The 57,671-nt window shown below is 45.8% G+C and carries 59 protein-coding genes and 1 pseudogene (2 of these 60 running past the window's edge); 22 read left to right on the forward strand and 38 right to left on the reverse strand.

From position 1 onward, the window contains the following. The 10 genes from L6442_RS15760 to L6442_RS15805 form a co-directional block, all read right to left on the reverse strand. Positions 1-943: the 5' portion of an acyl-CoA carboxylase subunit beta gene (locus L6442_RS15760; RefSeq protein ID WP_212980805.1), read on the reverse strand. 602 nt of this gene lie to the left of the window's left edge; only the first 943 of its 1,545 coding nucleotides appear in the window; the start codon lies at positions 941-943; its stop codon lies beyond the left edge, outside the window. 6 nt (positions 944-949) lie between these two features. Beyond that, positions 950-1,732, reverse strand: coding sequence for an enoyl-CoA hydratase (locus L6442_RS15765; protein ID WP_212980785.1), 783 nt, complete (start codon positions 1,730-1,732; stop codon positions 950-952). Between the two features lie 12 nt (positions 1,733-1,744). Continuing rightward, positions 1,745-2,884, reverse strand: coding sequence for an acyl-CoA dehydrogenase (locus L6442_RS15770; protein ID WP_212980784.1), 1,140 nt, complete (start codon positions 2,882-2,884; stop codon positions 1,745-1,747). Between the two features lie 33 nt (positions 2,885-2,917). Then, on the reverse strand, positions 2,918-3,259 hold the full coding sequence (locus L6442_RS15775) for an AtuA-related protein (RefSeq protein ID WP_212980783.1): 342 nt from the start codon (positions 3,257-3,259) through the stop codon (positions 2,918-2,920). After that, positions 3,256-4,626 (reverse strand): acyclic terpene utilization AtuA family protein, encoded by a 1,371-nt coding sequence (locus L6442_RS15780; RefSeq protein WP_212980782.1) that lies wholly within the window; start codon positions 4,624-4,626, stop codon positions 3,256-3,258. Before L6442_RS15780 ends, L6442_RS15775 begins: the two co-directional genes overlap by 4 nt. A 248-nt stretch (positions 4,627-4,874) precedes the next feature. Continuing rightward, a complete protein-coding gene (locus L6442_RS15785; RefSeq protein ID WP_212980781.1) occupies positions 4,875-5,249 on the reverse strand; it encodes a hypothetical protein in 375 nt (124 codons plus the stop codon). 459 nt (positions 5,250-5,708) lie between these two features. Continuing rightward, a complete protein-coding gene (locus tag L6442_RS15790; RefSeq protein ID WP_212980780.1) occupies positions 5,709-7,640 on the reverse strand; it encodes a fructose-1,6-bisphosphatase in 1,932 nt (643 codons plus the stop codon). Between the two features lie 486 nt (positions 7,641-8,126). Further along, a complete protein-coding gene (locus L6442_RS15795; protein ID WP_194233158.1) occupies positions 8,127-8,585 on the reverse strand; it encodes a cupin domain-containing protein in 459 nt (152 codons plus the stop codon). A 372-nt stretch (positions 8,586-8,957) separates the two neighbouring features. After that, positions 8,958-9,878: a poly(ethylene terephthalate) hydrolase family protein gene (locus tag L6442_RS15800; RefSeq protein ID WP_212980779.1), complete on the reverse strand. Its 921-nt coding sequence runs from the start codon at positions 9,876-9,878 to the stop codon at positions 8,958-8,960. Between the two features lie 98 nt (positions 9,879-9,976). Further along, positions 9,977-10,507, reverse strand: coding sequence for a DUF3841 domain-containing protein (locus tag L6442_RS15805; protein WP_212980778.1), 531 nt, complete (start codon positions 10,505-10,507; stop codon positions 9,977-9,979). A gap of 581 nt (positions 10,508-11,088) precedes the next feature. On the opposite strand from L6442_RS15805, the gene L6442_RS15810 reads away from it, so the two are divergent. Then, positions 11,089-11,829 (forward strand): YheC/YheD family protein, encoded by a 741-nt coding sequence (locus L6442_RS15810; RefSeq protein WP_237100337.1) that lies wholly within the window; start codon positions 11,089-11,091, stop codon positions 11,827-11,829. 202 nt (positions 11,830-12,031) lie between these two features. Here L6442_RS15810 and L6442_RS15815 read toward each other — a convergent pair whose 3' ends face one another. Then, positions 12,032-12,667, reverse strand: a complete 636-nt coding sequence (locus tag L6442_RS15815) for a TVP38/TMEM64 family protein (RefSeq protein ID WP_212980777.1) — start codon at positions 12,665-12,667, stop codon at positions 12,032-12,034. A gap of 270 nt (positions 12,668-12,937) precedes the next feature. Between L6442_RS15815 and L6442_RS15820 the strand changes: the two genes are divergently transcribed. Continuing rightward, positions 12,938-13,540: a TetR/AcrR family transcriptional regulator gene (locus L6442_RS15820; RefSeq protein ID WP_212980776.1), complete on the forward strand. Its 603-nt coding sequence runs from the start codon at positions 12,938-12,940 to the stop codon at positions 13,538-13,540. Between the two features lie 5 nt (positions 13,541-13,545). Then, positions 13,546-14,292 (forward strand): type I methionyl aminopeptidase, encoded by a 747-nt coding sequence (gene map / locus L6442_RS15825; protein ID WP_212980775.1) that lies wholly within the window; start codon positions 13,546-13,548, stop codon positions 14,290-14,292. A gap of 724 nt (positions 14,293-15,016) precedes the next feature. Here map and L6442_RS15830 read toward each other — a convergent pair. After that, entirely contained in the window at positions 15,017-15,946 is a 930-nt protein-coding gene (locus L6442_RS15830; protein ID WP_212980803.1) for a LysR family transcriptional regulator, read from the reverse strand. A 142-nt stretch (positions 15,947-16,088) separates the two neighbouring features. Here L6442_RS15830 and L6442_RS15835 point away from each other — a divergent pair, with 142 nt between their 5' ends. Further along, on the forward strand, positions 16,089-17,105 hold the full coding sequence (locus tag L6442_RS15835) for an alpha/beta fold hydrolase (RefSeq protein WP_212980802.1): 1,017 nt from the start codon (positions 16,089-16,091) through the stop codon (positions 17,103-17,105). 112 nt (positions 17,106-17,217) lie between these two features. Here the strand turns inward: L6442_RS15835 and L6442_RS32960 are convergent. Continuing rightward, positions 17,218-17,553 (reverse strand): annotated as a pseudogene (locus L6442_RS32960) (Chromate resistance protein ChrB). Positions 17,554-17,880: 327 nt separating this feature from the next. On the opposite strand from L6442_RS32960, the gene L6442_RS15840 reads away from it, so the two are divergent. From L6442_RS15840 to L6442_RS15850, 4 genes are all read left to right on the forward strand, one after another. Next, on the forward strand, positions 17,881-18,261 hold the full coding sequence (locus L6442_RS15840; RefSeq protein WP_237100338.1) for a DedA family protein: 381 nt from the start codon (positions 17,881-17,883) through the stop codon (positions 18,259-18,261). After that, on the forward strand, positions 18,234-18,524 hold the full coding sequence (locus L6442_RS15845; RefSeq protein ID WP_237100448.1) for a hypothetical protein: 291 nt from the start codon (positions 18,234-18,236) through the stop codon (positions 18,522-18,524). The genes L6442_RS15840 and L6442_RS15845 overlap by 28 nt, the downstream gene beginning before the upstream one ends. Continuing rightward, positions 18,493-18,654, forward strand: coding sequence for a phosphatase PAP2 family protein (locus tag L6442_RS32965; protein ID WP_336513162.1), 162 nt, complete (start codon positions 18,493-18,495; stop codon positions 18,652-18,654). Before L6442_RS15845 ends, L6442_RS32965 begins: the two co-directional genes overlap by 32 nt. A 211-nt stretch (positions 18,655-18,865) precedes the next feature. Next, positions 18,866-18,982: a YjcZ family sporulation protein gene (locus L6442_RS15850; RefSeq protein ID WP_212980774.1), complete on the forward strand. Its 117-nt coding sequence runs from the start codon at positions 18,866-18,868 to the stop codon at positions 18,980-18,982. A gap of 391 nt (positions 18,983-19,373) precedes the next feature. Here the strand turns inward: L6442_RS15850 and L6442_RS15855 are convergent, their stop codons facing one another. Beyond that, positions 19,374-19,967, reverse strand: a complete 594-nt coding sequence (locus L6442_RS15855) for a TetR/AcrR family transcriptional regulator (RefSeq protein WP_212980773.1) — start codon at positions 19,965-19,967, stop codon at positions 19,374-19,376. Between the two features lie 231 nt (positions 19,968-20,198). Between L6442_RS15855 and L6442_RS15860 the strand changes: the two genes are divergently transcribed. Next, positions 20,199-21,056 (forward strand): SDR family oxidoreductase, encoded by an 858-nt coding sequence (locus L6442_RS15860; RefSeq protein WP_212980772.1) that lies wholly within the window; start codon positions 20,199-20,201, stop codon positions 21,054-21,056. Between the two features lie 344 nt (positions 21,057-21,400). Here L6442_RS15860 and L6442_RS15865 read toward each other — a convergent pair whose 3' ends face one another. The 4 genes from L6442_RS15865 to L6442_RS15875 all read right to left on the reverse strand — a co-directional run bounded on the left by L6442_RS15865 (position 21,401) and on the right by L6442_RS15875 (position 22,757). Next, complete coding sequence (locus L6442_RS15865) at positions 21,401-21,739, reverse strand: TetR/AcrR family transcriptional regulator C-terminal domain-containing protein (RefSeq protein ID WP_237100339.1); 339 nt, start codon at positions 21,737-21,739, stop codon at positions 21,401-21,403. Further along, positions 21,739-21,867: a TetR family transcriptional regulator gene (locus tag L6442_RS33115; protein WP_244871471.1), complete on the reverse strand. Its 129-nt coding sequence runs from the start codon at positions 21,865-21,867 to the stop codon at positions 21,739-21,741. Before L6442_RS33115 ends, L6442_RS15865 begins: the two co-directional genes overlap by 1 nt. A gap of 84 nt (positions 21,868-21,951) precedes the next feature. Further along, positions 21,952-22,299 (reverse strand): FAD-dependent oxidoreductase, encoded by a 348-nt coding sequence (locus L6442_RS15870; RefSeq protein WP_237100340.1) that lies wholly within the window; start codon positions 22,297-22,299, stop codon positions 21,952-21,954. 5 nt (positions 22,300-22,304) lie between these two features. Continuing rightward, positions 22,305-22,757 carry a hypothetical protein gene (locus L6442_RS15875; RefSeq protein ID WP_237100341.1) on the reverse strand — a complete coding sequence of 151 codons (453 nt, stop codon included), beginning with the start codon at positions 22,755-22,757 and terminating at the stop codon, positions 22,305-22,307. A 368-nt stretch (positions 22,758-23,125) separates the two neighbouring features. Between L6442_RS15875 and L6442_RS15880 the strand changes: the two genes are divergently transcribed. Then, positions 23,126-24,193 carry a M42 family metallopeptidase gene (locus tag L6442_RS15880; RefSeq protein WP_212980801.1) on the forward strand — a complete coding sequence of 356 codons (1,068 nt, stop codon included), beginning with the start codon at positions 23,126-23,128 and terminating at the stop codon, positions 24,191-24,193. A gap of 229 nt (positions 24,194-24,422) precedes the next feature. On the opposite strand, the gene L6442_RS15885 is transcribed toward L6442_RS15880, so the two are convergent. Further along, positions 24,423-24,806: a DUF1259 domain-containing protein gene (locus L6442_RS15885; RefSeq protein ID WP_194234309.1), complete on the reverse strand. Its 384-nt coding sequence runs from the start codon at positions 24,804-24,806 to the stop codon at positions 24,423-24,425. Between the two features lie 232 nt (positions 24,807-25,038). On the opposite strand from L6442_RS15885, the gene L6442_RS15890 reads away from it, so the two are divergent. Then, entirely contained in the window at positions 25,039-25,851 is an 813-nt protein-coding gene (locus L6442_RS15890; protein WP_212980771.1) for a class I SAM-dependent methyltransferase, read from the forward strand. Between the two features lie 277 nt (positions 25,852-26,128). On the opposite strand, the gene L6442_RS15895 is transcribed toward L6442_RS15890, so the two are convergent. From L6442_RS15895 to L6442_RS15925, 7 genes are all read right to left on the reverse strand, one after another. Beyond that, complete coding sequence (locus L6442_RS15895; protein ID WP_212980770.1) at positions 26,129-27,040, reverse strand: NAD(P)/FAD-dependent oxidoreductase; 912 nt, start codon at positions 27,038-27,040, stop codon at positions 26,129-26,131. Positions 27,041-27,078: 38 nt separating this feature from the next. After that, positions 27,079-27,348 carry a hypothetical protein gene (locus L6442_RS15900; protein WP_237100342.1) on the reverse strand — a complete coding sequence of 90 codons (270 nt, stop codon included), beginning with the start codon at positions 27,346-27,348 and terminating at the stop codon, positions 27,079-27,081. 359 nt (positions 27,349-27,707) lie between these two features. Further along, positions 27,708-27,866 (reverse strand): DinB family protein, encoded by a 159-nt coding sequence (locus L6442_RS32970; RefSeq protein WP_336513163.1) that lies wholly within the window; start codon positions 27,864-27,866, stop codon positions 27,708-27,710. Between the two features lie 61 nt (positions 27,867-27,927). After that, complete coding sequence (locus tag L6442_RS15910; RefSeq protein ID WP_194234314.1) at positions 27,928-28,329, reverse strand: Rrf2 family transcriptional regulator; 402 nt, start codon at positions 28,327-28,329, stop codon at positions 27,928-27,930. Between the two features lie 418 nt (positions 28,330-28,747). Beyond that, positions 28,748-29,311, reverse strand: a complete 564-nt coding sequence (locus L6442_RS15915; RefSeq protein WP_212980769.1) for a uridine kinase family protein — start codon at positions 29,309-29,311, stop codon at positions 28,748-28,750. Between the two features lie 243 nt (positions 29,312-29,554). Continuing rightward, the gene (locus L6442_RS15920; RefSeq protein WP_212980768.1) at positions 29,555-30,451 is read right to left on the reverse strand and encodes an RCC1 domain-containing protein; all 897 of its coding nucleotides are present in this window, start codon (positions 30,449-30,451) and stop codon (positions 29,555-29,557) included. Positions 30,452-30,530: 79 nt separating this feature from the next. Next, positions 30,531-31,217 carry a DUF6273 domain-containing protein gene (locus L6442_RS15925; RefSeq protein ID WP_212980767.1) on the reverse strand — a complete coding sequence of 229 codons (687 nt, stop codon included), beginning with the start codon at positions 31,215-31,217 and terminating at the stop codon, positions 30,531-30,533. A gap of 156 nt (positions 31,218-31,373) precedes the next feature. On the opposite strand from L6442_RS15925, the gene L6442_RS15930 reads away from it, so the two are divergent. From L6442_RS15930 to L6442_RS33120, 6 genes are all read left to right on the forward strand, one after another. Next, entirely contained in the window at positions 31,374-32,081 is a 708-nt protein-coding gene (locus L6442_RS15930; protein ID WP_212980766.1) for a MerR family DNA-binding transcriptional regulator, read from the forward strand. A 268-nt stretch (positions 32,082-32,349) separates the two neighbouring features. Then, positions 32,350-33,816 carry a DHA2 family efflux MFS transporter permease subunit gene (locus L6442_RS15935; RefSeq protein WP_212980765.1) on the forward strand — a complete coding sequence of 489 codons (1,467 nt, stop codon included), beginning with the start codon at positions 32,350-32,352 and terminating at the stop codon, positions 33,814-33,816. Between the two features lie 112 nt (positions 33,817-33,928). Next, positions 33,929-34,207, forward strand: a complete 279-nt coding sequence (locus L6442_RS15940) for a DUF1648 domain-containing protein (RefSeq protein ID WP_212980764.1) — start codon at positions 33,929-33,931, stop codon at positions 34,205-34,207. A 45-nt stretch (positions 34,208-34,252) separates the two neighbouring features. Further along, entirely contained in the window at positions 34,253-35,731 is a 1,479-nt protein-coding gene (locus L6442_RS15945; RefSeq protein WP_212980763.1) for an alpha/beta hydrolase family protein, read from the forward strand. A 193-nt stretch (positions 35,732-35,924) separates the two neighbouring features. Continuing rightward, on the forward strand, positions 35,925-36,800 hold the full coding sequence (locus tag L6442_RS15950) for a TetR/AcrR family transcriptional regulator (protein WP_212980762.1): 876 nt from the start codon (positions 35,925-35,927) through the stop codon (positions 36,798-36,800). Positions 36,801-36,928: 128 nt separating this feature from the next. Further along, positions 36,929-37,129, forward strand: coding sequence for a DUF6199 family natural product biosynthesis protein (locus L6442_RS33120; protein WP_416000096.1), 201 nt, complete (start codon positions 36,929-36,931; stop codon positions 37,127-37,129). Positions 37,130-37,252: 123 nt separating this feature from the next. Here L6442_RS33120 and L6442_RS15955 read toward each other — a convergent pair whose 3' ends face one another. After that, a complete protein-coding gene (locus L6442_RS15955; RefSeq protein ID WP_212980761.1) occupies positions 37,253-37,627 on the reverse strand; it encodes a VOC family protein in 375 nt (124 codons plus the stop codon). Positions 37,628-37,714: 87 nt separating this feature from the next. Next, the gene (locus tag L6442_RS15960) at positions 37,715-39,193 is read right to left on the reverse strand and encodes an Lsa family ABC-F type ribosomal protection protein (RefSeq protein ID WP_212980760.1); all 1,479 of its coding nucleotides are present in this window, start codon (positions 39,191-39,193) and stop codon (positions 37,715-37,717) included. A gap of 276 nt (positions 39,194-39,469) precedes the next feature. Here L6442_RS15960 and L6442_RS15965 point away from each other — a divergent pair, with 276 nt between their 5' ends. The 4 genes from L6442_RS15965 (at position 39,470) to L6442_RS15980 (ending at position 46,116) form a co-directional block, all read left to right on the forward strand. Next, complete coding sequence (locus tag L6442_RS15965; RefSeq protein ID WP_237100135.1) at positions 39,470-40,660, forward strand: IS701 family transposase; 1,191 nt, start codon at positions 39,470-39,472, stop codon at positions 40,658-40,660. A 778-nt stretch (positions 40,661-41,438) separates the two neighbouring features. Continuing rightward, positions 41,439-44,663, forward strand: a complete 3,225-nt coding sequence (locus L6442_RS15970; protein WP_212980716.1) for a GNAT family N-acetyltransferase — start codon at positions 41,439-41,441, stop codon at positions 44,661-44,663. Then, positions 44,660-45,520, forward strand: a complete 861-nt coding sequence (locus L6442_RS15975; RefSeq protein WP_212980715.1) for an amidohydrolase family protein — start codon at positions 44,660-44,662, stop codon at positions 45,518-45,520. The genes L6442_RS15970 and L6442_RS15975 overlap by 4 nt, the downstream gene beginning before the upstream one ends. 317 nt (positions 45,521-45,837) lie before the next feature. Further along, entirely contained in the window at positions 45,838-46,116 is a 279-nt protein-coding gene (locus tag L6442_RS15980) for a hypothetical protein (RefSeq protein ID WP_212980714.1), read from the forward strand. Positions 46,117-46,159: 43 nt separating this feature from the next. On the opposite strand, the gene L6442_RS15985 is transcribed toward L6442_RS15980, so the two are convergent. From L6442_RS15985 to L6442_RS16025, 9 genes are all read right to left on the reverse strand, one after another. Further along, the gene (locus tag L6442_RS15985; RefSeq protein ID WP_212980713.1) at positions 46,160-46,654 is read right to left on the reverse strand and encodes a DUF4358 domain-containing protein; all 495 of its coding nucleotides are present in this window, start codon (positions 46,652-46,654) and stop codon (positions 46,160-46,162) included. Between the two features lie 5 nt (positions 46,655-46,659). After that, a complete protein-coding gene (locus L6442_RS15990) occupies positions 46,660-47,799 on the reverse strand; it encodes a DHHW family protein (RefSeq protein ID WP_212980712.1) in 1,140 nt (379 codons plus the stop codon). Between the two features lie 11 nt (positions 47,800-47,810). Beyond that, positions 47,811-49,217, reverse strand: a complete 1,407-nt coding sequence (locus L6442_RS15995; protein WP_212980711.1) for an MBOAT family O-acyltransferase — start codon at positions 49,215-49,217, stop codon at positions 47,811-47,813. Between the two features lie 38 nt (positions 49,218-49,255). Beyond that, positions 49,256-49,930 (reverse strand): GDSL-type esterase/lipase family protein, encoded by a 675-nt coding sequence (locus L6442_RS16000; RefSeq protein WP_212980710.1) that lies wholly within the window; start codon positions 49,928-49,930, stop codon positions 49,256-49,258. Positions 49,931-50,230: 300 nt separating this feature from the next. Continuing rightward, a complete protein-coding gene (locus tag L6442_RS16005; RefSeq protein WP_306436704.1) occupies positions 50,231-51,094 on the reverse strand; it encodes a polysaccharide deacetylase family protein in 864 nt (287 codons plus the stop codon). Between the two features lie 132 nt (positions 51,095-51,226). Next, a complete protein-coding gene (locus tag L6442_RS16010; RefSeq protein WP_212980709.1) occupies positions 51,227-53,047 on the reverse strand; it encodes a sensor histidine kinase in 1,821 nt (606 codons plus the stop codon). Then, on the reverse strand, positions 53,044-53,721 hold the full coding sequence (locus L6442_RS16015; RefSeq protein WP_212980708.1) for a response regulator transcription factor: 678 nt from the start codon (positions 53,719-53,721) through the stop codon (positions 53,044-53,046). Before L6442_RS16015 ends, L6442_RS16010 begins: the two co-directional genes overlap by 4 nt. 263 nt (positions 53,722-53,984) lie before the next feature. Then, complete coding sequence (locus L6442_RS16020; RefSeq protein WP_212980707.1) at positions 53,985-54,155, reverse strand: hypothetical protein; 171 nt, start codon at positions 54,153-54,155, stop codon at positions 53,985-53,987. Positions 54,156-54,213: 58 nt separating this feature from the next. After that, on the reverse strand, positions 54,214-56,085 hold the full coding sequence (locus tag L6442_RS16025; protein ID WP_272880344.1) for a glycoside hydrolase family 2 protein: 1,872 nt from the start codon (positions 56,083-56,085) through the stop codon (positions 54,214-54,216). A gap of 218 nt (positions 56,086-56,303) precedes the next feature. Between L6442_RS16025 and L6442_RS16030 the strand changes: the two genes are divergently transcribed. Continuing rightward, entirely contained in the window at positions 56,304-57,218 is a 915-nt protein-coding gene (locus tag L6442_RS16030) for an ArsR/SmtB family transcription factor (RefSeq protein WP_212980706.1), read from the forward strand. A gap of 239 nt (positions 57,219-57,457) precedes the next feature. Here the strand turns inward: L6442_RS16030 and L6442_RS16035 are convergent, their stop codons facing one another. Further along, positions 57,458-57,671, reverse strand: the end of a protein-coding gene (locus L6442_RS16035) for a glycoside hydrolase family 130 protein (RefSeq protein WP_194231333.1). The gene runs 776 nt beyond the window's last position; only the last 214 of its 990 coding nucleotides appear in the window; its start codon lies beyond the right edge, outside the window; it ends in the stop codon at positions 57,458-57,460.

Consider the following 57,671-nt stretch of genomic DNA (forward strand, 5'->3'; position numbering starts at 1 on the left):
CATCTAAACGCGCAAATCCTGTGATCAATTCCTTGGCAAACAGCCTTTTGATTTCAAAAAAAGAACCCTCATCGATCAGACGATCAATTAATTCATACATGTCAAAAGAAGTATACTGATTGCCTGGAATAATTTCTTCAATGGTTAGCTCATGTTCTTTAATCGGTAGTGCTTCATATACGGGAGGCTTATTCTTGCAATTGGAAGGCAAATAGCTGAGATAGTCCCTTGCAAGCTCAATAGCTTTTTCTTCACTATAGGCAAGCACGTCCCCGCACCCGGAAATAGAGCAATGCATTTTGGCTCCGCCAAGCTCTTCAAGCGTCGCCTTTTCACCGACAACGATTTCAACGATTCTAGGAGAACCCAGGTACATGGATGCATTCCCATCCACCATGATGACAATATCACAAAACGCTGGTATATAAGCTCCACCTGCTGCAGAGGGCCCAAATAAGAGGCACACTTGTGGAATTACGCCCGAAAGCTTCACCTGATTATAGAAAATTCGCCCCGCACCTCTGCGTCCCGGATACATCTCCACCTGATCCGTAATTCGCGCTCCTGCGGAGTCGACTAAGTAAAGCAGCGGTACTTGCATTTTCTCTGCCGTTTCTTGCATGCGAATCATTTTCTCAACGGTTCGAGCACCCCAAGAGCCAGCCTTGACGGTTGAATCATTGGCGATAACGCATACCGTTTGTCCATTTATTTTGCCGATCGCTGTTACGACACCATCTGCTGGCAGGTCGGGATCCGTGCAGTTCGCAAAAAGCGCATCTTCAAATTCACAATCATCGTCAAATAACAATTTTAATCGATCACGAACAAATAATTTCCCTTGGTCTGAATTTTTCTCGTGATACTTGGGAGCACCGCCTTGCTCAATCTGCTCTATACGTTGCCGTAATCTATCCTCCTGCTCTTCATAACCCCTTGTCATCTTCATCTACTCCCCTTTGAAAATCGGGCGGCGCCGCTCCCGAAATGCTCGCAATCCTTCCAAGCGATCTTTCGTAGGTACAGTAACTTCATAGGCTATTTGTTCAATGGAAAGCCCCGTTCGAATGTCTTTCCCCCATCCGTGATCAATTGCGATTTTTGCCTGCGACACCGCAATTGGGGCATTCCTTGCAATCTGTTCGGCGATAGCAAGCGCCCGTTCGAGTAAAGCTTCAGGCGGCGTAACATATTCGACAAGACCGATGCGAAGCGCTTCCTCGGCTTCGATCTTGCGCGCTGTATAGATCAGCTCTTTGGCACGCCCTGTGCCAATAAGCCTAGGCAGGCGCTGTGTTCCGCCTGCTCCTGGGATAATGCCAAGCGAAGTTTCGGTTAGACCGAGCTTGGCTGTCTGCGCTGCGATCCGAATATCGCAGGCGAGCGCTATTTCTAACCCTCCGCCGAATGCAGCGCCATTAATGGCTGCAATGACTGGCTTCGCAAGTGATTCCAACTGGTTGATTGTATCGCGAATGAGCGTAACGGCAGCATACACTTCCGTTTCACTCATGTCCATTCGCTCTTTTAAGTCCGCTCCAGCACAGAAAACCTTATCCCCTTCTCCGATGAGAATGACAGAGCGTACAGACGGATTTGATTGACACTCGGCTATAGCACTTTGCAGTTGAATTAGCATCTGTTTGGATAATGAATTGGCAGCTTGTGGGCGATTCAACTTCAGGATGGCGACACCCTGACTGTTAATTGAAACCAGAACGGTTTGTTCCATAACTAAATCCGCCTAACATCCAATTTGACTTGCGATTACCATTCGCTGAACCTCCGAAGTGCCTTCCCCAATCTCAAGCAGCTTTGCATCACGAAAGAATCGCTCGACCTCATACTCCCGCATATAGCCATATCCTCCATGCGTTTGCACAGCTTGATTGCATACACTCATGCACATTTCCGTTGCAAAAAGCTTCGCCATAGCTGCTTCTTTCTTGAACGATCTTCCTTTATCTTTGAGCCATGCCGCTTTATAGACCATGTTGCGGGCCAGCTCGATATTCATTGCCATATCCGCCAGCTTAAATCGAATCGCTTGAAATGCCGACAAGTTTCGGCCAAATTGCTTGCGCTGCTTGGCATATTCAAGTGTTTTCTCAAAAGCGCCTTGGGCGATTCCAACAGCCATCGCGCCGATGCCAATTCGTCCTCCGTCAAGCGTGGCGAGAAATTGCTTGTAGCCGTTGCCAAGGGTGCCGAGCAAGTTATGTTTAGGCACGCGAACCTGATCAAATATCAGCTCGGTTGTGTCAGATGCATGCAGTCCCATTTTTTCATAGTTGTTTATCACTGTAAATCCAGGCGTATCTGACGGTACAATAAAGGCGCTAATCCCATTCGTGCCTTGGGATCGGTCCGTTACTGCGGTAAGTACGATATGTCGTGCATAACTGGCATTAGTAATAAAGCATTTTGTGCCATTAATAACCCACTCTTCACCATCTAACACGGCTGTTGTGCGCGTTCCTCCCGCATCCGATCCTGCGTCGGGCTCTGTTAGTCCGAATGCGCCTAGCGATTCACCGCTGCATATTTTTGTCAAGTAGCTTTCTTTCTGCTCATGGGTTCCAAATAAATGAAGTGGCGCGCCTCCCAAAGAAATGTGAGCGGAATACGTAATCCCTGTCGATGCACAAACCCGACTCAATTCTTCTACCACGATGGCGAAACTAATCGTATCCGCCCCTCCGCCTCCATATGCTTCTGGAAAAGGCAGGCCCATCAGCCCCAGTTTGGCTAATTTATCGCAGATATCTTTCGGGAAATTGCCTGTTCGGTCTCTGTCAATCGCACCCGGCGCTACTTCTTCGTCTGCAAACTCATGGATTAAATTCCGAATCATCAGCTGTTCTGTTGTCAGATCGAAATGCATCACTCCACAACCTTTCTTTTAGAACTCGCACTTTTAGGATTTGGGGAGATCAACGCTGTCATCTATTTCGACTTCCATGCGTAATAAATTGGATGCGAAGCATTTGCCGAGATTATCCAACCTCATCGTTGCTGAACCTCCGCCAGAAAGCGCATCTTTGCACACAAAGTTCATCGCATATAAATTAGGTAAGGTATATCGAATGACCTCACCTTTCACGAGTCCGCTAAAATGTTCTTTTACCCTCTGAGGAGTTACTTCCAGAAGTAAGGTATCATACAATTGCTTATTGGGTGCGAATATTGCGATGTTCACCGTATTTCCTTTATCGCCTGAACGCGCTTGCACCAGATTGCGGAGCCGTACCTTTGTCATAGCCGCACCTCCGAAACCGTTACCTTGACATTTGATTCAATAACTTCTCGAGGTACAAGACATGACCACATTCCGAGCAATTCACGCGGTTTCATGAGACCGAGAAAACCACCCATCGATGGTGGTCCGTTCAACATGAGAGGCGGAAATAGTCTGCCTAGCTTGGCTGCTTCCTCTTTGCTATCCGTCCGTACAGCAAGCCGCAAATAGACTTCGTTCAATTCTTGCGCAGGTTCTGTAGCGAGTGGTCCATGCAGAGAGTTATAACCGAGGTAGTCTGTTTGCACCTTTGCTGCCTGTAATCCGATTCGCTCAATCTGCCTCCGAATGATTCGATCCGCTGCTTGTGCCTTGGCTAAAGCATCCGGCCACGAATAACCACATATGGCTTGCCCGAGCCAGCCGTCTGCATAACCCATAACCACTTTTAGATCATCGGGCCGTTTCGTTCCCCTTGCACCTTTTAAAAGAACACGATTCGATCCTATATTCGTCAGATTTACTTGCTGCAGATCCAATACGACATCAGGAGTTAAATAGGCAGACGGGTCATGGATTTCATACAGCAATTGCTCCTTGACCGTATCAACGGAGACAAGGCCCCCTGTTCCTTCTGTTTTGGTCAGAACGAATTCCCCATCCTCACGCATTTCCGCAATTGGAAAGCCTATGCGATCCATATCCTCGATGGATGCCCAATCGCCGCTGAAGTTGCCGCCTGATGCTTGCCCCGAGCATTCCATCAAATGTCCCATGAGAATGCCTTGCCCAAGCCGATCCCAATCATCTGGCCGCCAATTAAATTCATAAATGAGCGGAGCAAGGAAAAGTGCAGAGTCAGTCGTCCGGCCTGTTATCACAACATCTGCTTCCTGACGCAGCGCTGTTACGATAGGTTCAGAACCCAAATATGCGTTTGCAAACAGGATTTTGTCGCTCACAAGCTCGAAGCTTCTTCCATCTTCTTGATGCGTCAAGGGTATTCCTTGCCGTCTCCAACGATCTAACTGATCAAGCACGTCATCCCCCGTTACAATCGCTACCTTCAATCCTTCTAAACCTAGCTCCCGCGCGATTCGAATAACTTCTTGCCCCGCACCAATAGGGTTCATGCCTCCTGCATTGGTCAGCAACTTAACCCCTTTCTCCTTTACATAAGGAAGCAGCTTTCGCATGGTTTGCGAGATATCTGCCGCATACCCTCTCGTTGAATCTTTTTGCCTATCCTTTTGCAATATGGCAAGCGTCAATTCCGCTAGACTATCAAAACAAAGATACTGAATACCCCCTCTCTCCGCTGTTTCGATTGCAGGTAGAAGGGTATCGCCGTAAAAACCTTGCCCTGCTCCAATACGAATTGTTCTCATTGCATCCCCCGTGAATCGTTATTCGGTCTTGCCTGTAACAATATATGGGTTGGAAGCTTGTTCTATTCGATTGAATAATGTGAGCCTTTATAAAAATAGAGCCTCCGTTATTAAGAACGGTAGACTCTTGATGATTGCGCTTTCCTGTCTCTTAGCTAAACAAAAATGGCGTCTATTCAACTTGCCTGTTGAATGAAAAACCTCCATCGCCACCGTAAGGAGCAAAGTGGCTGTGGAGGTTTTAACGTTTAATTATAGCCCAGATAGGCAACGACGGTGAAATCACCCGGCGAGTCCAGGACAAGTCTATACTGTCCGTCGGGTTGATTCGAAGCCAAAGGAACATTGAGACGTGCAGATTGACCGGCCTTAATGGTACTCGTTGAATTACTTCCTACCAGCACATCTCCGGTTGGGGTAACCCGGTACAGATTAAAATTAACCCCGACGCTGATCTGCCCGTTGTTAATGAAGTTGCCTTCGATATAAATATTGCCATGGGCTTGGACCGGCGCCCAAGTATTGTTGCCTGTACCCGGTCCGCTCGAGGCCGCCAAACCAGTAGAAGCAAAACTGAACAGCAGAACAAGCATGAAAGCGATAGACACGATTTTTCTTTTCATCCCATCTCAAGCTCCTTTTATTATAGAGTGAACTCGACAAGCACTTTCTTTGTACCAGGCGGATGGCTTTTACGTTTCGAATTCGCTTTCAAATTGAATGTCGTAGGTTGGCCGAACACCTCCCAATAGTGGAATTAATTGGGATATTCTGGGCTGTGTCATAAATATACATTACCTTTTTTACCAATGTCCATTAATATTCCCTTAATTTTATATGAGTTTTTTATGAATGCTCTTGCCCAATGGGCTATTCTACTCATACTGATTCTAGCTGTTGCCAACTCACCACTCCTACTACGCCGGAAAAGCAAAATAAGATAATACCCATTCGGCTATGATTACGGGTTCTTGTCCCTCCGACAGGCATTCAGGCACGGATCGTGGTCACGGAGCGGGCGATGAAAAGAAATTAAATAAAAGGCCGCCCTTGGGCGGCTCTTTATACCTTTAGCAGCTGCTTCATTTCATGTAGCGATATTCCAGGAGATTCTTCAGATTTGAGATTTTCTGCAGAAGCTTCTCCCCGACATTGGTTTCCCTCACCAGCTTCCGCTCCAGTTCTTTGTCCACCAGTCTTTTTACAGACAATACGTCTGTTCCGTTACATAACACATCTTCTTTTGAATTAAATTTCTTATGGGCGACGAGCTGCATCCCAAAGGAATTATACAACAAGGTATATCCGGCGATGCCCGTTGTGGATTGATAGGCTTTGGAAAAACCGCCGTCAATGACGAGCATTTTCCCGTTAGCTTTAATCGGGTTCTCTCCACGAATTTCTTTAACCGGAGTGTGGCCGTTAATGATATGTCCATAATCCGGATTCAAATCAAACTCCAGCAGGATTTTCCGGCAGATTTCTTCATTTTCACGCAAATGGTAGTAAGGGTTCTTTCTCTCCTTATGGGTTTCTTTATCTTGGATAAAGTACCGTTCAAAGGTGGTCATTTCTCTCTTTCCAAAGAGCGAGGAGTATTCCCCTGTCCAGATGTACCATACCATATCCGTAGCCAGATCATCCGTCTCCTCCGGATGCGCAAAGGCGTAACGTAAATAATACTCAAAGACATCGATCAGCTGGCGGCCCGAATACGTCTTGTCTTCAATCTGCATTTCTTCCATGTTTCCTTCTTCATTCAAAGGTATACAGCCGTGGATTAACAGATTCCCGTTGTATTTTAAATAAAAACTGCCTTTCTTCATAAGAAAATTCATATGTCTGGCCAGCTTTTCGGAATGCTGAACGGAGAATAGCAGCTTTTCCATCACCTGCTGCTCTTCATCCAGCAATTGTTCAGGCTGCTGCGGATTTACGGCCCTGAAACAGGTGTTTTCCAGCGGGTAAGTTTTTCCGCGTATCTTGATTTCATTTTTGTCGTAATCGATCTTCTCAAGCAAAAGCCTTTCAGACATATTAAAATATGGCCGTCGCTTTATAATCGGGATTTCAAGCTTAAACTGGATCATGGCAATGGCTTGATGAATTTTGGTAATCTGCAGGATTTCCTGCTCTGATACGTTATGGCCTTGCTGCAGCTTCGGTCTGAAGGCCGGATTATCATCATAGTACTTCTCCGCCAAGTTCAGCAGTGGGCGAAGATTGATTCCGTATACGTCTTCGATGATGTCCAGATTGTCGTATCTGGCGCAGATCCGGATAATATTCGCAAGACAGACCAGGGAGCCCGCATAGGCGCCTATCCACAGGACATCATGATTTCCCCACTGAATGTCTACGGAATGGTAGTTGATCAGCGTGTCCATAATTTTATCGGGGTCAGGCCCGCGGTCATAGATATCTCCGACCACATGAAGATGGTCAACCACCAGACGCTGGGTCGTATAAGCAAGGCCGATAATGAGCTTGTCCGCCTGGCCCAAGGAGATAATTTGCCGGTATATTTCCTCATAATAAGGATCCTTATTGTTGGTCGAATCCGTCTTGTATAGAAGCTCTTCTACAATATATACAAACTGCTCCGGCAGAGCTTTACGCAATTTCGAGCGCGTATATTTGGAAGAGGCATAAGAAATGAGCTTAAGCATGTGTTCAATCGTTTGTCTATACCACCGGTTCAAGGCTTGGTTATTGCACAGGTCTGCTTTTACAAGCTGTATTTTTTCTTCCGGATAATAAACTAACGCCGCAAATTCATTGATTTCATTATCCGTCCAAACCTCACGGAATAAGTCTTTGATTTTCTCTTTGACATTACCCGAACCGTTTCTTAGTACATGCTGAAAAGCCTGGAACTCCCCGTGCAAATCACTGACAAAATGCTCTGTACCCTTGGGAAGATTGGAGATCGCTTCAAGGTTGATGATCTCTGTTATGACTTTTTCTTCCGTATCGTATTTTTGGGCCAATAAATCTAGAAACTGCGCTTCCAAAACAGATGTCCCCCTTTTCATTACCGAATCGGTTCGGGGAGCCACGGGCCAATGTGCACTTTCCCTATTCTTTCGTGCCGACTTCTGCAGATTATCGGGGCAGCGATTGGTTACCATTTTGCATGAATACGCCTTCGGCTCCTCCAAACGTTCGGGATGCATGTCGCACACCCTAAAAATACGTCCTGCACTGCATCATTTGGACTCTTACTAACAGCTATTATAACTGAAACTACATTATCCTACCCGATCAGAAACTATCCGAATAGACAAATTCTTTATTCTCAATAAATCTCAAGGTATTTATTCTTGTCCTTTACGGCAATCGGGACAATTGTTCCGATAATACAAAAAAGCCGCTAAATTAGCGACTTTCTAATAGGACTTAATTTACAGTTAAATCTATACAATCATGTCGGCTTTCTTGGGTCTCGGTCTAAAAACGTAAATCTGTACCTTTCCTCCGGCGAGAAGTGATTAGAATGTTTACGCTTGTTCTGCCCAGTTAGCCGGATATGTTACATAGATAAATCGTGCATATTCTGGCACAGAAAATTGAATCTTACTTCCTGTCGGAATCAGGATCACTTCTCCTGGACCAGCTGACACCTTTGTACCATCAATGATAACATCCAGATGTCCCTCAATCACATAATCAATTTCATCATAGTTAAGTGTCCAGTCAAAGGTTGTTTCTTTCATCTCCATGATACCGCAGCCAAGTCTTGGACTTTCCTTTAGCGAAAAAAGATCTTTACAATAGACGACATCATTAGGGTTGCCTGTATCGAGACGATCCTCTTCTGTTACTTTCATATTTGGCACTTTAACAGAAGTAATCCCCCCAGGACCTCTATGAATGTTCTGTTCAATAGCATCAGCCCCTACTTTTTCCATGATGATTTTACGAACCATCTCTTCAATCATCTTTTTATCGATACTCATGGGTACCCTCCTCTACCTCTTAGGTGCAGTTTTTTGGAACCATTTTACTTGCAATGAGCATAGCAACCATTACAGCTGTGATACACTTTTGAACATCGATTCTGTTCTCGGCTAAAAATTTCCTCATCGCCCATTCCAGAAAATAAACACAAAAAGGCCTAAAGTTATACCGCTTCCTATCAAGTAGGAATGCTATAACCTTAAGCCTCTTTGCTTTAGAAAGACTACGCCTTTGTAGTCCTCTATTACATTTTAAACGTGAATGAAACTGTTGTTCCACACGCTGTAGATTCAAATTACATGCTCCATTTTAGTTTATCCTCTACATAACTATTTACAATAGATAAACCTGAACTTTTTTGTGAACATTCTTCAACGTTGAATGATTTCCATATTTGCTTGTATAACGTCCACCCAATTTGTATTATGCATCATCTCGGAAGAATCCCCATAGAATGCCTTTATGGCTTCCTGATCATCAAGCAGCTGATATCTCATCCAAGCCGTCAAGTAACCCCTATGATTGCCACCATCACCTTCAATCGCTGTATGTGCTGCACCTTTTGCCATCCCCATCATAACAGGCGTGCTTGCGTTAGTATTATGCAAGGCTAATTGATTCGTCGATACCGGTGAGATTAGAAAATCTCGTGTACCGCCCATAATGAGGAAAGGAACGGTAATACGTGCTGTATCGTACACATCTTCTGGATCGCAATACTTCAAATTCGGGAGAGCAATGGATACAACCGTCTTAATCAACGATCCACTTGTATAGTTGGTATGGGCATTAATGACCCCGGTAGCCCCTTGAGAATGTCCAGCTACACCAATTTGCTCCATTTGTATTTTTTGATAAAACAAGCTGTTTGCTAGTTGGTTTTCATTTTTTAAATAATCAATAGCCTCCACAATTTCTTTGCCTGTTCCCGTTGTCTTGCTATAGGAATCAATTACAATGAATCCCCAGCTAGCAAGATGAGTTAAGAGCCCATCATAGCGATCTGGCGTGGCATCAGTTCCATTCCCCCAAGAAATAACAGGATAGGATTCGTCTGCTTGAAATGCCGGGTAGTATATTCTAAATAAGGCCTCTCCGCTCGCATTCTTAACTTCTTTTACCTTTACATGATAGCTTCCTCGCTGTGCATACCGCTGCTCAATGCTTCCTTCTGCAAGTTCTGGTACATTAGAATGAATGATTATTTGCATGAAAATTGTTATTGGAACTGCAACGATAAGGAGTAAGGCTGACAACCATAAAATCCACTTTCGTTTTTTCAAAACCGACATAACGTGACCTCTACGATAGTCTATAGGTTTCTCTATCGTTTTCTCTGTTAAAATTATGAAACTAAAGGGATATACGTTAAAGATGTAGTTATGTTTCATTACATCCATTTTGGCTGTTGTCGGGCCACAAAGTGTTCAACTTTTTTAACTTTATCCAAAGTCACTTTGCCAGTTACTCCTTGCAGTACCCTTGGTGCATCCCCCGACCAGATGGGGTCTCGCTGAAGCTCCAGATCGAATATTCTTTCCCAGCTTTGTTCTTTAGTCATTTGTAGCTCACCGGCATAAAACTTATCCCATTCGTCTTCACTTACAGCGTTAAAAGTGTTGTTCAAAATACAGTGCCAATCATCAAAATCAGATAAGAGGACATCTTCAGGATCCAGATCCAGAGTTAAGCGCACGCACTTTCCACCACCTTCAAAATGGTTGTTTCCCCTCATATCAGGCTTCTTTAACCAAACCCACACAGGGTAACTACCATCGTAATTCGGTAGGCGCTTGCTCATCCGAGCAATCATCCATTTATACTCTTCAGGGTACATTAGGTAATCTTTGTTGCCCTCCAGATATCCGGAATTTTCGGCTTCTTCCCAAGATTCTAAAGCTTGTATCGTCCAGTACCGCAAGTACTCTCCCCTCGATTCTACAGTGTTGAATTCATTTTAATATGACCCCTCTTTTCACTGCCTATCATGAGGGAATAATACCATAGTTCCGGCTTTCTTAACATTTAATATGTAGGTAACTTTGTTTCATTGGACATTAACTGCGACACCGCGATGAACATTCGTGAAAATACTCATCTTCCCCGCTACTTTTGCCAGCATACCTTGTATAAAGCCACCGATCATGACGATCCCGCATCATCATAAATCTCCCATTTTCCAGGCATCCACTATGGCCTTCTCTCATTCCATTGTTTAAAATCCATCTGCGAATTTAATACTGGTACTTCTTTGGAGACTTAGGTATCCGCACAATCCTGAGCAGAGACTGAAGCGTATGTATGTGAATACAGAAGTCCGGATCATTGCTTAGATTAATTTGTTAGGCAAGATTCACCGAGCCACTGTGACGGGAGCCGATCTGAACTATGTTGGAAACATAATAAGCTTGCTTTCTTTCTATAACTTCATTTCTCTTTAGCCTTAGGGCTAGAAATATGAATGATTTTTATACTTCTGCGAAGCAATTGGAGGTAGATTATGTGAAGAAGGAAAAATATAAAATGGGGAAATTAGGAAAATATAAATTCATGAAGAAATATAAAATGATACGCAAATTTTTGCCGGACACTCGAACAGCAACTCTGTCAAACCTTAAAATCATGCTGAAGTTGTATAGATCAGTTTACTTAAAACCCGATGAGGGAACAGGCGGCCATGGGATATATAAAATCAACAGGGGCGAGAACAGCTTTGTTTTACGCACTGGTTCGAATTCACGTATGTTTAGCTCATTAAATGACTTATATGCTTCAATTCAAAGTATTCTAATTAGGGATAAATATGTTGTTCAAGAAGGGATTGAACTGTTAAAACACAATAATCGTCCGTTTGATATCAGAGTTATGGTACAAAAGAATGGAAAAGGAACATTAGATGTCACCGGAATTATCGGAAGACAAGCGAAGCGTAATAAAGTAGTAACGAATTTTCATTCTGGAGGAACTCCCTTATCTATTAACACCTTACTCAAATCACATCTGAATGGCGAATCAAGGAAACAGTACATTCAATCACTTGAGAGATTAGGGAAAGATGCAAGCACGGTCCTTGGTAAAAGTTATAGAAGTAAACGAGCATTCGGAGTTGATATAGCCATTGATAATAAAATGAATCCCTGGGTATTGGAAATTAATACCAAGCCTGATATGAGCATTTTTAACACTTTGAGGAACAAAACGATGTACAATAGGATTCTAAGATACTCAAAAATTAAAGGATAAGCAATAAGTTAGGACGAAGTTCTCAATCCCATCTACAGAAGAGCAGCCGTATACTTGATAATAAATGACGTCACGTTATTCTTTCCTTCATCCCGTTTTCGGGTAAATAGGAGAAATATAGAACAAATCCCTGGCTGAACGGCCAGGGAGCGTAATCATCATTGTTCTTTTACATAAATTAACTCCAAGTTCTCTCCGCGCCTTATTCCATGGTGTCCGCGGGCTCGGGCGTCACAGCCGCCGAGGACGTAAAATATGCTTGCAACTTCCGGTTCAACCATAGGGAAACCGCGATAAAAAACGCCACTCCGATAAACTTGATGGGCTGGTCGATAAAATCGGACAGATGCGTTCCGATATAGGAAACGCAGAATACCATGACTCCTTTGCCTAGAGCTACAGCTGCCGCAAAAGAAAGCGTCGGCATTCGCGTTAATCCCGCTGCCATGTTAATGACGACGAACGGCCCCATCGGGAACAGGCTTAAGAGAAAAACGAAGCTAAACCCGTTCCTCTGCGCCCACACCATGGCTTTCTGTACTTTCGGCTTGGCCGCCCAGCGCCGAATAAAGGGTGTATTGGACGCTTTGCGAATCAGCCAGAACGTAAGCAAGCTGCCCATGACGAGCCCGATCCACGAATATAAAAAACCCAGCCACAACCCATAGATGGCGGCATTAGCCCCAACGATCACGATGGTAGGCAGTGGCGGAACAAATGATTTCAGAAAAGTCAGCAGCACGCCGGGCAGCGGCCCCAGCGAGCGAAAACGCTCCAAAAAGAGTTCGATGTTTTGCTCCGTAAAATACTCCATTAAGCTGATCTCAGCGCCAACCATTGAAAGCGATCCCTCCTCTAACTCCAAGTGATTTCATTATACTACAGGTTTTGCTGATTGAAGCACTCACGCAATCTCTTGATAATCTTCCTGTGTACCGCCGTGCTGTTCATTGGTCCGTCATAAGGCGCAATTTTCCCCGACTCTTTTCCTTTGCTGAATAAAGCTCTATCCGAAAAAACAGGCGGTTCTAAGTACTTGATCCTTACTTCTAGATGATGTATATTAATTTTACATTGACATTACTGCAGGTCTAAAAAAGGAGGAGCCATGTCACCACGTACCAAAGAACAGAATGAAGCGATCCGGGAGATGCGGATGAACCAAATTATGCAAGCGGCTGCGGAAGTATATTTGGAGAAGGGCATTCAATTGGAAATACGCGATGTTGCGGTCAAGGCAGAGCTCGGCTACGGAACCGTGTATCATTACTACAAAAATAAGCACATGCTTTTGGAAGATTTACTGTGGGATGCCCTATATCGAACGGAGTCGGCAGTACTGCCCGCTTTGACGGAGGACGGCGGCAGTTTGCATAAAGCTGAGTCTTTCTCCAGACTGCTCCTGCGGATGTGCATCCAGGATCCTTCCGTATTTATTTTGCTTAAAACGGTTGCGGATAATTTTCATCACTTCCCGGGAAACCGGTTCATCAAGCTGTCTGACAATTTTCAGCAACGGATCTATTTGCCGTTTGTGGAATTGATTCGTGAAGGAATCGGTTCCAAATCACCGGAGAAAACAGCTAATCTGATATTTGGCTCGCTTGTTGGCTGCACAGCATTGAACATCCACCACAATATGCAAAGCGAGATGGATGTGGAAGGCATCGTCGATATGATCTTTTCAGGCATACAGGCAAAGGAGAGATAAATGGAATGGTCATCCTGAAATCAAAAGCTGAAATTGAAGAAATGAAAAAAGCCGGCCGAATCGTCGCTGCTTTTCATCAAGCCATCGCAGGCATGATCCGGCCGGGTGTCACGACGCTCGATATCGAGTCGTTTGCGGTACGGTTCCTGAAGGAGAATGGCGCCAAGGCTTATACGATAGGCTACAACGGTTATCCGTTTGCAACATGTGCGTCAGTCAACGACGTCATTGCGCATGGTTTTCCGAGCCGGAAGCCGCTCCAGGAAGGCGACATTGTCACCATCGACATCGTAGCGGAAGCGGACGGCTGGGTCGGCGATTCTGCTTGGAGTTATCCGGTCGGCGAAGTCTCGGAAGAAGCCCGTAATCTGATGCAGGTAACGAAGGAATGCTTATATCTTGGCATCGAAAAAGCGGTAGTCGGTAACCGGATCGGCGATGTGATGCACGCGGTTCAATCCCACGCCGAGCGAAACGGATTTTCGGTGGTGCGCGATCTGCTCGGACATGGCGTAGGAAGAGAGATGCACGAGGAACCGAATTATCCCCACGTCGGGAATCCAGGCAAAGGATTCCGCCTGAAGGAAGGGATGGTTCTTACGATCGAGCCGATGATCAATGCCGGAAAAGCGTTCATGACGGTTGATGCCGACGGATGGACCGCCAGAACCGCTGACGGCTCGCTTTCCGCACAGTACGAGCATACGATCGCTATTACTGCGGATGGCCCGATTATATTGACCGAACAATAGAATTCAATCTTTTTATTTAAATTCCAGATTTCAAGCAAAAAAATCGGCCGCTGTTCGCATGTTTGTGAAAGGGCCGATTTATGTTTTTCTTGAATTGCTTCGGATCTCTCCCTGGTTATGCTCCAGAAGATCCGAACATATAAGCTAACGTGTCCCGTTAGCGCAATTCAGGGAAGGTATTATTACTTTTCCTCGTTCCCCTGCCCGTTCGAACAGAGTGAACGATATATGTTCTTGTCGTATACCTCAACCGGGTCTTATTCTTCCAAGCTCCTCTTCCATCGGAGTTCTATAGGAAGTACAATTCGGCAGATATCGGCCTGGCAAACGATACCGATATTTTTCATAGCTTTCCTTCCCTATTGTTACGTTTTATCATCCTGCATATTGTACAGTTTTTCCAATAAGAGAAGAAAACCCCTTACAGTTCAACTTTCGACTGTAAAGGGAAGAAACTCGTTTATTTATCTAATACCTCTTTGTTTACAACGACGGAGCCTCTTCCTTCCTCAAGGAGAGTCTTTTGGAAGTTTCCAAGATCCTGAATTCCTACCAGATGCCGGAGGAGCCGGAGACTTGTTGGACAGACATTCATGTTGACGCCTCTGTTTTCCGTTTTCGCAGGTTTCTCTTTTCGGCTGAACAAAGCAAGCACAATCACAACGAGTGCAACAATAGCACCAAACCAGAAGGCATGGTTTATACCATCCCCCCAGTCCGTTGACTATTTCCTCAGCAGACTTCCGGTCACTTGTTTATTCTCCTCCTCTATAGCGAGAACCTCCCTTGCCGCTTCTATAAAAGATAATATGATGGGTGAAAGCCACTTGTCTTTATGCCATGACATCTGTGTATACACGTGCAAGTCCGGAATTTGCCACGGAAGGGCAACAAGTTCGCCCCGTTCAACTTCGGCTTCCGCTACGATTTGAGGAAGAAAGGCAATACCGATTCCCGAAATTGCGCATTGTTTAATGGCTTCGGCGCTTTGAAACTCTAAATACGTAATGCTATCAATGCCCTCTTTCTCAAATGACCGGTCAAACATGGTTCGATAGGGACAACCCTTTTCATTCGTCAAGAATACTTCTCCATGAAAATCTTCAAGCTGTAGCACATTTCGTTTTACGAGCGGATGATCTGGAGCAGCGAATAAGCGGAAAGTTTCTTCCACCAACGATTCCACTGCAAGTCCGCTCGAGCGAATGGGCTCGTCCAACATAAAGACAACATCCGCAGTTCCCTCAAAGAGTGTTTGCTTGAGCTCTTGATTGGGGACGGAGCGGAAGATGAGACGAACTCCCGGATGCTGCGAACGAAATCGTTGAAAGACAGCTGGAAGCCGATAAGCGCAAATAACCTCATTGGCACTGATCGTTAGGGTGCCGCTTAAATTTTCATTGTCATGTACGACGCTACGAGCTTCATCCAATTTGTTTAGAACGTCTTCGATATGAGTTAAAAAGCGCTTGCCTTCCGTTGTGAGAACGAGCTGTTTGCTCAAGCGGTCAAAAAGCCGGACACCAAGCTCATCCTCTAATGCTTTTATTTGCATCGTGACATTGGAGGGAACATAGTTCAGCACTTCCGCAGCCCGACTGAAATTTAATGTTGATGCAACCGTGCGGAACGTAATCAGTTGGCGCAATTCCATCATACGGTCCCCCTTTATTTTCAATATTATTGAATACTGATTTGAATATTATTCACTTTTATTGAGAGTAGCACAGATCTATACTAACAACAAGAAATACATTCTTAATGTATGGTTTGATTTTGAAGGGAGAGACAATATGATGGATTATGAGATTTTTGATTTGGGTGACGTAACCTTGCAATCAGGAGTGACTTTACCGAGCGCTTTTCTTGCTTACAAGACTTTTGGAAGATTGAATGAAAAGAAAGATAATGTCATCGTATATCCAACTGCTTTTGGCGACCAGCATGTTCAGAATGAATGGTTGATTGGAAACGGCATGGCACTAGATCCGCGAGAATATTTCATTATCGTTCCAAATTTGCTGGGCAACGGATTATCTTCGTCTCCCAGTAACACGCCTCCCCCATTCGACCGGGCTAATTTTCCGCAGGTAACCATCTATGACAACGTTAAATTTCAGCATCGGCTGATGACCGAAAAATTCGGTATTCAAAAAATCGCTCTCGTCGTTGGTTGGTCCATGGGAGGCATTCAAGCATTCCAATGGGGAGCAAGTTATCCAGATATGGTGGAACGTATTGCACCTTTCGCCGGAGTAGCCAAGACTTGGCCCCAAACGTATGTGGTCCTGGAAGGAATGAAAGCTCCGCTCATGGCTGCAGCCCGCTTCGATGCAAGTAAACTAAACCAGTTGACTTCTGCGGACATGCGCGCCGTCGGCCGTGTCTATGCGGGATGGGGCGTATCGGACGCGTTTTACAGAGAGGAACTTTATCGTGAGCTGGGATTTGACTCATTGGCAGATTTTATAGTTGGCGTCTGGGAAGAGAGCTTTATGAAGATGGATCCGCACAATGTCCTGGCCATGTTATGGACAGGCCAAAATGCAGATATTAGTGCAAACCCCGCTTATAACGGAGATTTCGATAAGGCGCTGGGAAGCATTAAAGCGCTTGCCTGCGTCATGCCAGGGAGCACGGATATCTTCTGCCCGGCGGACGATAACGAATACGAAGCTAAGCTTATGCCTAATGCTGTTTTTAATCCTATCGAGTCGATTTGGGGCCATTTTGCCGGTCGCGGAATCAACAGTGCCGATAATCAATTTATTGATGACAACTTAAAACGCTTGTTGGCGCTTAGTACAAATTGAATTGACTATCCTGCCCCGATCTATTATGAGGTCACCGGAACTTACTGGTTGACCTTCTTTTTATGTGGTCGTGCTTGCTGAGCAATTCTGCCCGTTTGCTTAACGATGGCAGCTATGAGCCGCCATGAAATATTTCACCCTCAATTTTTCCTTCAGATCGGTATACTTGGTCTGTGAAATGAGCTAATTTGATCTCACAATTATCTAATTGATTTCTCGCCAAAGGAGCATGAGCACTTTTGAAAAAATCCCTCTTTTCGATCTTGCGAAACCATCATTTTAATTTCATTAGATCAGCTTCATCTTCTTCCACTTCGTGATATGTGAAATTTCCCTTTTGCGTTTCGTTCTCCAATTCATTCAGAAACAGATTGCATCCTTCCAAAAATTCGTCGTATTCCTTGTCCCTTTGTTTATTTACACGATGTAACTCATCAATGGGGAACAAGAAAACCGAAATAGGTGAAAATGATTAATTACAGGCGGTAGTTCTTTCAAACAGGAGGAATCTAATTGTGGGACATCTAGTCAACTGGTTAGAGCATTACGGATACTTTGTTCTTTTTTGGGCCTCTTTCTTGAAATGCTAGCCTTACCGCTTCCAGGAGAAATATTAATGAGTTATGCGGGGCTTCTTGTTTTTCAGGGGAAGTTGAGTTGGTTCTTCTCCATTTTATCTTCTGGTCTTGGTGCTGCATCCGGAATGACATTAGCCTATTGAATCGGTTCTCGATTAGGTACTTCATTTTTCGAAAAATATGGCTCATACGTTCATTTGGGAACGGATAAACTTCATAAAGTTTCACGCTGGTTTCAAAAGTACGGAAACAAGGTCATATTCATTGCCTTTTTCATTCCTGGAGTTCGCCATATCACGGGTTATTTTTCCGGTGTGACACGTATTTCGTTTCGAAAATATGCTCTTTTTGCTTATAGCGGCGCTTTCTTCTGGACTACTACCTTTATCTCCTTCGGTAAAGTGCTGGGTCCAAAATGGGAACTGTATCATCATAAATTTAACAGGTATATGCTTATTGCCGGATTTATCGCTGCAGGAGCCATCATTATTTTCTATCTGTATCGGAAGTATAAAGAGCCATTAACAAAACAAGCATTTGGATTTTGTTTATGGGAAAAGATCGTCTGCTGGAATTAACATCATTCGCATGGGTGGTAATAGGTGGAGAAGCGCTGGATGAAGGACTCCGTTTGCTGTTTCATCGCATTGGACCTGCCTCCATTGGCTCTAATTCGCCTTATACCTTTCCAAGCGAGCAAACATTAATATCTATGACGGTATGCGGATTTGCAGCTTATTTATTAAATTCGGCATTATGGCAATGCTTTAATTCGGATAGCAGCAATATTCTTTGTTGTTTTCATATGTTTGCTTGTAGGCATATGTCGCATCTACTTTAACATACAGTATCCAAGTGATGTTGTTTCTGGTTATGTATTTGGTGGGGCGTGGCTGAGCCTAAATATCATTCAATTGGAGATTTTTCGGATATCAAAAAAGATACGGAGTGACAATTCATTGGATGGATGACAAATCAGTTAGTGCATTCTTAAATCTCTTGAGCAATTTAGAAAAGGCCCGTCCTACAAAAATGTAGGATTGGCCTTTTTAATTTCCATGCGGAAAAATTGGAGATAATGAGAAACCATGGACAACTGTTCCGGTTTTTACCGAAATGCCCTTACCAAAATTTAATTAATCCATAAGATAAATTGTAATTTAATTTAAGGAGGAGTAAGAAATGAGTGGAGCTGTTGCAGGAGTAGGTTATGGCCATTGTTGTTTTGGCACAAATATTGGAGCGATTCTGGTTCTCTTCATTTTGCTGGTTATCATTCTTAGAGCTTTTTGCTGGTAAGTAAATTTTTCGTGAAAATGGACTGAACATTGTTCTTTAAATCCTGCTAGCTTATGCTGGCGGGATTTATTTGTTTTTTTGGAGCGTTTTGAATAACCGATGCATATAATGTAGCGTAACTTTAACCGCCAAAACAAGAAGTTCATCCATTCTTAAGGTAAGTCGCCTATCCTTCTAACTAAAAAATTCCCATTCTGCTTTTGGAGAATGGGAATTTTTTTATATTTGATAAAGAGCGATAATTGCGTAATTTTCCTGCAATAATCATGAGATAATCCTCCTCAGAATCCATTCAGGGAGGATATTATTCATGGCCAGAAGATATACAAAAGAAGTGGGAAGCCCGCATTGCCGCTTTTCGTTCCAGGTGGCGAAAGAGCAACAAAATATTTTAGCTGGCTGTTTGCTCCCAAAAAGGGGCCAACTGGACGGATATAACTTCAATGACTTCTTCAAACATCGTTTCCACTGAGCGATTTTGAGGGTACCGGCTCCACTGCAAAGCCGATCCGAATATGCCCCAACTGATAACGAGTGCCATCGCTTCCAATTTTTCTTGCGAAAAGCCCTGTGTGTCCACTTCATTTACCCGTTTAAGCAGAAGCCGATGAAGATCCTGATGCATGGCATTTTCAAACATCGCTTCAAACTGCTTATCTCCGGGCGTACGACATTGTTGAAACTGCAAAAGAAAATCGAATATGGTTTGAATAAGGATTCGCAAATTGTCGGCATTGCATGTTGTTTCTTCCGGCAGTCTATCCCTTATAGTCATTTGGAACTTTTCCGTCATCCAATATTCAAGAAAGTCATGTTTATCCTGAAAATGCGCATAAAATGTTGTGCGATTTACGGTTGCTTGATTTGTGATATCATGCACAGAAATGGAATAGATGTTTCTCTTTTTCCCAACCAAATCGTTAAAAGCCTGCACGAACAATTGACGGGTTCTTTTAACACGCGGATCCTCGGGATTTACCGACATTTTATCCCCTCTTTCTCTTGAACTCCAATAACAGACAAAAGGACAAAAATGTTGGGAACACAACAAAAACAGCTTTTTGCAGGTTGTTCGCATAACTCAATCCTTTTATCTTTTACATAAGAGGTTGTTCAAAAAGTCACTGAACACGCACTTATACGGTTATGATTGCACAAACCAAATCGTATGGCAAGAAACTCATGATCTGATTTGCAAACGAAAGGATGAGTAGAAATGATTGTTGTTACAGGAGCGAATGGAAAATTAGGTCGGAAGGTCGTAGAGGAACTTCTCAAACGTGTTCCTGCCGGAGATATTGGCGTAAGTGTCCGTGATGTGCACAAGGCACAGGATCTAAAAGAACTCGGAGTTCGTGTTCGGCAAGGAAGTTTCGATGATTCCGAAAGTCTTCTTCACGCCTTTGAGGAAGCCTCTCAGGTTCTCATGATCTCGTCCCACTCCTTGGGAGAAGTTGCTGTTCGTCATCATCAAACCGCAATTGACTCGGCAAAGAAAGCCGGTGTTCGTCGACTGCTGTACACTAGCCAAATGTTTTCGCCTGCAACGTCGCATTTTCCTCCCATGGACGTTCATGCTGCTACAGAAGAGTTGCTAAAATCTTCGGGAATGCCTTTCACGTCGCTGCGAAACGGCTTTTATGCCGCATCAGCGATCATGTGGATGGGGGATGCCTTGAAAACAGGGGAATTGATTGCTCCGGAAGATGGTCCTGTTGCCTGGACCGCCCATTCCGACCTGGCTGAAGCCACAGCGGTCATCCTGACAGAGCAGAGATATGACGGTATAACTCCTAACCTTACGGCTCCCGAAGCGATTGACATGGATGGAATCGCATCGATTGCTTCCAAGATCATGGACCGACCGATTCGGCGAATGGTCGTGTCGGACGATGAATATCGGAACCGCTTACTGTCCCGAGGACTCCCGGAAGCGATGGTCGGCATGCTTACGGGGATGTTTCAGGCAAGCCGACAGGGAGATTTCTCGCAAACCAATCCCGCCTTGGAAAACCTGATTGGCAGATCCCCAGTGAATTTTGCGGACTTTTTAAAAGACTCGATTTCTCAATAACACGTTAACACTGACTTGTTTTGTAACATCGGAAGAGGGGTGTACACTATGGATGCTCTGATCCGTCCTTGACAAAAGGCGGGTACCGTGTTGAAAAAAAGTTATTAAAACCCGGCTGCTATGGTAGGGACAATGAACAATATTTCGTATAAGATGAGAGATTACTGTTTGATTTACGATACTCTGTATCTCCCTATGCTTTTTCGCTTTCGTATACGACATGTTGTTTACGACAAACAGGCCACTCCGATAGAGTGGCCCTCGTTCCTAATCATGTGTCTGTAACCCCGAGGATATTAAAGGCCTTTTGATGCAAGTGGTTAGTCCCACCATGACCATTCTCTTCAAACATTTCTAACCCTCTGCTCTATTCCATCAAGTAATAAGAGAATTCCGGAATTAAAGAGTACATCAGAACCCATCAATTTAAACATATCTTCTTCGTGCATCCGTTGAAGCAATGTAAATTGCGATAGATCCTCATGGGTATTCTCGTTATGATCCTCCTCTAATGATATCTGCAACATACGTTGTTCATATTCTTCAACGACAAAATGGATGACGTAGTTAAAAAAATGGGTTGTATATGAAGATTTTTGTTTATCCGTCAATGAAGTAGGTTCGATTATCTGCAATAGACATTCGAACAATTCCATAAAGTCAGCCTCTGGCCTTGACTTCATCAGAAGCTGACCGGAACAAGGGAATTGCTGAAGCTTGCTCCGAATAACAGTTGCGCTGATCTGTTACTCTTGAAGTACCAGTAGATCGTGGGGGCTTGAACATTCAACTCCTTGGAGAGGTTTCTCATAGTGAAATTTTCGATTCCTTGGTCTGAGAGAAGCTTCCATGGGGCTGCTATTATTTTCCAAACGAAATTAAAAAATAAACTTAGTTATTCCTCCAATTCTACATCTTCAGTGGGCAACGGCTTCTGGTTGAACATACTTTCTCCTGCTTTCGAGGAAAGCCGAACATCCCTCATCCCACGTTCAATGGCACTCACTTCATAATCGCGAAAAGCGGCCAAAAGTTCCTTTTCCCCGTTATTCACTTTGATTAATTCCTTCGAGAGCTCATAGGCATCAAAGAGAGCCGCATTCCCACCGATCTCTGCCGGTGTCATGGGATGCAGGGCGTCTCCCAGCAAAACCAGATTGGTCGTTTCTTTCCAAGGCTTATACGGCAGAACGTTACGAAGGTGATAAACAGCCGTTTTCTCAGGCTCCGCTAATTCCAGCATCCGTTTTACTTGTGGGTGCCAATGTTTGGTTTTCGCTTGAGCAAAAGACAACAATTCAAAACCTTCAATTGGAAGAGCTGCTCGTCAGGAATCCCGAACCACTCAGGCGAGCACGCAAATACAGCATACAGGTAATCCTGTTGAGGAGAAATTTTCACATTAAGGGACATGGATTCCGGAAATTGTTCAATATTCGGCTTGAAAGCTATGTCTTCAAGAAGAAGGGAAAACGGAGCATCTACTTCTGGATTTATAAGGCATCTCATGCTGCCATCCCCAATGAGCATGTTCAATTCCTTTCTCCGCTCATCATCCAGAAATACCTTGGTATAAAGAGCCCTGCCCCCAGTATCGAAAGTTTTCACCTCAGGTTTGTACTGATGCCGGACTTTGGATCCTCCACCGTCATCACCGACCAGGACATCCGCATCCATATGCTCCCCATTATCGAACCACACTCTTAAGCGTCCGTTTTCTAACCTTTCATAGTGGGTAAATCGGTATCCGAAACTGATCTTGTCACCTAGTTCGCCATGTACGTGGAGCTTTACCGACATCGATAAAGAAGATAGACAAAAAAACTGCCGACTTTATCGACAGTCTGGAGCATCCTAATTGGATGATCTAGATTCGGGGACGGGCCGTCCCGGGGCATGTAACCCCATCCGTTCTTCGAAAACGTGCCGAGGCAAGACAGCGAATTGGGATCGTGCGCAGGGAATAAGGCGATCTCTTTCCAGTTAATGACTTGATCTGTATAGTTATATATAATAGATTGATAGTCATTAATAATGGAGGAGGAATATTCTTGGACTCTACCTTGCAAATGTTAAAAGCTCTAACGGACGCCAACGGCGTACCAGGTCACGAAGACGAAGTGCGCGACGTTATGCGGGAGCACATTGCTCCTTACGCTGACGAAGTGACGGTTGATCATCTCGGCAGCTTGATTGCCAAAAAAACGGGCACGACTCCGGACGGCCCTAAAATTATGGTAGCCGGACATTTGGATGAGATCGGTTTCATGGTGACGCGGATCGACGACAATGGCTTCCTATACTTTCAACCGCTAGGCGGATGGTGGGAGCAAGTGATGCAAGCGCAGCGTGTGACTGTCATGACGCGCAAGGGGAACATTCCCGGCGTGATCGGCTCGAAACCGCCGCATATTTTATCGCCGGAAGCCCGCAAAAATTCAGTTGACAAAAAAGAGATGTTCATCGATATCGGCGCGGAAAGCAGAGAGCAAGCTACGGAGTTCGGTGTTCGCCCGGGCGACTCCATCGTACCGGTTTGCGAATTTACCGTGATGAAAAATGAAAAGATGCTGATGGCCAAAGCATGGGACAACCGCATCGGCTGTGCCATTGCGATCGATGTGCTGAAGCAGCTGAAAGACGTCGAGCATCCGAATACCGTATACGGCGTCGGCACCGTTCAAGAGGAAGTCGGCTTACGCGGAGCGAAAACGGCCGCAAATGTCATTCAACCGGATATCGGTTTCTCGGTTGACGTAGGAATTGCCGGCGATACGCCGGGTGTGACCGAGAAGGACGCCCTGGCCAAAATGGGCAAAGGGCCGCAAATTCTCATTTATGACGGATCGATGATCTCGCATCGCCGTCTGCGCAACTTCATTACCGACACAGCGGATGAGCTCGGCATTCCTTATCAATTCGACTATGTCGCAGGAGGCGGCACCGACGCCGGCGCCATTCACGTGACAGCCGGGGGCGTACCGTCGCTTGCGATTTCGATTGCAACGCGATACATTCATACGCATGCGGCGATTCTCCACCGCGATGATTTCGAAAACGCCGTGAAGCTGATCACCGAAGTCATCAAACGATTGGATAAAAACAAAGTGAAGGAACTTACATTCGGCCAAGGGTAGGGAGCGACTGCGTCCCCTCTTCCTATTTGGTGCCATGTGCGATCAAAGAATTGAACTATCTTACTCCTTCGAATTATCAGGTCAGCCAGTTTTTACTGGTTGACCTCTTTTATTATGGCTTAAACCATAATAAAAATAGCAGGTTGCGGTAGCCTGCCTGTTCAACAATATTTGTTATTCAACTATCGTACTCTTTAGTTTAATGCTCGATGATACTTGCATGCTGCTTCTAGGGTTTTAACCGTTTAATAATGGACGCCAATTTTCTGGCAAATACTATTGGGTTCTCTACTGACTCTACATGTACATACATGAGACGAGGCGTATCGAATAACCAATGGTTGTGAACCGCTGTTACTTTTAGCCCAAGTCTAGCTGCCTGCCGTATAAATTGCTGAACTTCTCGCTGCAACAAAGTAATTTCGCCTGTATTCAGGGATTTTCCATTTTTTAAGGATTGGATCACGATCTCATGCTCAGTGTCATATTTTTTGCCTAGTATCTTTGCGTTGAGATTGCGTTTTACCATGATTGAGCACTCGTTGTTTTCGTGCTGCCCTTTTCCACCTAGGATTTGGGCTAAACGCCGACAAAGAGATTCAGTAATAGCCATATATGTCTCCCCTCTCATTTTGAGTAATATATATTATTCAACAAGAGAGAAGAGGATTGGACTTATATGACGCTGGATGGATAATTTTGGGTTGATTAGTTGAAAGAAAAAAGGTATATTATGTTGGGGTTAATAGAGCGGATGTTCGTGTTCGATATGTGTTATTGGGAAAACGCGCAATTCGGGATATACGTTCACTCTCATAGTATTTATATTTGGGGAGGGTGTCTGCATGGACAAAAATTCTGTTTATAGAACAAACATTATAGGCGCTGGCGAGGTTGGCGTCGCCATCTCGGTCGACATGGATAAGAATGTTGTTCATAAAACAAACAGCTTATTTTGGGATACAAAAGGAAATGATGTTTTGGGAGCAACCTCACTTCCTCTTTATGGAGCATTTGTCTCAGAAGAAAAATGCCAGCTTTTTGGCGATGTCACGGGGAAAAAGATGCTGGAGATAGGCTGTGGAAGCGGTCGATCTTTGCAATATCTGGGGGAACGCAACGCATCTGAACTATGGGGTATGGATATATCGGAAAACCAACTCGAAAAAACAAAGCAACATTTGACGGCGTGCGGTCTTTCAGCAAAATTGATCTGTTCTCCCATGGAAGAAAAATGTGGCATACCGGAGGATTATTTTGACTTTGTTTATTCGATTTATGCCATCGGCTGGACAACCGACCTTGAGGGTACTTTTTCCCGGATTGCTTCTTACCTAAAAAAAGACGGCGTATTTATTTTCAGTTGGTCTCACCCCATACATAAATGTGTTGTTGCAGAAAATGATATGCTTGTTTTTAAAAAATGTTACTTCGATGAATCTTGGTATTCGGTATCTCTTGCCGAAAGTACGCTAACATTATCGGACCGTAAACTATCAACCTATGTGAATGCGCTCTCAAAGGCGGGATTTGTCATTGAGCAAATGATTGAGCAATCGGATGATGATATGATGCAATCGCGGGACGATATCAGCGATTTTGCAAAAAAAGCAAAGATGCTTCCTGTAACTTTTGTAATCAAGGCAAGAAAACTATAATATCCGATAGCTTATCTTCCTATTTTCATCAATCAAAACGTGATAATTTTGTTTTCGAACAGGTAGCGAACCTTTGGCCACGTTGCGGTCATATTTCTATTTTAACGTGCTTTTGTATCATGATCCTACAATGTAGGCACGTTTGTGTCATTAGACATCTTGAGCAATCCGGCTTGCAAGCTGATCGAATACCTTTTCAACTAACGTGCAGGATTTCCCTCCCAAAAAATAGCGGCTCTGGACAAAATCCAGAGCCGCTAGCCGATGGTTGGATCATTTATTGTGTATTCTGCCAAGCTTCCAGATTTAATTCTCCATTTATTGCTGCCGCGGCTTTAGCCCCTGATGCGGCTGCCGCAATGGATTGATGCATTAGTGAAGATGCGTCACCCGCTGCGTAAACGCCAGGGACACTGGATTTTCCAAATTCGTCGACGGCAATTACCCCCGAATCCGATATGCGGCAGCCAAGGGACTGCGGCAAATCCGTTCCCGGAACCAGTTCCGACTTGAAGAAGATTCCCGTACACGGAATTTCTGTCCCATCCTCAAGCGCAACATGGTTCACCATACCCTCGCGGGATACAATGGCACGAATCGGCGCATCGAATAGCGGAATATGATGGTCCCGCAATTCATCGCGTTCAGCCTCGCTCAATTCATCGGGGCCATTCGTGCAGACGACAAACCGCTTCGTCCACCCCGACAACAATGGAGCGAAATGCATGAGTGCCGCTCCTCTGCTAATGACAACCAGTGGCTCATCTCTTAATTCCCAACCATCGCAATACGGGCAAACAAACGCACTCTTTCCGTAGACCTCGGCCAATCCCGGAATCTCAAGCTTGCGATCCTTCATGCCTACGGCAAACAGCAGCTTTTTACTGGCGATCTTCACCCCTGTGGCCGTCTCCAGTAAGAAGTATCCGTCCTCCCCCGAGATTGACACTACGGTATCTTCCGCCTGGGCAACCGACGGATAGGCGCGCAGCTGCTCCTTCGCAATACGTCGGAATTCACTCGGGCTGATTCCGTCCCGCGTCAAAAACCCGTGCGCCTCCCGGGTCACGGCATTGCGGGGACGTCCCTCATCAATGACAATCGTCTGCTTCCTCGCCCGTCCCAGCGTAAGTCCGGCGCTCAAACCGGCGGGACCTCCCCCGATAATCGCTACATCCACTTTGTTCATAAATATTTAAACCTCCTCGTTAGTATGCTATTCGTTATTTATGGCGACCGCAGGATACGGTCTTCTCTGTCGTACATATGCTGACTGTCGTTGTTTTCATTTCCCGAGCCACCAACGTCCTTCAGCCAGTTCATAATCCATCTAGCCCTTCGCCTGCCTTCTTCGCTAAACACCTCCTTATCGAACGGCTTGGCTGATGAATCAAATGAATGCGCTGGATCGACGCCTGCCCTCTTCAGCTTGTTTACTCCCGTGTACGGATCTTCCTTCCAGGCTTTTTCCCCATACCGCCGAATCAAACAGTTCATTTTTGGTTATATTTATCACCTGTTTTTTTATAATAATCGAGAGAATTTCCTCATAAGACAAGGGCCTTGGTACCAAGAACGGCTTGGTAATCGTCAATATATTCTGGATATATAGCATTCCAAACAGAAGATAAATATAGACATTAGAGGCATTAGATATCCTTAATAAGCGAAAAAATAAATATTATATAAGCATTCATACATTTTGCCGCTCCGCAACTGATTTACATCCATTGGTTTTTGTGGAGTAGCCGCATCTAGAAAGAGCATCTATGGAGGGCATAGGCCTTGAAAACAGGAATCGTTGCCGTACCCATCAGGGGTTGATTCAAACTTTGAAACGCATCTCCATGAAATCATTAAGGTTTAACGAGGTTCATTTTCGGCGGGATATACCCGAGTTGCCTGCCCATTTTTACAATTTGTCCTCTATGATGAAATTGGCTCTCGAATACATTCATCTTCTCACTCTCCTTTTGATAATAAGGTGTACATTCTTTCATCTGTAATATCCGCATATCAATCGATTATCGAGTTTAAAGATATTGGTTATCTTTAATAGGCTTAAAAAAAGAGGTATTATATGACTATATTCAGATCCCGCACAAGATCAGACATCTTCTGATTTCTCAACTCTTCTTCCATCTTCTCTTCTGCCGATAACACTACCTTTTGAATCGGACATCCTGGTCCATGTTCGAAACTGCAATCGAACAAGGAGGCCGAGCCTTCAATCGCATGAATGATATCTAGGAACGAAATATTTTCCCAATTTCGTTTGAGTCGATAGCCGCCATTTACCCCCGTTATCGATTCAATCATGCCCGCCTTCACCAATTTGGTCAGTATTTTGGACAAATAGGTTGGAGACACATTTTGTCGCTCCGCCAACTGCTGTACACCTATTGGTTTTTGAGGAGTCGCCGCAGTAAGAAAGAGCATTGTATGGAGGGCATAATCGGTAGCCTTGGAGAACTTCATTACGTAATCACCTCAAACACAGACTTAATAAATCTATAATAACTATTATGTTTCATTCCGTCAAGGATAAACCATACCTGCGTATTTCTTGAAAAAGTAGGCCATTCTAATCCAAGTGCCTTAACGCTTCAATGAGTTGATGAGCTTGTCTGGAGGTTCCTGCTAAAATGCTTCCATAGGTTCGAGCAGCTCATGTCACTTCCCTACCTCGCTCGCAGCATGTGCGTCCTTTTTTATTAGTTGAATAAAGGCAGCTGATCAAAGTGATCGCTGCCTTTGCCGTTGCATATTTCACTGTCCGCTTCCATAAAGGTGTGTTTGCGTCAACACAAGTGTTTTTTAGCCAAACCCTTTCTGCAAATTCAAATACACCGATTCTGTAGGTACGAAATATGAGTTGCTTCATATCAGGAAAGACTCATTTTCTTATCATATTACTTATCCAACAACTGATAATATTTTTCGATATGCCCTCTAGATGTTTACCATTAATGACTATATCGGCAAAATTTTTAGTACGCAGTACAAATTCGACTTCTCTATGTTTTGCTGCATCTAAGTAATATGTTGCAACTTCATCAAGACCTACCCCCCAATTTTTCATATTTCTGCTTATCCTACGATACATGCGTTCGTCTGAATCAAGATCAACAAAGATCTTTAAATCTAACATTTTTCTTAACTCTTCAAAGTAAAGTGTGAAAATGCCTTCTAAGATAACTACTTCAGGATGCACTTCAGTACTCAGTAAGTTGTTTATGTATTCCACTAATTTGTTATAGTCCAATGCATCTGGATGGTTAAAATCGTCGTATTCCACATTTGATACAGGCGATATCATCTTTGGCAAATCTTTTTTATAGAAATCGTCTGTTGAGATAACAGCTACTTGATAATCTTTAAGTTCCTTAACTAAAATTTCGCAGTAAGTTGATTTCCCACTGCCCGAACCGCCTGCAATTCCTACTATAATAGGTTTCAATTCTACCAGCTCCTCTTTTGTATTTAAGACTTTCCATAGTAAAGTAATAATATTCTACCAACTGCAAGTAAATCCTTCGCACATAATTTACGATTCATTTACGTCAAATTTATTACCATCCGGATCGTAAAATACAAAGTTTTCTTCTGTAGACACTGGATAAACAACGCGCCTCTCGGGGCAATGGCATTGGCCTGCATACGAGATCAATATTGGATGCAGATGTGTGATTCATATTGAAAACTAGTTGCCAGGCAGTTGGATGCCACGCCAGCCGCCTACATCGCATTGGCCATATTCATTATTACCCACAGCCACCACCGTACCATCCGATTTAAGTCCGAGAGTATGAGCGCAACCTGCCGCAACGGCCACAATATCGCGCCAGCCGCTTACATCACATTGGCCATGCTTATTCCAACCCACAGCCACCACCGTACCATCCGATTTAAGTCCGAGAGTATGAGCGCAACCTGCCGCAACGGCCACAATATCGCGCCAGCCGCTTACATCGCATTGGCCATACTTATTCCAACCCACAGCCGCTACCGTGCCGTCCGATTTAAGGCCGATCGTATGATGACTACCCGCCGCTATCGCCACAATACCTCGCCAGCCGCTTACATTGCATTGGCCATACCGATTATTACCCACAATCGTCACCGTGCCGTCCGATTTAAGCCCGACGGTATGCCAGTCACCCGCCGCTATCGCCAGCATATCACGCCAGTCGCTTACATTGCATTGGCCTTCATTATTTCGACCCACAGCCATCACCGTGCCATCCGATTTAAGCCCGACGGTACGACGCCAACCCGCTGCAACCGCTACAATATCGCACCAGTCGTTTACTTCGCATTGGCCATGCTTATTCCAACCCACAGCCACCACCGTGCCGTCAGATGTAAGACCGATCGTATGAGCATTACCCGTGTTTGTCGCCATATGAACATTACCCGCCGCGACCGCTACAATATCGCGCCAGCCGCTTACATCGCATTGGCCATGTTTATTATCACCCACGGCCGTCACCGTACCGTCCGATTTAAGAGCAATGGTATGACGGCGGCCCGCCGCTATGGTATTTTTGGGCCACCTTTTCGCCTTTAACGCCGCTTCTTTCGGTGTAATGTAATCCATGTCTTACCTCCTTGAAATCAAGACCTAACTCCTTCACTTTACAATCATCGTTGGCTGGGTATTTTCTCGTTTTCCATCTTTATCGTGAAAGATTCATTTTTAAAGCAGGACGCACACCATAACCGTCTATACTGTTGTTTCCATAGCTGCGGATACTGCAATCTGTACCTACAAAAAACGCACGTGAAGGTTTGTTTCCTTGTGTTCGCAGCCACCACCAGGAACAGCCGACTTCTTCGCCGTCTCTGATGAGATAGTTATCTTTGTTCGTTTTATCATATACATATAAGCTGCATCCATCGGGCCTTTTCGTCTTGGCAAAATCGGTTCCAACCGCGCGCCTCAAATCCTTGCCGTGGATCTCAGATAAATCTTTTATCTCGGCAGCGCTAAGCAGAAAGACCTTGTCCTCCGTATCCGGGCAGCCCTCTCCGTTGTCCGTGCAATGAGTGGTCTTTATGAATTGTTTTTCGGCGTCACTGAACGCAGCGTTATAGAATACATCATTCAACCACTCGCGCAAATCGCAGTCATGCCACGTCATTTCCATGCTATCGCGCCACTTCAGATCCGCGTTCTTGCCGTGATACCTCTTGCAGTCCAAAATATACTCACTCAAAACAAACAGCTCGCTTCCTGAATTTTGAAGAACACGCCATTTAATCGCCAGTTTTTTACCGTCAACAGACTGCGGATACGTGCCGAACGTAATGAATTCGCCGGGCTTTAGGTTACGGTACGTTAAAGCCAAATGACCCTTTTCCATTAAGTTTTCCTCCTCGATTTTTTATTTCAACTTCGATCATATAACATTCATGCAAGATTTCGTTTGATATACCAGGAATCCTTGTGTGGTCGGCTATTGTCTCCTATAATGTTGTTGCCGTACTTTATAGTTTGACTTTAAGGAAGGTGCCTGCAGATGGACAAAACCTATACGCCGAAACGGATGGCCCAAAGACTTCATGTCAGCACCACGACCTTGCGAAGATATGAAAGCCTCGATTTGGTGCCTGACGTACCTCGGACATCCAGTAATAGAAGATATTATACAGCGATCCATGCTCAAGCTTTCATAGCTTTACGATCCTTGATCAAAGGATTCGAACTGCCTATCGCCTACGAAGTCATGAGCTTATTAAAAAAAGGTCGCGTCGAACAAGCACTTTGGAAGATCAATTTACAACAGTACAACATTCAGGTAGAGAAACAACGTGTCGAGGAGGTCATGAGTCTCATTCATCAAACTGATTTCTCGATGTATAGGAATATTCAGGTCACGGATGAATTGAAAATCGGGGAGGTCGCCGTTATCGCTGGTGTAAACCCATCCGCTATTCGACATTGGGAAAAGGAGGGGCTTATTCGTGCTAAGCGTAATCCGGAAAACGGATATAGAGTCTTTACATCGCGGGAATTAAAAAAGATTATTGTGCTGAGCAGTTTAAGGAAAACCGTCTTTTTCATTGAAAGCATGAAACAGTTGCTTGAGGCTTTAGAGACACATGATCTGACTACGATTGAACGCTCCTTTAAAGTAGCTCTTCAGAAGCTGAATGAGCAATTGGAAAAGCAAATGAATGGCATATCAGAAATGATGAGATATATACAACTTTGCAAAATAGAATAAATGGTAAAAATCCTTGTTTAACTTTTCCGCTTGCTAACGAATATGGGCCCAAAGTGTGAATGATTTGATGGATCGGTCTCTTTTCTGAAGACAGGACGCTGACCCTACGGATATTTGATTTGACATATTTCTGCCGGCTCGATAGAATGAATTTGGAATGACTGATGAGTTTTATATAAAACTAATAGGTCATTTCGAGTTGGGCGTGCCTTTCTCAAGGGGAAAAAGGCTTTCCGCCCGATGATTTTACAGAAAGCAGGGTGAACATATGTCAAACAAATTCGCAGCTCAAACCCTTAACGAGCCGGGAGGGTTCTCAATGAAGAGAATCGTCGCCTCCCTTCTTGCCGTCGTGATCGGCACCTTCATGGTTATTCTTGACAGCACGGTCGTGAACGTCGCCATTCCTACGCTGGTCGACAATTTTGACAGTACGCTGCATACCATTCAATGGTCCGTAACCGCTTATACGCTGTCCTTATCCGCCGTTATTCCCCTTGCCGGTTGGATGTCGGATAAATTCCGTGCCAAACGCGTATTCCTGGTCTCCATCGGCCTGTTTACCTTCGGTTCGGTCCTGTGTGCTTTTGCTCAAACTCCCTCCCAGTTGATCATTTTCCGTATTCTTCAGGGGCTGGGCGGCGGCATGGTATCTCCGATCGGAATGGCCATGGTTTACCGCATTGCGCCTCCGGAGAAAAGAGGCACAATTATCGGAATGTTCGGAATTCCGATGCTTCTGGCTCCCGCCCTTGGGCCCGTTTTATCCGGCTGGCTCGTTGAATACGTTAGCTGGCAGTGGATATTCTTGATCAATCTGCCTATCGGCATTCTCGGCATTGTGATTGGAAACAAGTTTTTGCCAAACTTTCCGGGGCATGAGGCACCGCATTTGGATATTTTAGGTATGATTTTAGGACCGATTGCCTTTGCCTTGATCACGTTCGGCATCAGCGAAGGAAGCGTCAGCTGGACATCGGACCGGGCATTGTCCGGTCTCATCATCGGAGGTGCCGCACTGGCAGCGTTTATCGTATCGTGTCTGATCAAAGAGCAGCCATTGCTGGAGCTTAGGGTGTTTAAATCTTTGGATTTCACCCGCGGCATCGTGGCCTCGTGGATCATGCAAACCGCTTTGTTTGGTACGGTGCTTCTTTTTCCGCTCCTGCTTCAGCAGGTTAAGCACTACTCGCCGCTGGCAACGGGGCTCATCTTGCTGCCACAGGCTGCCGGTTCGATGATTTTCATGCCGCTCGCCGGCCGTATTTTTGATAAAGTGGGGGCTCGTCCACCCCTGATTGCCGGGATGACGTTGATTACGGGCGGGCTGTTCTTTATGTCTTTCCTGCAGTCCGATACCCCGTTGGCATATATGATGATGACCTTGTTCTTACTCGGATCGGGGATGGGTCTGTCCATGATGTCATTGAACACCCATGTGCTGAACGCGACTCCGCGTCATTTGGTCAGCCGGGTCACTCCCCTGACAAGCGCTTCGCAGCAGGTCGTGACTTCGCTTGCCATCGCAGGCTTTACTGGGTACTTATCATCACGGATGACGGTCCATCTAAGTCGGGTGTCGGCGAAGCAAGGCATGCTGGAAGCTGGCATAGCCTCTTTCCGAGAGACCTTTTTTGCAGCTGCATTCATCGCGTGCGCTGGACTTGTCCTAAGCTTCTTTATCCGCAAACCCAAGCCGGTTCCGGCAGAAGCATCCGAGCCCGAGATGGCCTGAAAGGGTTCCGTGCGAATACGATGCTTTTCATGAGTGTCCCCTTGTCCCGATTGGCGATGGGATGCAATGCGGATCCGGTGTCGGGAAATTCAAATTGCTGGAGGGATGGATCATGAGTCCGTTTGCTGAATTCAAGGTAACGACTGTCGTTGTTGTCCTTTCTTTTTTATTATCGATTGCCGTGATGGGTTTTTGTCCCCTTCACATTCCGATTCATTTTAACGGTGGACATGCCGATCGGTTCATTAATAAGTATGTTGGACTGTATATCTTTCCGGTGCTGATGGCCATCGCGCTGCTTCTGCAGAAATTGGAGTTCAAAACGGTCTGGGGAATCTACTTCTGCGGGCTGCTCCATCTCTATCTGCTCTACAATGCCGTCGTCATTTGACTTTTGCAATGACTACAAATACGATAACTTGGAGGATGGAAGACTTTGAGGTTTTTCGAAATTATTCTTGTGTTGCTGATTTTCTTTCTTCCGATGCTGTTCATATGGAAACCACGCTTTGTCCAAATATCCCGATCGTTTGCGTTTGCTTCGCTTTTGGCTGCATTGATTTTACAGATGGTTGTGGATGGGTACCGATTGCAGATGGTCCCTGCGTATGCAGCTGCAATTGTCATGATACTGATCCTATGCATAACCTGGAGAAAACCGCAGCGAGCCGAGAGCAGCCGGAGGGGTTGGAAAGCCACCCTTTGGACAATCGTGGTTCTTATATCCTTTGGGGTTATGGCTGCTCCTCCAATGCTTATGCCCGTTTTCGCCTTTGAAAATCCGACCGGCCCCTATCAGGTGGGGACGACGGTATTGCATTGGACGGATTTTGGCCGGAAGGACGAAAACGCATCTGATTCTAATGCGCATCGGGAGCTGATGGTACAGTTATGGTATCCTGCAGCTACAACAGATTCTATGCGGATTGAACCTTATATCCGTCACGTGAAGGCCGTAACCCAAGGACTCGAAAGCGCCCTTTCCTTTCAGTCGTGGACGCTTGAACACCTGAGTCTTGTACAGTCGCATGCTTATACGGACGCCCCTTTGTCCGATGTCGAGAACCGGTATCCCGTCTTGATCTTTTCCCACGGCATGACGGGCTTTCGAAACCAGAATACGTTTCAGGTCGAAGAGCTGGCCAGCCATGGATATATCGTGGTTGGCATCGATCACGCATATGATGCGGCGGCGACCGTTTATCCGGACGGAAGGGAAATTTTGATGAAGAAAAGCAACTTGAGCGGATTCGGCGATTTTGACCGCCATATGCCCCTTTGGGTCGGCGACGTGACTTTTGTATTGAACCAACTGCAAAACCTGAACAACAATGGGTACAAAGGGAAATTCAAAGACCGCCTCGATCTGACCCGCACCGGGATGTTTGGGCACTCCTACGGCGGCGCCGCCGCGGCACAAATGCTCTTGAAGGATTCGCGCATATTGGCAGCTATCAACATGGATGGAACGCTTTATGGCGGTCCACCTCCTGAAAGCGGTATGACGAAGCCATATTTGCAAATGAATGGAGAACAAAGCATCGATAAGTCCGTGTTCGAAAGGTCGCTGGACAAGGCGATCGCGCGGAGCGGAAAATCCAGGGGATCCTATGAAGCGTTTTGGGATGAGACCGTAAGACGCCGGAACCTTGCCTTGCAAAGCGGCGGCTACACGATGACGATCCCGAATACGTCCCATATGAGTTTTACGGATTTTCATCTGTTTTCTCCGCTTCTATCCGGTAAGAAAGAACAACCACGTGAGGTGCATCGAATCATCAACGAGGTGAGCCTAGCCTTTTTTGACCAATATGTCAAAGGTAAAGGCCATTCAGAGATGAACGAAGTGTCCAAGAAGTATCCGCAAATTCATTTGATTCAGCCGAATCATGAACGGAATGCCTCCAATCTTTAGATCGCTGGGACAAAATGCAGATGCTTCCCTTCCGCAAATCCAGACTTAGATGATCGGAAGTAGTGATGACATAGGCAAAAAGCGTTAAGATAGATTCGATGTATCAAAAAATTTTGACCTGAACCTTGTGTTCGGAAACATACCTAAGCTTGATATGAATTCTTATTAGACGTCACTGAAGGAGGCGGCACGGATGAGTGTGCTGAAGGAGAAGATTTTGCAGTCGGCGATTCGGCTGTTTACGGAACAAGGGTATCAGGCGACATCCATACAGGATATCGCCGATGATTGCAGCATTGCCAAGGGTTCGCTTTACAAGCATTTCAGCTCGAAAGAAGAACTGTACATCAGTATTTTGGAGAGGCGTCAGCGGGACATGATCGATGCGGTGGATCGAATCCGAAAAATGCAGCTGCCCAAAAGGGAAACCTACTTGGAGGAGCTTGCCTACCAATTCGATTTTTACGTGGAGCACGGCTATTATATTTCGCGCGATCATAACGAGCTCCCTCCCGTCAACAACGATAAAATCGAAAACGTTCTGAGCATGATGAGAAGAAGCATGTTTCTGTATTATCAAGATATGCTGACAAGGCAGTACGGGGCGGACATCGACCAATGGAAATGGGATGCCACCGCTTTGCTTAACGGCCTCATCCGGGAATATACGTTTCACCTGTTGTTCGGGTTCATGCCCATCGATAAAAAAGAATTGGCTTTGTTCATCGCAGAACGGATGGACGATCTCGTGGAAGGGTTGAAAAAACGATCGGCTTCCCCACTCCTTATCGATGAGCACATGACGGAATATTCCCATGTCGATCTCAATGGGCTGTATGCCTCCCGCGAAGGGCGAAGAGACGCGCTGATCCTCAAAATATCGTCCATCATTCCAGATATCGCCGTTCCGAATCAGAGAAAGAAAGAATTGTCGGAGGTCGCCGCAATGCTTCAAGAGGAATCCGCGCAGGAACAACCAAGACGTTTCCTCCAGCTTGCGCTCCTTCGAGATTTGGAGTCAGAAAGCGAGCTTGCCTTTTATGCGAATCAGCTTCTCCCTTTGATTTAAGATCATTCTATAATCCTGACTAAATCCAAGCTTCCCGGCTCAGATTTATTAATTATGCCCGAAGGGGGTTTTTTAACCTCCTTCCTTACTTATGATAACGAACAAGAATTAAAAAGAGGTGAATGTATATGCTTCTTTTTTTAGGTATATTACTCATCGTGGCCGGGCTAATCATGTTGGTTAAACCAAAGTATATTTGGGCAATCACTGAAAAATGGAAATCAGAAGGAGCAGAAGATCCTTCATTCGTTTATATTGTGTCTATTCGATTAGGCGGTTTCATCTGCGCAATAATCGCACTTTTGTGTTTCTATGCACTTTCTTTATAATTGGCCACTCGTCTTCACTTACAGCATTAAAGTTGTTGTTCAGGATACAGTGCCAATCATCAAAATCAGACAAGAGTACATCTTCAGGCTCCAGATCCTGCCATCTTAACTTATTCAACTATTTTATTTCTTTTCCGATACAGCAAAGTAATTTTCTTCATTATCTGCGAAGTTAAAGACTCTGCCGGAGGGAAGTTCCATCATTTCTCCAACTTTGATATTTTTGTTTTTCAAATCGCTGTATAACTCATCAAAATTCTCAGCGTAAAACATGATAGATGGTGTTCCGAGATTCATTTCAGGGTTCATTTTGGCAACGAACTCTTTACTATGAAGAACAATGCTGGTTGCTGCACCCTTAGGAGCGACTTCGATCCATCTCATCGGACCATTGGTTTCTTCCGCTATGACCTCGAATCCTAGTTTTTCTGTCCAAAAATCTCTGGATTCGTCTTGGTTATTCACATACAACATAACTTGGCCAATTTTATTGATCATAATTTAAACACTCCTCTTGTGGAATAAATATCGGGTCAGGCTGTTTCATCGGGGGCGTGTAGCGAATCTTCAATTCTTCATATTCATCTACATATATATAGTTTTTGTTGCAACTGTTTGCTGGAATGCCTGATCATGCTCTACAAAAACCATTGTTGGGTTATATGTTTTAATAAGCTCTTCAATCTGCATGCGCGAATAAATATCAATAAAATTTAACGGTTCATCCCAAATATACAGATGAGCCTGTTCACATAAACTTTTGGCTATAAGCAGCTTTTTCTTTTGACCACCAGAATAATGAGATATATCTTTCTCAAATTGTATTCGGTCAAAATCCATCTTGCGTAGGATGGATTTAAATAACGTTTCATCAATCTCATGCTCTTCAATAAAGTCCGATAAAAGTCCCTTCAAATGAGAAGTATCCTGCCCAACATAGGAAATGATAAGTCCGGAAGCTAAATTCATCGAGCCTGTATGTTGTATCGGATTTCCTAAGATTAGTTTTAGAATACTACTCTTTCCGCTTCCATTCTTTCCATCCAGTACAATTCGGTCACCTTGTTCAACTTTAAAGCTAATTGGCTTATTCACGATTTGGTCATCGTACTTAACAGACACGTCAGCCATAACAACCAATTCTTTTGACTGAAATTCCAATGGTTCTAATTTTAACGACTCGGTTTTTTCCACATTTTTTAAAAGTTTTGACTTTTCTTCTATAGCTTTTTGTTGCCTTGATTCAATGTTCTTTGCTCTCTTCATCATCTTTGCCGCTTTATGTCCCACAAACCCTTTGTCCAACTTAGAACCCGAGTTCGTTGTCCCATTTTTTGAAGCTTCCACTTGATTAGACCAACCTGCTGAACGCTTTGAAGAGTCCTTTAATCTCCCGATGTCTTTTTGTAGACGCTCATTCGTTGCTTCTTCATGTTCCTGCTGCCTATCAAAATTTAACTTCCATGAAGAATAGTTACCGCTTTGAACTTCAATATTCGCTCTATTGATCGACAGGATATGGTCAACGCATCCATCTAAAAAGATTCTGTCATGTGAAATTAAAATAAACCCTTTTTTCTTCCTTAGATAATTAGAGACAATCTTTCGTGCATCAGTGTCTAAATGATTGGTTGGCTCATCAATTAACAGAAATTGGCCTTCATTCAGAAATAGCGCGGCAAGCAACACCTTTGTTTGTTCTCCATTGGATAATGTTTTAAATGGTCGGTACATAACCTCGGCATCGACATTTAGATAGGAGATTTCACGAAGAAATTCCCAATCTTCTGCTAGGGGGCAAATTTCTTCAAGGATTTCATAAGTGTACTTGTTTTTATCCGAAACCGGATAAGGGAAATAATTAAATTCTACCGAAGAAATGATTTTCCCGCTATACTCATAATTCCCTAATAATAAATTAAAAAATGTTGTTTTACCTCGCCCATTTCTACCGATAAATCCAAGTTTCCAATCCGTATCTATCTGAAAGTTTACACCTTCAAAAATATTGTCAAAGCTGCCTGGATAAGAAAAAGTTAAGTCTTGAACTTGTATCATTGACATGATAATTCCTCCTTTGTATATCAACACTTACTTTTATACAAAGTCGGCACATCCATCTATTCTAATTTGCTCCGTATAAGTTTGATGGATTCAGCGACTTATACGGAGCATTACATGCGTAACAATAGTGTCTGAACTACTCATTTCTCTTTCTCCTTTACTTTATAGCTGTACATGCCAAAATTCACTGTAATGAAATGTAAAAAGAGACATCCTTGATTCTCTCTGTGTAAAATAGAAGTGCGACCAACCACTCTACGCAGAGGAGAACAAGAAATGTCTCATACGTATACGTTAACACAGCATCGCAATTGGTACAATATCTTTCGGCAATGGAAACTCCCGTTGTATTTTTCCAAATCTGTAATGAGTCACATCACTCACTTTGTAGATGGCATGTTGTCATCTGGATTTACAGGTACCTTAACAGACATACATCGTGAAAGCTTGCACCATCGGGATCGCAGAAGCTTAAGCCATTTTTTATCCCATGGGAAGTGGGATGAACAGTTCCTGAAGGACATCGTACGTAATATCGCCTATCAGCAAGTCAAATTCAGCGCCAAACACAATAACAGTCCGATCTTTGTCCTCGTAGATGATACGGTGTGTGAAAAAACCAAACCTTCGTCACAGGCGGTTGACTCGATCCAGGGATCAGCCTTTCACCACTCTCATCTCAAGGGCAAGAAGGTCTATGGTCATGCTGTAGTGGAAGCCATGCTTCGGGCGGGTGATGTCGTATATCCTTTTGCAACAGAACGTTATGAATCCAAAAGCAAGAGCAAGATTGATCTGGTTTGTGACATGATTCGGCAAGTGCCCAGGTCTCATCACCCTACGTACGTATTAATGGACTCGTGGTATCCTTCAGCCTCTGTTCTTCAGGTGAGTAGCGAGCAAGGATTCCATGTCATTAGTGGTCTGAAGACCAATCGCATCATTTACCCCCAAGGGATTCGCCAATCCATTAAAGAATTTGCTTCGTTTATTTCGAAGTCTGATACCGATCTCGTGACCATCGGAGTAGACTCTTATCGCGTTTATCGATACGAAGGAAAGCTCAATTTGCTGGATAATGGAGTCGTTCTTTTCTGCTGGAAAGAAGGAGAAGAACTGAACCCAAAGCAAGTAAAAGCTTTTCTAAGTACAGATGTTTCTCTAACCAACAAGCAAATTCTGAGCTATTACAGCAAGCGATGGTCGATTGAAACGTATTTTCGAGCGGCGAAGGTCCACCTCGGCTTGGATCGATATCAGGTTCGATCTACGAAAGCGATCGATCGCTACTGGGCGCTGCTATCTTTTGTTTCGATGTGCTGCATTTACAGCGGTCAGGGCAATCTTTTGGATGGATTGCACCAATATCGACGAGAAAAAAAGCAACATTGGATTGAGTATGTCTATAAACAAGCTCTATCCGGAGTAGCTCTCGCTCAAATTCAAACACAGCTTAGAGCTGCATAGGGATACTGTCAGCTTTTTTGAATTTACAATTTCTTGAAGTGTTTATTGGCATGTACAGTTTATAGATTAAAAAATAAATCTTGTCCATGAGAGAATAAAAAATCCTCCCAATTTCTAATTGGAAGGATTAGTCTGTCACTTATACTAAATAAGTTTCTTTTTTTGCCATCGGAATATGACATGTAAACTGTTTATAAAAATGGATAGACTAAACCTATATTTTGTAGTTTGAAGTTATTCATTTCAAATAAAAATATAGATTAGTTAATCATTGTCCATCCATCAGTCCTCTCATAATTGTATTTTTATTTTAACAATTTTTTTTATGGAATACAATATCAGCATCATGTTCCCTCGAAAAAGCCTGATCCCATAAGGAATCATGGCATTTTTTTGTCTATTACCGTATTTCGTTTAAGATGCTTGATAGGTAATGACTCGACGTTCGCTGCCCCGCTCCAGGACCACCCCCTGGTACCGGAATTCCGGGCATGGAAGGTACCCCACCTGGCGGAAAAGGCAAAAATGGACCGAATGCTCTATAACTATTCATGAACCTCACCTTCTCTTATTATGATCGACATATATCGTTATGCTACAGTATGCATAGGCGTTAGCACATGTTCTTGACCAATAAATAAATGAACGTCAAATTTATTCTTGTATTTAGATGCCCCCCCTTGTCCCCCCCATTCGCTTTCTCGAAAATTGCAACTTTGTCCGCCTCTGAACGTATATCCATTATCTTCTATTTATTACTCCAACCGAGGTGAAATACATGACGTTTGTAGAAATTGTGCCTTATCATCCCGATTATGCAGAAAGTGTAGCCGATATGTGGAACCGTAGCAACGACGAATGGGGTGGAGGGTCTTCCGTCCGTTCAGCCGAACAAGTCCGCCAGAGCGAGGAAAACTCGGATGCAATCGCGGTGTTTCTTGCCACCTGCAATCATGAGGTCGTCGGATACTGCAGCCTGGGGGAATATCGCGAAGATACCGGTGCGCTGTATATTCAACTGTTGAACGTTCGGCCGGATTTTCACGGCCACAAAATTGGCAAACGGCTCGTGCTGCGTGCGGTTGAAGAAACGATCCGCCTGGGCTGGCCGCGCGTCGACCTCTATACTTGGGAAGCTAATCTGAAGGCCGTGCCCCTGTACAAGAGATGCGGATTCTTTTGGGAAGACCGCGAAGACGCGGTGCATTTTATGAATTTTATCCCCCAGGTAGCCGCATGCGAAGCGCTTAACCCCTATTTTCGGGAATTCGACTGGTATGCCGACCTAATGCGGACGATCGAAATCAAACCGGACGGTCATAAGGAAAACGGCTTCGAGACGTACACTTACGCCTGGGCTAACAACGACGGCAAATCGCTGCGCGTCGATATCGAACGCAGAAGCCGCGGCATCTGTCTCATTGAGACGGAAGATTATTTGCTGTCTGCAACGGCAGAGCAATCTGAACCGGTATTTGGTAACCATTACAGAATCGAATACCGTATTGTCAACAAATCGGGCGCGCCCCTCAAAATCGAACTCCAGGGCGAATCGGACTGCAACATTAATTTCGATTGGCAGGACGAACTGCAAGTGGAAGACGAGCGGCAAATCTCGGCAAGCTTTTTCGTGGGTGCGATCGAGGAACCGCAAAGCGAATGGCGCACTTGTCCAGCTGTACAGACCCGGGTTCGTATTAATGGTTCCGAAGCGATGCTGAAAGTCGGTATTGTGCCGAAGTTTCCGGCAAGCGTCAAAATGAGCGTTCCCGTAGTCAGGCATGCGACCGGCGGTAACTATACGTTATATATAGATATGCAAAATCATTTTGCGCAGCCGGCCACGTTTTCCTTCACCTTGCCTGGTACCGCCTGGCTTGCTCTGAAACAGCAAACCTTCGAAACAAGGCTGCAACCGAAAGAGCGGGTCTCGCTGGCTGTTCCTTACCGCTTGCTGGATTACGGCTTCTACCATGCTCGGCCGCAAATTCGGGCCGTTCCGGACAATGGGCCCGAGGTGCTGTTTACTTCTACCGTCGGCGGCGCTTTCGGCGGTCCCGGCGCGATGGTTGCAGGAGAGACGGATAGCGGCTGGATGGCCTGGAACGGCGGGTATACACTCCATTGCGACAAGGATCATAACAGTATGTCGTTTCGGACCGTGAGCCGGAAGGACGAAGAAATTATGCTGTTGCCGCCATCCATCGGCAAACCGTATTCGAGTGAATTTACACGCAAGAAACCGTTGCGGGTCGAAATCTGCGAAGAGCGCGGCGCGATCGGATATCGCCAAACGTACCGGTCGGACGCTTTCCCCCAACTTTTGCTGCATCTCTGCACCCTGCTCTACGCCGACGGAACGGTGAAGCTGTGGCATGAGCTGGAAAACAGCTCCGAGGCCCCTGTCGCCCGCGAGATCTGGATATCCCAACGTATCCGTTCGGACTTGTACCGACTGGTATTACCTTACGATGGCGGCATTGTCGAAATGACCGATTCCCACGGGAACGATCATGAATATTGGGATGGCTCCAAGTTCAGCGAACCGTGGCTCTTTGCCCGCAACGCCCATACCGCATACGGCATCTGTTGGTCCGCCAGCCACCGAATGCGTTTCGGAGAATGGTTTGTGGAGCTGGAAAGTGTCGTCGGCTCGTTGGAACCTGGAGAAACGAAAGCTTCGGAAACGATATTTATGTCCATAGGCGGTTTTGATGATTGGAACGAATTTCGGGCGTTTGCCTTGAAACTGGAAGAGCTGAAAACGCCCACCCCGTCGTTCCGCCATATGGAGTTGACGACCAATGAAGGAAACCCGTTCGTGCTTCCCCATGTGAAGGAAGTAACGGTTGAGCTGCATGATGTCAAACAGAATGTTTGGGAAGGCGAATTGTCCGTATCTTATGCAGGCGAAACCCGTCCGGCAGCCCAAAGGGTGCTATCTGCGGACGAAGAAACCGCAGAAGCCTCCTTTGCTTTGCCGTACCCGTCGTCCTCTTGCAGCGTCATTCAGCTGGATGCACGGCTTGGCCCGCAGCAAGAGACGTACTATAGCGCCCTATTCCCGGTGTCGTCCGTTCCCGTTCGCTGTACCACGAATACGGAAGCGGAGTACCCGGTATATGAATCTGACAACGGGATGATACGGATCTCCGCCGCGCCGGATTATTACCCCTCTCTCCTGACGCTTTCGATGCAAGGTCAGGAATGGCTTGCCTCTGGATTTCCGGAATACGGGGTCAGGTCCTGGTGGAATCCGTGGATCGGCGGTTCAACCGATCAGTTTGATGACATGAGCCCGGCGTCTGTTCGCAAGGAAGAACATTCCGCCAGCTTCGTCCACGTTGCCGACGATAAAGGCAACATCTGGTCAGGCATCCGAATCCGCCAGTCCATTCAACGGCATGACATCTACAAGGGAACGATCGTAGACAGTTACTACCTACTGCTCCCTGGATCGCCGGTACTTGCCTTTATGACCGATATCCATCAAAACACAGGTGCTTATTTGGAGAAATCGGCATTTAACGAGCTGTTCCTTCGCTTTGGCGAATTAGGGTCTTCCGGCGAGAATGGCCATTCAGCAGCGCCTGGCAGGTCTGGCGATTCCGGACCGTTCGCCGAGTCTCGCGAGGCGGGGGGCGGTTGGCTGCGAACTTTCGCGCCTGACGGCAAAATGCTGCTTTACACTATTGGCAAAGACGAACTTAACGTACGCGAAACCAAAGACTACGCTTTCGGATTTGACGGCCGCGCCGGAGTGATGCAGATTGTGACTGATGAAACAGTCAACCGCCCTTCGCTCTATACCAACAAGGACATCTGCTGCCTGTCATTCTCGCGGAATATTCGCTTGCCACATGGAAACAAGTTCCGTTCGGCGCCGGTTTTTTACGTCTTTCCGGAGGCGCTGATTCCGGCCGGGGGACTGGAAGCTTTACGTCGGATCTCGTTTCCTCTTGTAAATGAATCTAATGACATGGAAGGAGCGCAGAACGAATGAAAGTGATCGATGCACATGTACATTTGTCCCATATTGACTCATTTAAAGAAACAGCGGCTGCCCGTTCATTCGTTGATTATTCCGTTGAAGGTCTTCTTAGCGAATACGCCATGCAAGGCGTAGTGCTGGGCATCGGAATGGGACTTACGGAATCCGTCCCGCAAGGCTTCCCTGACCGGAAAGCACCGACCCCAATGGGGCTCGATATGATAACAGCATCCTTTCCGGAGCAAGTCGTTTACTGTCCCGGGGTTAATCCCTTCAAACTGGACATTGCCGGACTGGACGAGCTGGAACAGGCTTTGCAGCGGCCTGAGGCGGTCGGGATCAAAATTTACCTCGGGTATTATCCGTTCTACGCCTATGACAGCGTCTATCAACCGGTATACGAGTTGGCGAAGCAATATAAAGTGCCTGTCGTATTCCATACGGGCGACACATATTCGGAACGCGGCCTGTTAAAATATGCGCACCCGCTGACGATAGACGAAGTGGCCGTCGATCATCGCGAAGTCAACTTTATGATGGCCCATTTGGGCGACCCATGGGTACTCGACGGAGCGGAAGTCGTATATAAAAATCGCAACGTATTCGCCGATCTGTCCGGTCTGATCGTCGGCGATGCCGCCGATTGCGCACGGCAGAAAGATTCGCCGCTCGTCTTCGCCCATTTGCGCCAAGCGCTGGCTTACAGTGGCCAGTACGAAAAAATGCTGTTCGGCACCGACTGGCCGCTTGCCCCGGTAGGACCTTATTTGCAATTCGTGCAGGAACTGATTCCCGAATCCTATCACGAAGATGTTTTTTATCGTACTGCCTTGCGGGTGTTTCCCAAAATCATTCCATTGGTCGGGTAGTGGTCGATCTGAACCGAAACATGCCGATCGATCAACCGGTCGAACAACACTTGCGGGAAACCGGACAAATCCAATAATCGTACAATCTGCCCGCCCTTGTTAAGGGCGGGTTGTTTATTGGATATCGCCAAACCAGATGTTTTCCTCGCCTGTTTGAGGACAACCACATTTCCAGTGTATTCATTAATTAAAGTAAGGCCAGCAACACTACTTATGTGGGTTAGAATACAATTTAATTACGGGGAATGCATAATGCGGGAACAGAAAAACAATCATAACTGTGATTGGATACCATTTTGAGAAGGAGATTTTTCACTATGCATTCAGATTTCGAAAACTCATTTACTCGAATTCACCTGTTGTATCATGCGAATGTAAATGCAATTACACCTGAGGAAATCCAACCCGAAATTAACAGCCACGGTTATCATTTTAGTGCGCAGCAAATTAAAGAAGGGCTGGATCATCTGACGAACGAAGGTTATCTTACTAACAAAGGATCCCAATACGATATTACATTGAGCGGAAAAGATGAACTTCGAAGTGTTCAGCAGCATTTGGAGACATTATATCAAGAAGTCATAAAGAATAAATAATAAACAGTTAAACAAACACAGCTTATATTCTTAAGGCTTTGTGTTAAAATGCTTCGTCAAACAAATGTTCCATTTGATCAACCTCTTTAGAAACTGCGAAGAAGACATAAGCTCCCTTCGTCTTTAACACATGATTCTCGACTAGAAAATATTCGTTTGGGCGATAGTCTTTGAATTTTATTTTTTGCGCATCGATTCGCTGCTCTATTTTCTCTTTGACGTTCTCGGTTTGACTAGAATCCTTTAGCTTGATGATCGCCAACTCGTCCGCTCTCACATTCGAAGTTGAAGTATAAAGAAAAAAATCATCCACGCTGTCCGCATCCATTTTATACAATTTCTGCAGCTTATTCCGATCTCCCTCTTTCATTTCCTTCAAGCTCACCGCCTGTTCGATTCTTTTTCCAATTTGGGCGGCTGACAGTTTTTCAACTGTCTTGTCATCCTTACCCGAACATCCAGTCAAAACGCCGATCGCGGCGATAAATGCAAGAACTATAGGTAAAAAGCTTCTTTTCCGTTTCCATTGATTTCTCATATAAGTCACTCCGATAGATATTTTATGGATGGGTCTTCAAAAAACGTATTCGCATTATAAAGCAAAAGCATGTCATGGATATCGTGTTCGTCCACGAATGAAGCCAAGTCTCCCTCATAGTACCGAAGGTCTACCACATCAATTTCGCTGAAGTGCTTTAATAGGAAAGGAATGAAGCTGTTGGCGTACGAGTCTTTGACCACAAGCAGCTTTTTCCCGTTCGGCTGAGCCGTTCTGATTTGAATAAGCCCATGGTTCCCGTTAAGAAACACCGCATATTTATCCTTCAGTTGAAGCTTTTCCATCGCATACAACGAATCTGTGGTTTGCCCTTCATCGATATACGTTACCGCATATTTCTCCGGATCCTTCGGCAGATACAGTTCAATGCTGTCTGGCTGCAAATGTCTAAACCCGCTTTTGGAATATAGTGATCCGTAAAATTCACCGGTTGCTTGCCGGATATTAAAATCTTGCCTTTTCTGAGGCGTCAGCCCCATTTGCTTGCAAAGCTCCAGGTAAGCGACATAAGCGCCTCGGGTCGTCCAATGATGATCGGTTTTATAATAAATGGGTTGCTCCCGTTCGGCATATAAAGCGGGAAACACATCGACAAAACGAATATTGGAATGCAGCAAGCGCCGCACTTTTTCCAGATATATTTCTTCATCGCCGACTATGGCGTATTTCGGGAGCTTATCTATATACAAAGCCGCTGCCGTTGGCACCAGCATCACATATTTATTCAAGCCGGGCGTTGCTTGGTCAAACGCATGAATGGCATCAACCTTCTCCTGTACATCCCTTTCTGTCGGGGGGACGAAATTTTGAATCAGATACCCGTCTTTGCCGATGTAAATTCCGTTACTCTCCTTTTTCCCCATCATGCGGTCCGTGTCGGTTTTCGCCCCGATCCATACGTCTCTAAAAACAAATTGGTCGGACACATATTTCTCGAAATCGGAAGTGAATGTTCCTGACACCAATTTTTTCAGCGAGAAATGCGGCAGCTGCTCCAGCATCCGGTTCTCCGATTCCGAAAAGGTACGATCCGGCGCCACAAGATTGAGAACGGCGATCGCTCCTATAAATAGCAGCAGCAATAGGGCCAGCAAATTCCGGGTGATTTTGATATATTTATCCATAGCCGCCCCCCTTAAAATCGAAAGTATAAAAACGGATTATAGGTTGCATTGACCAAATAAGCCGTCGATAGAACCATGAATATAAAATATATAACCGGAACGGTAATCATGCCGGCAATTCTCCATTTTTCTTGCATGAAGGTTAAAATCTTTCCTGGAAGCGGAGTCGCGCAGAATGCCAATAAGGCAAGTAATACAACATTCGTAGACAAATCGTAGAGCGCCTGCCGGTCCGCAAAACCATGCCCACCGAAACCGAACATCACACCGATGAAACGCCAAGCAGAAGCCAGATGGTCCATTTCGAACAAAACCCAGCCAAGGATTACGATCAGGAGCGTGTAGAAATGGCGGAGAAATGCCGGACAGCGCCCTAGCCATCGCAATAGAAACAGCTTCTCGATCATAACGAAGCATCCAAAATACAAACCCCATACGATAAAATTCCAGCTGGCGCCATGCCATAAGCCTGTTAAAAACCATACGATCAATAAATTCCGGAGCTGCTTCATCAGCCCTGCCCTGTTACCGCCTAGCGGTATATAAACGTACTCCCGAAACCAGGTACCAAGCGAAATATGCCATCTGCGCCAAAATTCCGTCACGCTTTTGGAGATATAAGGGTAACGGAAATTTTCCATAAAATCGAAGCCGAACATTTTGCCAAGTCCGCGGGCCATATCGGAATACCCGCTGAAATCGAAATAGATTTGCAGCGTAAATGCGATAATGCCAAGCCAGGCGGATAGTACGGTCAATTCCTCCATCGGAGTCGCTTTGACGCTTGTCCACAAAAGTCCGATGTTGTTGGCCAAAAGCACTTTTTTGGCAAGTCCTCTGATGAACAGCTCCGACCCTTCGCCAAAACGGTCCAGGGTCACCTTACGGGAAACGAGCTGCCCTGCGATGTCACTGTATTTGACGATAGGACCGGCAACAAGCTGCGGGAACATCGTCACGTATGCCCCAAAAGAGATGAAATTCTTCTGTACCGCTACTTTGCCCAGGTAGACGTCAATGACATAAGACATCGTTTGAAACGTATAAAAGGATATCCCCACAGGCAGCGGCAAATCGGCCGCCTGAAGATGCAAACCAAACAACTGATTGATATTGTTCACCACAAAACCGGCATATTTGAAGAACCCGAGAATGCCTAAACTGCCGACCATCGAACCGATAAAAACCGCTCTGGCGATCCGCTTCCGATGTCTGTACTTGTCGATCAGCAGTCCGTTGAAATAGTCAAACACCGTCGAAAATATCATGATCAAAATGTACAGCGGCTCGCCCCATGCGTAAAAAATCAGGCTTGCGACAAGGAGGATGGCATTTCGCAGCTTCCTGGGCGATACAAAATAAACCAGAAGGGTGACCGGCAGAAAAAGAAACAAAAAGATAAGACTGCTAAAGACCAACCCTTGTCACCTCCAAAACAGGCAGATCCGTCGGCATGTTATTTCACTTGCTCCTTCAGCAATTCCAGCATCCGGGCATAAAAATCCGGTTTAAAATGAATGCCGTCCGAATCGTAAAAATCGGAGCCTTTTGAAAAGATCGGCGACAAATCGATAAAACCGACACCTTCCTGGTTCGCCAGCTCTTTGACGGCTTGATTGTAATCGCCGATGTTTTGATAGCGGGGTTCCTGTTTGATGGCATCCTCCGTTACCGGCGTCACCGACAACAGCGTAATTTTGGCTTGCGGAATTTTTTCCTTGATCATGCCGATGAGCTTCGAATAATTTTTTATGGAGTACGCCTTCGGATCATCCGTCGGCCATAAAATATCGTCCGAGCCTAATTGAATAAAGACGTGTTTCGGATTTCGCTTGGTTAACTCATTGATATCCTCAAGCGCGAACTCCGCCGTTTTTCCTGCGCCTGCGAGCACGTTCTCCACATTCAGGACATCATGGAAGGACAACCCCTCCGTGATCGAATCCCCTAGAAAAACGCTGTTTTGGAAGGTCGATTTATACGAATTTTCGATCGCTCCCGTTGACGCCTCCTGGCTCTGTGCTTGAGACGCCGGCTTCTGCGGCTGCTCTGCCGCCGATTGGTTTCCACATGCCCCTAACGCCAGGGCAATGCTTCCCGCTAGTAAAGTTGAATAGATTTTTTTGTTCATTGTTCATCTTCCTTTTTTAGTTGAGTTTCAAATATTCTTTGATTCCGTCCAGAATGGAGCTTGCGATCCGGGTCTGAATCCCGTCACGAACGTTACGATCAGTATGTTTTTTTTCATTCTCTCTCTCCTCCTTCCGAAAAAAAGTTTAATTGCGCGAGATCAAGATCAAGTGCAGATCATATCAAATCAATTTATAGATTCGTGCAGCAATGATAGAAAAAAAGAGCCGTCCAACCGAGATCCGCATGGGCCTCGTGACAGCTCTCTCCTCCAAAAATTTGATCCTGTGCCGCGCTGCGACTATAAACGATGATCCTTTTGAAAATTCAGATGAAAATGCCCTGAGTCGTTGTAAACGCCGAAACGGTAGCCTTTTTTCTGAAAGAACTCGATGATCTCCGGAAGAACCTGCAGCGTTTGCGGTTTTTCATGCATCAATACTACTTCCAGATCGACTTTTGTCGCTTTTTTGATGTTTTCGACGATTTGTTCCGGATGATCTTTTAACTTCCAGTCATTCGAATCGATCGTCCAATCCCAGATTTTGATTCCTTCTTTTGCGATTTGATCGCGGATCTGTTTATTATTTAGCCCAGGGGCCGAGCCATAAGGCGGCCGTACCAAATGGGGATTTTCGCCTGTGATGTCATGGATGAGCGCCAAGTTTTCTTTCATTTCGGACACGAATTCTCCCTCTTCGTACAGCTTTTTATATTGATGACTCATGCTATGTCCCCCGACATAATGGCCTTCTTGTACCGCACGTTTTACGAACCTTTGTAAATTTTCGCGTTTCAACTGGCTTCCTTGCATAAAAAAGGTCGCTTTGACCCCATGCTGCTCCAAAACGTCCAAAAATTTCCCCGTCCATTCGGTTGGACCGTCGTCAAACGTTAAATACACGATCTTTCCTGTTGGTCTGGCATCTTCTTCTACCGGAGTGAACTTGTCCGGTGTTACTGCGGACTGTCTTACCGCGGACTTCCAGCCGGCGATGATTATTCCTTGCTGCTCCGCAATCGCCGCTCGATCAAACAGCACCCATCTCAAAGTACAAAAACCAAGCAGACAAACGGCAGCCAGCAGCATGAAACGCAATATGCGTCTTTTCGCCCTGGAATTCCTTTCGCTTCGGCCCCGATTCAAGTTCGTTCCTGCTGTCATGTTCAATCCATCCCCTCTCTTTCTCTATAAGAAAGATTAATAGGGAAAGATGAAGAAGAAGTGCAGATGAAATCAACGCCATTTAAAAAAAGAAAAAGCACAGAACCGAGGTCTGCGCTTTATTCCGTATCTCTACGCCTTTTTATTCAATTGAAAATAAAACAAAACTCCATCGGAGGTATTGGTAACGCCGTAAGCTACCCCGTGCATCTCCAGAATCTTTTTGCAAATGGCGAGACCGAGTCCGGTACCTCCGGACGACCGCTTTCGGGAAGGTTCGCCGCGATAAAACCGGTCCCAGATCTTCTCCAGTTGTTCATCCGGAATGTGAGTTCCTTTATTTTCGATGCAAATCTTAGCTGTGTCCTGATCTTCTAAGATGCTGACGAGAATGGCCCCCTGCTCCGGCGTATAGCGAATGGCGTTGCTGAGAAAATTGACGACGACTTGTTCAATTCGTCGTTCATTCGCCACCACTTCGATCGGTTTCAGTGACGCATCAAGGTGTAATTGCTTTGCCTCGATATCCGCAGCCAATTTTGCGCATACCCGTTCGATAACGGCGTCGATATAAAAAGAATCCATATCCATCGTATACGTTCCGGATTCATATTTTGCCAATTCCAGCATATCCGCGATCAGCAGATCCATTCTTTTGATTTCGTCCTCCATCGCCTTAAAATAATAATCCCGTTTATGGCTTGCCACCCCGTCCTTCATAATGGCCAGGCAGCTCTGTATGACGCTTAGCGGAGTCTTCAGCTCATGGGATACGCCGGATATAAATTCTTTTCGCGTATGCTCCAGCTGTTTTTCTTTCTCGATGTCCTGCTCAAGCCGAAGAATATGGGAGTGCAGGCGCTCGGAGAGCTCGTTAATATTGCGCGACAAGTCTCCGATTTCATCCTTCGTTGTGATCGAGATTTTCTCCGAAAAATCGAGGTCCGCCATTTGCCGAGTGGTACGATTGATGCGCAGCAGTGGCCGAGCGATCTGGCGGGAGTAATAAAACGATGCCAGCACTGCGAGAAGAAGAGTGGCAATAATGATGTACACATAGTAATCTTTGATCATTCCTGCAGCTTCACTGACAGGTTGGAGTGACGTCATCGCGAATAAGTATGCCGGATTACCGTCGCGATCTTGAATGCGGTCCACGAAAATTTTATAGTCCACATGGTTTTCTTCATAATCTATGGCCTGATTGGCGTTATTGCTATCCTTCAAATCGCCGTACAAGAGATCCGCTTGGAAAGCTTTAACACGTTCCAGCAACAAGTGATTCGTATAACGCGAAACTTCTGCGCCTTTCGGTATACGGACTTTCGTAATGGTTCCTTTAACCAGAAATGTGGGATATTTTTCATGATATTGGTTCCCGCTCGCATATCGATTGACGACCTCGTACTCTTTCTTCACCATCTGCCGATTTTCCAGATGGGATTCGTCCCTTAGATTGGATTCTCTCTTCCCCATCCGCTGGATCATCGGCTGGTTGTTCATGATCAAGCCTTCCATGGCGATCTCTTCCCCTTCTTGAATCCAAGGGGTGAGGAACTGATTATCGCTGCTGAAGTCCTCTACGTTGATAAAACTGTATAGGGGGATGGTTATTGTTTTATTGGAAAACATAGCTTCATCGGAATGCTCCAGCTTGATCTCCATGAAGAAATCGTCGGTATACTTTAAATTACCTTGGGTGTCCAGAGTCGTGATCCAGGTGTTATGCTTTTGATAAAAGTCTTGCTCCAGCTCTGCCGTCGCCTGCGTATCCACAGCAGCTTTCAGGTATTCTTGTTTATAAGCCTGAAGCGCCGCGTTCACGTCCTTCACTTTCTGATGAACATAAAACTGTTTGAAAAATACGGTTTGCAAGGCAAAAATAACGGCAAGAATGAACAGGCATAATCCCGTCGTTAATAGAAACAACTTAAGAACAATGCCTTTTTTCATGATTGCTCCTCAAATTTATAACCTGATCGAACGATCGTGACAATATGCTTGGCATGCTCCCCCAGCTTGGAACGCAAATTGCGGATATGGCTGTTGACCGTTCGATCGTCGCCGACGAAATCATACCCCCAGATTTTTGTAATCAGCTGTTCTCTGGTTATAATAATTCCTTTGTTTTTCATCAGATAAGCCAAAATTTCAAATTCCGTATGCGTCAAACTGCAGTTTTCCCCATCGACCGAAACGGTTCGGGACGGAAAATGGATGGAAATACCGCTGCCGGACAAAATATCGTCTTCTTGTTCCCGGGTCTGTCTGCTCTCTAAAAGCCGCTTCGCCCGTGCCAGCAAGATCGGAGGACTGTACGGTTTGGTTACATAGTCGTCAGCGCCTAGTTCAAACCCTAGCAATGTGTCGTCTTCGTCTGAACGTGCAGTTAACATTATAATTGGAACATTCGAACTTTTTCGGATCCGTTTGCATACAGACCATCCGTCTAGTTCAGGGAGCATGATATCCAGAATGATCAGATCTACTTCATGATCTTGAAATAACGCCAGAGCAACTTTTCCGTCGTCCGCTTCAAGCACTTCATATCCTTCATTCAGCAAATAATCTTTCATGATTTCCCGTAAAATATGCTCATCTTCTACAATCAATATAGTTTTTGACATAGGACAACCTCTCAACAGTTTTCTAGTAATGCATGAATTTAAACTATTCGAAACACCGGCATGCGTTTAAATTGGATCGTAACATGTTTTCAAAAACTAGACAAATGCCTTCGGGTAGTCATTCTTTCTGTTTTAAAGAACAAGAAACCAAAATCGATAAAAGCATGTCCGGGTGCTTTGCGGGGACCCCGCAAACTTATCATTTAATGATGCTTAAAAACAGCAGTCCCCCGTTCGCATGGGACGGGGGACTGCTTTATGGGTTATTTGCTTGATGAGCGGAAAATCGGCGATGCGCTGCTTGGCGCGGCCGTAAGGCATTGAGCTCCAGCGATTCCAGCGGCAAGCTTTCCGCCGAGCGGATTCAGCGGCGGGGCGTCCGCACTGTTGCCGGCCATCCAACGTCGTATTGACGGCGGCTGGAAGCGAATCACGTGCGCCCGTTCCTGCCAGCCGTAAATGCAAGCTTATGACGTAATCTTCTTCCACCCCTTAATCTTCAATGGCCGCTTTGCGGGTATTGATGCGCCGAATCAGTTCCGGATCGAACTTCTGTCGTCGGTCGTAGGTATACAGCCCGTTTACTTCCTGCTCCACGTCATACAGCTGGGTATAGCAAAATCCGAACATCATCGGGTGATCGAGCAAGGCGCTCGTCAACCCTTCGTATCGCTGCAGGAACGCATCGATGGATGCCGGCCGGTCGCCGTAGCCCCAGGCTTTGTCGTCCTTCTGGTCGGGGTTCCACCAAATGCCGCCGTATTCGCTGATGAAATAAGGCTGCCCGCCGTACGTCTGCCGATCCGGAAACGTGTTATACACCTCCCCGCCGGTTTTCATCGGTTCGTATCTGGCCCGGAACGTCTCCGGATTCTGATCGTAATCATGCAGGTCGAAAATATCCGTCACGACGTGGAAGTTGCCGCTGGTATCGATCACCGGACGCGTCGGATCCAGCCGTTTCGTCGTCTCGTACACGATGCGCAGCACCTCGTTGTCCTGTTTGGCTCCGTCCCGGTCCCAAGTCTCGTTGAACGGGCACCAGCCGATGATCGCCGGATGATTGTAATCCCGCTCCACGCCTTCCATCCATTCGGGCAAAAACCGCGACAAGCTTGCAGTGGTGGTAATGTCGAGCCCCCAGTTGGCATGCTCGCCCCAGACGAGATATCCAAGCCGATCGGCCCAATACAAAAAGCGCGGCTCGAACATTTTCTCATGCAATCTGGCGCCGTTGAATCCGAGGTGCATCGAAATTTCAATATCCCTCCGCAGATCCTCGTCCGTGGGCGCGGTATAAATGCCGTCCGGATAAAAGCCTTGATCCAGCACAAGCCGCTGGAACACCGACTTTTCATTGATCCGGAACGCCATGCCGTCCAGCCGCACGGTCCGTAGCCCGAAATACGAATCGACTTCATCGGCCTCCAGGTCCGGCCGTTCGAGCGTCAGCTTCAGGTCATACAGCCGACCGTTGCCCGCTTCCCATAAATGGACTTCCGATAAAGGCACGGTCACTTTGACGCAAGGCCCCTGCACTACGGCCACAGCCTCGCCGACGGCATTGCCGTCATAGAAGGCGGAGGCCTTCAACTGTGCTCCGGCGGCATTGCCGCTGACCTTTACTTCCAGGTGCGCGCAAGCATTGGCCGGGTCGGCCACCACTTTCATGTCCCACAGATACGCGTCGGGCACCTGCTCCAGCCATACGGTCTGCCAAATGCCCGTCGTGCGCGTATAATCGCAGCCATGCGAATGGAAGCGCCCGCTCTGCTTGCCGCGCGGCTGGCGACCCGAGCGTGCGTCGTCCTCCGCGTAGACGGCCACCGCGTTGACACCTTCCGTGACATGCGGGGTAATATCGAAACTGAACGAGGAGTACCCGCCGCGATGCGTGCCGACAGAGGTCCCGTTCACCCACACCTCAGTTTCGTAATCGACCGCGCCGAAATGAAGCAGGATCCGGCCGTTTGTCCAGTCCTTTGGCAAAGTGAATTCCCGCTTATACCAAACCGCAGCCATGAAGTCCTTGTATTCCACGCCGGACAGTTTGCTTTCTGGACAAAACGGAACGGTAATCGTTCCTTCTAGAACATGCTCCGGCTGGTGATAGCCGCGTTCCTTTCCGCTTTTGCCGTGATCGATTTCGAATTGCCAGGAGCCGTTCAAATTCAGCCAGCGGTCCCGCACCCATTGCGGACGCGGGTATTCGGGACGAGGGATCGTGAGATTGGATTCCATTTTTAAAACTCCTTTTCGCATGAATTTAATGGATGATTCGGGGATGCCTTCCACAATGCGGTTGATTCCCTCCAGCGGCGCTTTAGGCCGACTGTCGTAGGTAAGCAGGCCGTTTACCCGCAACTTCGCAGCGTAATATACGGCCCGGCGGAACTTTTCTTCATTGTTCCTCCATGTGTCATTCGTTCCATTTAGTTAACTATCGAGTTAATGATTAATCTTTGAGATCTCACGTAGATATTAAAATAACCGTTGTATTTAGTCAATGCTTTTCTTGTTTAGTTAATCAAATAGTTATACAATAGATAAAAACGACCTATTAGATCACATCGGGGGTTTTTATGGAAATCAAGGTAAACCAGGAAAATTTGCTGTTGTTCGTTGCATTAGCTTCGGAGACGCGCATTCGGATGATCGAAATGCTCGGCAAGGAAAATCTCAATATCAGAGAAATGGCGCAAAAGCTGAATCTCTCCTCCGCGATTGTGACCAAGCATGTACAGCAGCTGGAGGAAGCCGGCATTATCCGCACGGAAATGACCACGGGCAAGCGCGGCATGCAGAAGCAGTGCTCCCTTCGTCTGGAGCATGCTTCGTTGGTCTTCAGAACCGACGAAGTCCGCCCGTCCGAGCCCCATCAGGACGGCTATGACGTGAACATCCCCGTCGGACAATATTACAGTTGGCAGGTGAAGCCCACTTGTGGACTGGCCTCCGAAACGAAGCTGATCGGCATGCGCGACGACCCGCGGTATTTCGCCGAGCCTGAGCATGTCAAAGCCCAGCATATCTGGTTCGCCGGCGGTTATGTGGAATACAGCATTCCGAACTACGTATCCGGTAAAAACAGCATCAGCGAGCTGAGCATCTCCTTGGAGATCGGTTCGGAAGCGCCCGGCTACGCCGAGGATTGGCCGTCGGACATCACGTTTCTGCTCAATGACATCCCCGTGTGCGTCTGGACGTCTCCAGGCGATTACGGCAGCGTGCGCGGGAAACTGACCCCTTCGTGGTGGGAGCTCGGAAGCACCCAGCACGGGCTGCTGAAAACGCTGCTGCTGAACTCGTTCGGCACGTATATGGACGGCATGCGGATGTCCGACGTATCGATACAGGATATTCCGATCCTGCCCAGAGAAGAAATACGGTTTCGCATCCTCTCGCCGGAGGATGCGCGAAATGCCGGCGGTGTCAGCCTGTTCGGCAAGCACTTCGGCAACTACGAGCAGGACATTCAAGTCCGAATCCGCTATTAAGCTTCAGACGCAGGCCGAACGGTCATGTTTTTCGGAACATGCCGCTTGGCCTGCGCCTTTTTATGCTCTTTCCGAGCTGAAATCATAAAATTTCAAATGTCTGGAGCGGTTTCCAGTATCAACTCGTTTAATCACAAAAAAAGTGCCGAGAAATTATCTCAGCACTAATTTAAAAGTATTATGCACCCGTTGAGGCCATAAAGATGCAAAGAATCAAATTCGGGTGTTCAAAGTTACAGCTACTCCAACGGATATTCTTTCATATATTTCAGCAATTCATCTACGGTTGTAAAGGCCAGGCCCGTTACCGTGTCGGCGCAGCCGTAGTAAATCGCGATGCGTCCGGTTTCGGAGTCAGTCAGCGCCGCGCACGGGAACGTGACGTTCGGTACGTCGCCTACGCATTCGTACAGCGTTTCCGGGCCAAGGATGTAGTTGCGCGAACGCGCTTTT

This window comes from Paenibacillus azoreducens, from assembly GCF_021654775.1.
In the GTDB taxonomy this organism is placed as follows: Bacteria; Bacillota; Bacilli; order Paenibacillales; family Paenibacillaceae; genus Paenibacillus_AQ; species Paenibacillus_AQ azoreducens.

What these genes read in the sequence shown, in the direction of transcription:
- L6442_RS15925 (WP_212980767.1), bottom strand. Translation starts at nt 31,217, where the DNA reads ATGGAAAAGGGTCATTTGGCTTTAACGTACCGTAACCTAAAGCCCGGC.
- L6442_RS15885 (WP_194234309.1), bottom strand. Translation starts at nt 24,806, where the DNA reads ATGGCTATTACTGAATCTCTTTGTCGGCGTTTAGCCCAAATCCTAGGT.
- L6442_RS15820 (WP_212980776.1), top strand. Translation starts at nt 12,938, where the DNA reads ATGTCACCACGTACCAAAGAACAGAATGAAGCGATCCGGGAGATGCGG.
- L6442_RS16015 (WP_212980708.1), bottom strand. Translation starts at nt 53,721, where the DNA reads ATGTCAAAAACTATATTGATTGTAGAAGATGAGCATATTTTACGGGAA.
- L6442_RS15960 (WP_212980760.1), bottom strand. Translation starts at nt 39,193, where the DNA reads ATGTCAATGATACAAGTTCAAGACTTAACTTTTTCTTATCCAGGCAGC.
- L6442_RS15900 (WP_237100342.1), bottom strand. Translation starts at nt 27,348, where the DNA reads ATGAACTGTTTGATTCGGCGGTATGGGGAAAAAGCCTGGAAGGAAGAT.
- L6442_RS33115 (WP_244871471.1), bottom strand. Translation starts at nt 21,867, where the DNA reads ATGAGAAACCTCTCCAAGGAGTTGAATGTTCAAGCCCCCACGATCTAC.
- L6442_RS15855 (WP_212980773.1), bottom strand. Translation starts at nt 19,967, where the DNA reads ATGTCGGTAAATCCCGAGGATCCGCGTGTTAAAAGAACCCGTCAATTG.
- L6442_RS15935 (WP_212980765.1), top strand. Translation starts at nt 32,350, where the DNA reads ATGTCAAACAAATTCGCAGCTCAAACCCTTAACGAGCCGGGAGGGTTC.
- L6442_RS15870 (WP_237100340.1), bottom strand. Translation starts at nt 22,299, where the DNA reads ATGCTGGAATTAGCGGAGCCTGAGAAAACGGCTGTTTATCACCTTCGT.
- L6442_RS15860 (WP_212980772.1), top strand. Translation starts at nt 20,199, where the DNA reads ATGATTGTTGTTACAGGAGCGAATGGAAAATTAGGTCGGAAGGTCGTA.
- L6442_RS15955 (WP_212980761.1), bottom strand. Translation starts at nt 37,627, where the DNA reads ATGATCAATAAAATTGGCCAAGTTATGTTGTATGTGAATAACCAAGAC.
- L6442_RS15895 (WP_212980770.1), bottom strand. Translation starts at nt 27,040, where the DNA reads ATGAACAAAGTGGATGTAGCGATTATCGGGGGAGGTCCCGCCGGTTTG.
- L6442_RS15990 (WP_212980712.1), bottom strand. Translation starts at nt 47,799, where the DNA reads ATGGATAAATATATCAAAATCACCCGGAATTTGCTGGCCCTATTGCTG.
- L6442_RS15775 (WP_212980783.1), bottom strand. Translation starts at nt 3,259, where the DNA reads ATGACAAAGGTACGGCTCCGCAATCTGGTGCAAGCGCGTTCAGGCGAT.
- L6442_RS16005 (WP_306436704.1), bottom strand. Translation starts at nt 51,094, where the DNA reads ATGACAGCAGGAACGAACTTGAATCGGGGCCGAAGCGAAAGGAATTCC.
- map (WP_212980775.1), top strand. Translation starts at nt 13,546, where the DNA reads ATGGTCATCCTGAAATCAAAAGCTGAAATTGAAGAAATGAAAAAAGCC.
- L6442_RS15845 (WP_237100448.1), top strand. Translation starts at nt 18,234, where the DNA reads ATGGGAAAAGATCGTCTGCTGGAATTAACATCATTCGCATGGGTGGTA.
- L6442_RS15830 (WP_212980803.1), bottom strand. Translation starts at nt 15,946, where the DNA reads ATGGAATTGCGCCAACTGATTACGTTCCGCACGGTTGCATCAACATTA.
- L6442_RS15910 (WP_194234314.1), bottom strand. Translation starts at nt 28,329, where the DNA reads ATGAAGTTCTCCAAGGCTACCGATTATGCCCTCCATACAATGCTCTTT.
- L6442_RS15920 (WP_212980768.1), bottom strand. Translation starts at nt 30,451, where the DNA reads ATGGATTACATTACACCGAAAGAAGCGGCGTTAAAGGCGAAAAGGTGG.
- L6442_RS15950 (WP_212980762.1), top strand. Translation starts at nt 35,925, where the DNA reads ATGAGTGTGCTGAAGGAGAAGATTTTGCAGTCGGCGATTCGGCTGTTT.
- L6442_RS33120 (WP_416000096.1), top strand. Translation starts at nt 36,929, where the DNA reads ATGCTTCTTTTTTTAGGTATATTACTCATCGTGGCCGGGCTAATCATG.
- L6442_RS15800 (WP_212980779.1), bottom strand. Translation starts at nt 9,878, where the DNA reads ATGTCGGTTTTGAAAAAACGAAAGTGGATTTTATGGTTGTCAGCCTTA.
- L6442_RS15980 (WP_212980714.1), top strand. Translation starts at nt 45,838, where the DNA reads ATGCATTCAGATTTCGAAAACTCATTTACTCGAATTCACCTGTTGTAT.
- L6442_RS15880 (WP_212980801.1), top strand. Translation starts at nt 23,126, where the DNA reads ATGTTAAAAGCTCTAACGGACGCCAACGGCGTACCAGGTCACGAAGAC.
- L6442_RS15975 (WP_212980715.1), top strand. Translation starts at nt 44,660, where the DNA reads ATGAAAGTGATCGATGCACATGTACATTTGTCCCATATTGACTCATTT.
- L6442_RS15940 (WP_212980764.1), top strand. Translation starts at nt 33,929, where the DNA reads ATGAGTCCGTTTGCTGAATTCAAGGTAACGACTGTCGTTGTTGTCCTT.
- L6442_RS15985 (WP_212980713.1), bottom strand. Translation starts at nt 46,654, where the DNA reads ATGAGAAATCAATGGAAACGGAAAAGAAGCTTTTTACCTATAGTTCTT.
- L6442_RS15865 (WP_237100339.1), bottom strand. Translation starts at nt 21,739, where the DNA reads ATGAAGTCAAGGCCAGAGGCTGACTTTATGGAATTGTTCGAATGTCTA.
- L6442_RS15850 (WP_212980774.1), top strand. Translation starts at nt 18,866, where the DNA reads ATGAGTGGAGCTGTTGCAGGAGTAGGTTATGGCCATTGTTGTTTTGGC.
- L6442_RS15930 (WP_212980766.1), top strand. Translation starts at nt 31,374, where the DNA reads ATGGACAAAACCTATACGCCGAAACGGATGGCCCAAAGACTTCATGTC.
- L6442_RS15795 (WP_194233158.1), bottom strand. Translation starts at nt 8,585, where the DNA reads ATGAGTATCGATAAAAAGATGATTGAAGAGATGGTTCGTAAAATCATC.
- L6442_RS16030 (WP_212980706.1), top strand. Translation starts at nt 56,304, where the DNA reads ATGGAAATCAAGGTAAACCAGGAAAATTTGCTGTTGTTCGTTGCATTA.
- L6442_RS16000 (WP_212980710.1), bottom strand. Translation starts at nt 49,930, where the DNA reads ATGAACAAAAAAATCTATTCAACTTTACTAGCGGGAAGCATTGCCCTG.
- L6442_RS15815 (WP_212980777.1), bottom strand. Translation starts at nt 12,667, where the DNA reads ATGGTTGGCGCTGAGATCAGCTTAATGGAGTATTTTACGGAGCAAAAC.
- L6442_RS15890 (WP_212980771.1), top strand. Translation starts at nt 25,039, where the DNA reads ATGGACAAAAATTCTGTTTATAGAACAAACATTATAGGCGCTGGCGAG.
- L6442_RS15765 (WP_212980785.1), bottom strand. Translation starts at nt 1,732, where the DNA reads ATGGAACAAACCGTTCTGGTTTCAATTAACAGTCAGGGTGTCGCCATC.
- L6442_RS15970 (WP_212980716.1), top strand. Translation starts at nt 41,439, where the DNA reads ATGACGTTTGTAGAAATTGTGCCTTATCATCCCGATTATGCAGAAAGT.
- L6442_RS32970 (WP_336513163.1), bottom strand. Translation starts at nt 27,866, where the DNA reads ATGCGGATATTACAGATGAAAGAATGTACACCTTATTATCAAAAGGAG.
- L6442_RS16010 (WP_212980709.1), bottom strand. Translation starts at nt 53,047, where the DNA reads ATGAAAAAAGGCATTGTTCTTAAGTTGTTTCTATTAACGACGGGATTA.
- L6442_RS15965 (WP_237100135.1), top strand. Translation starts at nt 39,470, where the DNA reads ATGTCTCATACGTATACGTTAACACAGCATCGCAATTGGTACAATATC.
- L6442_RS15780 (WP_212980782.1), bottom strand. Translation starts at nt 4,626, where the DNA reads ATGAGAACAATTCGTATTGGAGCAGGGCAAGGTTTTTACGGCGATACC.
- L6442_RS15785 (WP_212980781.1), bottom strand. Translation starts at nt 5,249, where the DNA reads ATGAAAAGAAAAATCGTGTCTATCGCTTTCATGCTTGTTCTGCTGTTC.
- L6442_RS15835 (WP_212980802.1), top strand. Translation starts at nt 16,089, where the DNA reads ATGGATTATGAGATTTTTGATTTGGGTGACGTAACCTTGCAATCAGGA.
- L6442_RS15770 (WP_212980784.1), bottom strand. Translation starts at nt 2,884, where the DNA reads ATGCATTTCGATCTGACAACAGAACAGCTGATGATTCGGAATTTAATC.